Origin of the sequence: Mesorhizobium sp. Root695, assembly GCF_001428185.1 — a bacterium.
Taxonomy (GTDB): Bacteria; Pseudomonadota; Alphaproteobacteria; order Rhizobiales; family Rhizobiaceae; genus Mesorhizobium.
In genome coordinates this window covers 1-57,671 of sequence record NZ_LMHO01000034.1, presented here as the reverse complement: position 1 = coordinate 57,671, position 57,671 = coordinate 1, and the positions used below count along the sequence as shown (strand labels likewise).

The following is a 57,671-nucleotide window of genomic DNA, read 5'->3' as shown; positions in this document are numbered from 1 at the left end:
GTCTGGGACGGCGCGGTCGAGAAGGTCGACGCGAAGAAGCTGCGCCCCATCGAACAGGTCTTCGACTGCCCGCCGATCGACCGCGCCATGCGCCGTTTCGTCGACTGGGTGGCGCAATACACGCTGTCGCCGCCGGGCATGGTGGCGCGCATGCTGCTTCGGGCGCCGGAAGCATTCGACCCCGAACCGTGGATCGAGGGGCTGCAGCGCACGCTTCTCGCACCCGACCGGATGACGGGCGCCAGGGAACGCGTGCTGGAGACGGCCGAGGGCGGGCTTGCCTGGACGCGATCCGGCCTCGCCCACGCCGCAGGCGTGTCGTCGACGGTGATCGACGGCCTGAGGGCGCAAGGCGTGTTCGAGACGGTGATGATCCCGCCGCGACCGGTGGTGGCCGCGCCCGATTCCAGCTACGCCATACCGGAGCTGATGCCGGACCAGAGCGACGCCGCTCTGATGCTGCGCGCCAATGTCGCAGCCGGCGTGTTCAATGTCGCGCTGCTCGACGGCGTCACCGGTTCGGGCAAGACGGAGGTCTATTTCGAGGCGGTGGCGGCCGCGCTCGACCAGGGCAAGCAGGTGCTGATCCTGCTGCCGGAGATCGCGCTGACGCATGCCTTTCTCGAGCGCTTCCAGCAGCGCTTCGGCGCCAAGCCCGGCGAATGGCATTCCGACCTGCCACCGCGGATGCGCGAAAAAGTCTGGCGGCAAGTGGCGGAGGGCGGCGTGCGCGTCGTCGCCGGCGCGCGCTCGGCGCTGTTCCTGCCGTTCAAGGAGCTCGGCCTGATCGTCGTCGACGAGGAGCACGACCCTGCCTACAAGCAGGAGGATCGCGTCTTCTACAATGCGCGCGACATGGCCGTGGTGCGCGGCCATATCGGCAGCTTTCCGGTGGTGCTGGCGTCGGCGACGCCGTCGGTCGAAAGCCGGGTCAACGCCAGCCAGGGTCGCTACAACAGGGCCGTTCTTTCCGCCCGCTTCGCCGAGGCTGCTCTTCCCCATCTGAAGGCGGTCGACATGCGACGCGCACCGCCAGCGCGCGGCGGCTTCCTGTCGCCGGTGCTGCTCGACCAGATGCGCCAGACGCTGGAGAGGAAGGAGCAGTCGCTGCTGTTTCTCAACCGGCGCGGCTATGCGCCGTTGACGCTGTGCCGGGTCTGCGGCCACCGCTTCGGCTGCCCGGTCTGCTCGGCCTGGCTGGTCGAGCACCGTTTTCGCGGCCAACTGGTCTGCCATCATTGCGGGCACAACGAGCGCCGTCCCGAAGCCTGCCCGGAATGTGGCACGCTGGATCATCTGGTCGCCTGCGGACCTGGCGTCGAGCGCATCGCCGAAGAGGTCGTCACGCATTTCCCGGACGCGCGCACCATTGTGCTGTCGTCCGACTTGATGGGCGGCGTGCGGCGGCTGCGGCTGGAACTGGAGGCGATCGCCGATGGCGAGGCCGACATCGTCATCGGCACGCAGCTCGTCGCCAAGGGCCACAACTTTCCCAACATGACCCTGGTCGGCGTCGTCGATGCCGATCTCGGCCTTGCCAATGGCGATCCGCGCGCCGCCGAGCGCACCTTCCAGCTGCTTAGCCAGGTCACCGGCCGCGCCGGCCGCACCGGCAAGAAGAGCCTTGGCCTGCTGCAGACCTTCCAGCCCGACCATCCGGTGATGCGGGCGATCGTCTCCGGCGACGCCGAGGCTTTTTACGAGCGCGAGATCGCCGAGCGCGAACGGGCTGCCCTGCCGCCTTTCGGCCGGCTCGCCGGTGTCATCGTCAGCGCGGTGACGCGGGCGGAAGCCGAGGGCCATGCACGCGGCCTGCGCCGCGCCGCGCCAGAGGCCAGCGATCTGTTCGTGCTGGGGCCGGCCGAGGCGCCACTGTCACTGCTCGGCGGCCGTCATCGTTTCCGCCTGCTGATCCAGGGCGAACGGCGCGCCGACATGCAAGGGTTTATCAGGGCCATGCTGGCCAACGGACCGAAGCAGCGCGGCTCGGTCAGGGTGCAGGTCGATATCGACCCGCAGAGCTTTTTGTAAGGTTGCGCTTTCAGCGATAGGCTGCCCGCAAGCCAGCGAGGAATGGAAGATCATATGAAAACCCTTGGCCTTCTGGGCGGCATGAGCTGGGAATCGACGGCCATCTACTACCGCCTGCTCAACGAGATCGTGCGCGAGCGGCTGGGCGACCTGCATTCGGCCAGGCTTCTGCTGTGGTCCTTCGACTTCGCCGAGATCGCCGAGCGGCAGCATCATGGCGACTGGGACGGCGCCGGCGTGCTTCTCGTCGAAGCGGCGCGCAAGCTCGAGGCCGGCGGCGCGGAAGGTCTGCTTTTGTGCACCAACACCATGCACAAACTGGCCGACCAGGTGCAGGCGTCGGTTTCGATTCCGCTGATCCACATCGCCGACGCCACCGCGGTGGCGGTCAAGCGCGCCGGCATGCGGCGCCCGGCGCTGCTGGCGACGCGCTTCACCATGGAGCAGGATTTCTACAAGGGTCGGCTCGCCGAGAAATATGGCTTGAGCCCCGTCGTGCCCGATGCCGCCGGGCGCGACATGGTCCATCGCGTCATCTACGAGGAATTGTGCCAAGGCATCGTCACCGAAATCTCGAAGGCGGCCTATATCGCCGAGACGGAGCGCCTGCGCCGCGAAGAGGCCGCCGACAGCGTCATCATGGGCTGCACCGAGATCACCATGCTCATCGGCCAGCCGGATTTCGACATTCCGGTCTTCGACACGACGCGCATCCATGCCGAGGCGGCAGTGGAATTCACGCTCGGTTGATGCGCTTCCAGCCCTTTGTTCTGACGCAATTCCCAAGGGAAAGCGCTATGCGCTTTTCCCGGGAAAGCCGCTTCCCACTTTTCCTGGTATTGCTTTGAAAGTGCCGGGAGTCATCTGGCGCGGCGTTTTTCCTCCGCTAGAATGCCCGGAATTTCAAAGCAGGCATTTCGAGGGGACAGTATGGATTTTGCGCTTCCGTGGCCGACGAGCCAGGGCGAATGGCTGGCGTGGTCGAGCGCCCTATGGACCGTGCTGCTCGGGCTTTTGTTCTTTCTGGCACCTAGCCTCGCCTTCCGTGCCCTGCGCTTGCAAGTCAAGCCCGAGAAGGCTGCGGCGATCGCCGAGGGACGCGGCCGGATGTCGGGCTTCTATCTCGGCGTCGGCCTGTGCTGCATCCTCTTGGCGCAGCCGCTAATCTACATGGCGCTCGGATTCTCCTGGCTGTTCACCGCCTTCGGCCGGCTGCTGTCGATGATGTCGGATGGTGCCAACACGCCTTTCAATTGGGCTTCCATCGTGGTGGAATTGGTGCTGGCGGCATTGCCGCTCGCCTTCGCCTTCGGCTTTCTGCCTTGAATCGTTGGGTATTCCGCGATGGAAGACGGGTGACTTTCGCCGGATGCGACAATAGTGCCTGAAAACCATGCGGGACGACGCATTGCGGTCTTAAAATGCCTGTGCTAGACGGCAATCGACTTTCGGCCGGGGATAGCGGAAGCCGCGCCTCCGTGCTCGAAAAAATGCAGTAAGGTCAAAGATTTAGCCAGAGTTTTTGCTCGCGCCAACAATCTGCGGCCTGTCAGACAAGAGAAAAGACGGTCCGTGGCTCAATCGTCATCGCCAATCTCAGGTGTCGCAGAACGCTATGCGGGTTCGCTGTTCGAACTCGCCCTGCAGGCAAATTCCGTGGCCAAGGTCGAAGCCGACCTCAACAGTTTCGAAGCCATGCTCGCGGGCAGCGCTGATCTTACCCGGCTGATCAACAGTCCGGTGTTCTCCAGCGAGGACCAGGCGAAGGCCATCGCGGCGATCGCCGAAAAGGCCGGGATCACCGGCCTCACCGGCAATTTCCTGCGCGTCGTCGCCCGCAACCGCCGGCTGTTCGCCATTCCCGGCATGATCAGGGCATTCCGCCAGATCGCCGCCGAACATCGTGGCGAAACCGCTGCTGAAGTGACGTCGGCGCATGAGCTGACCGCTGCCCAGCAGACCGAACTCAAGGCGGCGCTGAAGAGCGTTGCCGGCAAGGACGTGGCCATCTCCGTCACCGTCGATCCGTCGCTGCTCGGCGGGCTGGTGGTCAAGATGGGCTCGCGCCAGATCGATACGTCGCTCAAAACCAAACTCAATTCGCTCAAGCTTGCACTGAAAGAGGTCGGCTGATGGACATCCGCGCCGCGGAAATTTCCGCAATTCTGAAAGACCAGATCAAGAATTTCGGCAAGGAGGCCGAGGTCTCCGAAGTCGGACAGGTGCTGTCCGTCGGTGACGGTATCGCCCGCGTCTATGGCCTCGACAATGTCCAGGCCGGCGAGATGGTCGAATTCCCCGGCGGCATCCGCGGCATGGCGCTCAACCTCGAAGCCGACAATGTCGGCGTCGTCATCTTCGGCGCCGACCGCGACATCAAGGAAGGCGATATCGTCAAGCGCACCGGCGCCATCGTCGACGTCCCCGTTGGTCCGGGCCTGCTCGGCCGCGTCGTCGACGCGCTCGGCAATCCGATCGACGGCAAGGGTCCGATCAAGGCGACCGAACGCAAGCGCGTCGACGTCAAGGCACCCGGCATCATTCCGCGCAAGTCGGTGAACGAGCCGATGTCGACCGGCCTCAAGGCCATCGATGCGCTGATCCCGGTCGGCCGCGGCCAGCGCGAGCTGGTCATCGGCGATCGCCAGACCGGCAAGACCGCCATCATCCTCGACACGATGCTCAACCAGAAGTCGGTGCACGACAACGGCCCCGAGAAGGAAAAGCTCTACTGCGTCTACGTCGCCGTCGGCCAGAAGCGCTCGACCGTCGCGCAGTTCGTCAAGGTGCTGGAAGAGCGCGGCGCGCTCGAATATTCGATCATCGTCGCCGCCACCGCTTCCGATCCGGCACCGATGCAGTTCCTGGCGCCGTTCGCCGGCTGCACCATGGGTGAATATTTCCGCGACAACGGCATGCACGCGCTGATCAGCTATGACGATCTGTCGAAGCAGGCTGTCGCCTACCGCCAGATGTCGCTGCTGCTGCGCCGCCCGCCTGGCCGCGAAGCCTATCCGGGCGACGTCTTCTACCTGCACTCGCGCCTGCTCGAGCGCGCCGCCAAGCTCAACGACGATCTGGGCGGTGGTTCGTTGACCGCTCTGCCGATCATCGAGACGCAGGCCAACGACGTGTCGGCCTACATCCCGACCAACGTGATCTCGATCACCGACGGCCAGATCTTCCTCGAGACCAACCTGTTCTTCCAGGGCATCCGTCCCGCGGTGAACGTCGGCCTGTCAGTCAGCCGCGTCGGCTCGGCCGCGCAGATCAAGGCGATGAAGCAGGTTGCCGGCTCGATCAAGGGTGAGCTCGCGCAGTACCGCGAAATGGCGGCCTTCGCGCAGTTCGGTTCGGATCTCGATGCCGCCACGCAGCGCCTGCTCAACCGCGGATCGCGCCTGACCGAACTCCTGAAGCAGCCGCAGTTCTCGCCGCTGAAGACAGAAGAGCAGGTCGCGGTGATCTTCGCCGGCGTCAACGGCTACCTCGACAAGCTGCCGGTCAACCAGGTCGGCAAGTTCGAGCACGGCCTGCTCAGCCACATGCGTTCAGCCGGCAAGGACGTTCTCGAAGCCATCCGCAAGGAAAAGGCGCTGTCGGACGATCTGCGCGCCAAGCTGAAGGCCGAGATCGACGCTTTCGCCAAGACCTTCGCCTGAGCGAAGCGCAAGACGGGATCAGGTTTGAAGCATGCCTTCGTTAAAAGACCTTCGTAACCGTATCGCCTCGGTCAAGGCGACGCAGAAGATCACCAAGGCGATGCAGATGGTCGCTGCGGCGAAGCTGCGCCGTGCGCAAGAGGCTGCGGAAGCGGCGCGCCCCTATTCGGAGCGCATGGGTTCCGTGCTGGCCAACATCACCCAGGCAATCGGCGGCGGCGGCGATGCCCCGGCGCTGATGACCGGCACCGGCAAGGATGACGTGCATCTGCTCGTCGTCTGCACCGCCGAGCGCGGCCTGTGCGGCGGCTTCAACTCGCAGATCGCCCGCCTTGCCCGCGACCACATCCGCAGGCTGCTGGCCGACGGCAAGCAGGTCAAGATCATCTGCGTCGGCAAGAAGGGTTTCGACATCCTGCGCCGCGACTATGCAGCGATGATCATCGACCGCGTCGATCTGCGCGAGGTCAAGACACTCGGCTTCGTCAATGCCGATGCGATCGCCAAGAAGGTCATCCACCTTTTCAACGAGGGCGGCTTCGACATCTGCACGCTGTTCTATTCGCAGTTCAAGTCGGTGATCAGCCAGATCCCGACCGCGCAGCAGATCATCCCGGCCGGCCTGGCTTCGGCTCCTGCCGAGGCGATCGAAGGCGGCAACGCCGTCTATGAATACGAACCGGAGCCGGGAGAAATCCTCTCCGATCTCATTCCGCGCAACATCTCCGTGCAGGTTTTCCGGGCGCTGCTCGAAAACGCGGCCGGCGAAATGGGCGCCAAGATGAGCGCCATGGACAATGCAACGCGCAACGCCGGCGAGATGATCAACAAGCTGTCGATCACCTACAACCGCCAGCGGCAGGCGCAGATCACCAAGGAACTTATCGAAATCATTTCGGGCGCCGAGGCGCTCTAGGCGCGGTTCGCGGGTTGTCGACCCGCGACCGGACCGCGTGAGAAACAAAGGACGAAAAAGGGTAAAGACGATGGCGAAAGCAGCGACCCCCCAGAAGGCAGCCCCCAAGGCCTCAGCCGCGAAGACCGCAACCCCCGTGAAAGCGGCGGCAAAGGCTCCAGCAGCAGCCGCGAAGGCGGCCCCGGCCAAGGCGGCAGCACCGGCGAAGGCCGCAGCTGCCAAGACATCGGCCGTGGCCAGCAAGGCAACCGGCGTTGTCGGCAAGGTTCGCCAGGTCATCGGCGCAGTCGTCGACGTGCAGTTCGGCGATCACCTGCCGGCGATCCTGAACGCGCTCGAGACGACCAATGTCGGCAACCGCCTGGTGCTCGAAGTTGCCCAGCATCTGGGTGAAAACACCGTGCGCTGCATCGCCATGGACTCGACCGAAGGTCTGGTTCGCGGCCAGGAAGTGCGGGACACCGGCGCGCCGATCACCGTGCCGGTCGGCCCGGGCATGCTCGGCCGCATCATCAACGTCATCGGCGAGCCGGTCGACGAAGAGGGCCCGGTCGACGCCACCGAAATGCGCTCCATCCACCAGCCGGCTCCGACCTATGTCGAGCAGTCGACGGAAGCACAGATCCTGATCACCGGCATCAAGGTGCTCGACCTTCTGGCTCCCTATGCCAAGGGTGGCAAGATCGGCCTGTTCGGCGGCGCCGGCGTTGGCAAGACCGTGCTGATCCAGGAACTGATCAACAACATCGCCAAGGCGCATGGCGGCTATTCGGTGTTCGCCGGCGTCGGCGAGCGCACCCGCGAAGGCAACGATCTCTATCACGAGTTCATCGAATCCGGCGTCAACAAGAAGGGCGGCGGCGAAGGCTCCAAGGCGGCACTCGTCTACGGCCAGATGAACGAGCCGCCGGGCGCGCGCGCCCGCGTCGGTCTGACCGGCCTGACGGTTGCCGAATATTTCCGCGACCAGGGCCAGGACGTGCTGTTCTTCGTCGACAACATCTTCCGCTTCACGCAGGCGGGTTCGGAAGTGTCGGCTCTGCTCGGCCGTATCCCGTCGGCCGTGGGCTATCAGCCGACGCTCGCCACCGACATGGGCGCGCTGCAGGAACGTATCACCACAACCACCAAGGGCTCGATCACGTCCGTGCAGGCCATCTACGTGCCCGCCGACGACTTGACCGATCCGGCGCCGGCGACCTCGTTCGCCCACCTTGACGCGACGACGACGCTCAACCGTGCCATTGCCGAAAAGGGCATTTACCCGGCCGTCGATCCGCTGGATTCGACCTCGCGCATGCTCGACCCGCTGGTCGTCGGCGACGAGCACTATGGCGTCGCGCGCCAGGTGCAGTCGATCCTCCAGCGCTACAAGTCGCTGCAGGACATCATCGCCATCCTGGGCATGGACGAGCTGTCGGAAGAGGACAAGCAGACCGTGGCCCGCGCCCGCAAGATCGAGCGCTTCCTGTCTCAGCCCTTCTTCGTCGCCGAAGTGTTCACCGGCGCGCCGGGCAAGCTGGTCGACCTCGCCGACACCATCAAGGGCTTCAAGGGCCTCTGCAACGGCGACTATGATCACCTTCCGGAAGCTGCCTTCTACATGGTCGGCGGCATCGACGAAGCGGTCGAGAAGGCACAGCGCCTGGCGGCCGAAGCGGCCTGATGAAAGATAGCGGACCCGAATACGCTCAAGGCGATCGGGTCCGGTTACTTCAGCTGAGCGATGAGTTCCTTTCGGATTTTCCAGAGGAAGACGTCGCAGAGCTGAACACTCTCATCGGTCGAGAGTGGACTGTGGAGGAATGGCACGAAAAACTCGGCCAGTTGGAGATTTCCAACTCTCTGAGCCAATCGGAAACCATACATTTTGTGTGGGTGCCGCCCGAGTGGGTTGAACGGATACGATCATGGCTGAAGCTTTCAAATTCGAACTGGTTTCTCCGGAGCGCCTGCTGGTTTCCGAGCAGGTCGAATCGGTCGTCATTCCAGGCGCCGAGGGCGAGATGACGGTGATGGCGCATCACGCCCCGGTCATGACCACGATCAAGCCGGGCGTCGTCACGGTGAAGACGGCTTCGGGCGGGGAAGAGCGCTACGTGGTGTTCGGCGGCTTTGCCGACATCGTTCCAGCCGGTTGCACGCTGCTGGCGGAATCGGCTGTTGCGGTGAAGGATGTCGACCGCGCGGATCTCGCGCGCCGCATCAAGGAAGCTAGGGAAGACGCCGTAGACGCCAAGGACGACCAGGCGCGCAGCAAGGCGGAACAGTTCCTTAGCCAGCTCACCACGCTGGAAGGCGCCATCCTGCCGGCTTAAGGTTCGCTTCCGATGATTTGATGAAAAAGCGGGGCCTTGCCTCGCTTTTTTGTTTAGATACGCAAGGTCGCGAAGGCAGCTGCCGGCCTACCACGGCGCAGCTGTTCGAGGTGGGCGGTCGTTAGGTCCATCAACTTTCCGCGCCCCGGCTCTCCCTTGGCGAAGCCAGCCAGATCAAAAACCGACTCTACTGTCTCTCCCGTTGGCAGGCCTCGGCCAAAAAGTGCCGCCAATGGTACATCGAGCGGATCGGCGAAATGACTTTCCGGCAAGGTCTTGCCGCGTGCCTCGCAGGCCGCGATCCAGGCGGCGATCACCAGCGTCAGGTGCTCGGGCCGGGTCCCGGCTTCGAGGCACTCCAAGGCGGAGGCTACAATGCGCTGTGGCAGTTTCTGACTGCCGTCATTGGCGATCTGTGCCGTGCGGTGGGCAAGCGCGGTATTCGAAAACCGCTCGGCCAGTTCAGCCGTATAGCTTGCCGTGTCGAGCCCGGCATTCCTGGGCAGTGTCGGGATGGCCTCGGCCCAGAGCGCATCGACAAAGGCTCGTATCGCCGGATCGGCGAAGGCGCGGTCGACGGTGACGTGACCGCCGAGCAGGCCGAGATAGGCGATGGCCGAATGCGCGCCGTTGAGCAGGCGCAGCTTCATGTCCTCGAAGGGGCGGACATCGCTGACCATGGTGACGCCGAATTGTTCCCAGGCTGGCCTGCCTTGTGGAAAATTGTCTTCGATCACCCACTGGCAGAACGGTTCGGTCATGACCGGCCAGGCGTCCTCGACGCCGAGTTCTTCTGCGATCCGCGCCCGGTCGGTGTCGGTGGTTGCCGGCACGATGCGGTCGACCATGCTTGAGGGAAACGCGACCTGATGGGCTATGTGGCCGGCGATTCCAGCGTCGCTCTTCACGTCAAGCCTGGCGTCGCGCAATTCGGCGAATTCGGTCAGCAGGCGGTGCAGCGTGGCGCCGTTGGCCGACAGGTTGTCGCAGCACAGCACGGTGAAGGGTGGCACGCCGGCGGCGCGTCGCCGGGCAAGCGACTCAGTCAGGAAACCATGCGCCGTCTTAGGCAATTCGGGGTTTGCCAGATCGTGGACGATGTCGGGATGGGCGACGTCCAGCCCGCCGCCCGCCGCCCTCAAATAGGCCTTCTCGGTGATGGTCAGCGTCACGATGCGGGAGCGAGGGTCGGTCAGCGCGGCCAGCACCGCGCTGGGGTCTTCCGGGGCCACCAGCATGGAGCCGATCGAGCCGATGACGCGAAGCTTCTCTTGGCCGCTGCTTCTGATCGCCAGCGTGTAGAGCCCATCCTGCGGCGTGAGCGCATCGCGCGTGTCGGCGCTGCGTAGCGAAACGCCTGTTATGCCCCAGCCGGTCTCTCCAGCCGCCAGGCAGTCGTCGACATAGGCGGCCTGATGGGCGCGATGGAACGCACCGACGCCGAGATGGACGATGCCCGGGACGACGCGGCTGCGATCATACGAAGGCGTTGCGATCGAAGCCGGCAATGCCCGCGCCGTTTTCCAGGAAAGGCGTTTGATCGTCGTGGTGGGGCTGGTCTGGACGGATGACATGAAATCGCCTCGGGGAGTGGTCGGCAAGCGGCGTAACATCCGATCTCATGCCACACAATGGCACGAAAAGTCATCATACAACAATCCAATTTTTGTATGTTGACATTATTTCTTGCCGACCCTACCGATAGCGGCCCTGGGAGGATCACCGTGGCACTGACCGATGCGGATTTGCTATTTCCCGCCGAGGCGCAGTCGCGCTCGATCGCCCGCGAACTCTATGCCGTGGTCAAGGATCTGCCTCTGGTCAGCCCGCATGGTCACACCGATCCGCGCTGGTATGCGCTGAACGAGCCCTTCCCGGATCCGGCGCAACTGCTCATCGTCCCGGACCACTACATCTTCCGCATGCTGTTCAGCCAAGGCGTCCGCCTCGAGGATCTCGGCGTGACGACGCTGGACGGCGCGCCTGTCGAGACCGACGGCAGGACGATCTGGCGGCGTTTTGCCGAACACTATTATCTGTTTCGGGGCACGCCGACCCGGCTGTGGTTCGATCATGTGCTCGCCGATCTGTTCGGCATCGACGAACCGCTGAACGCGGCGACCGCCGACCGCCATTACGACACCATCGCGACGCTGCTGCAGTGGGAGAATTTCCGTCCGCGTGCACTGTTCGAGCGCTTCAACATCGAGGTCATCGCGACGACGGAAGGCGCGCTCGACGATCTCCAATGGCACCAGATGATCCGCGACAGCGGCTGGCAGGGCCGCGTCGTCACCGCCTATCGGCCGGATGCCGTCGTCGATCCCGATTTCGAGGGTTTCTCGACCAATCTCGACCGGCTCGGCGAGATCACCGGCTGCGACACCGGCAACTGGGCCGGCTATCTCGATGCGCACCGCCGGCGGCGCGCCTTCTTCAAAAGCTTCGGCGCGACCTCGTCCGACCATGGCCATCCAACGGCCGAGACCGCCAATCTTTCGGATGCGGCGGCGCAAGAGCTGTTCAATCGTGTTCGCCGCGGTTCCGACGACGAGCGCGAACGAAAACTGTTTCGTGCCCAGATGCTGACCGAGATGGCCAAGATGAGCCTCGACGACGGGCTGGTGCTGCAGATCCATCCCGGCTCCTGGCGCAATCATTCGCCGGCTGTTTTCCAAAAGTTCGGCCGCGACAAGGGTTTCGATATCCCGACCCGGACGGACTATGTGACGGCGCTGAAGCCGCTGCTCGACTGTGTCGGGCTGGAGCGCGACCTCACGATTATTCTCTTCACGCTCGACGAAACCAGCTATGCGCGCGAGCTGGCGCCGCTGGCCGGCGTCTATCCGGCGCTGAAGCTCGGCCCGGCCTGGTGGTTCCACGACAGCCCGGAAGGCATGCGGCGCTTCCGCGAGATGACCACCGAGACGGCCGGCTTCTACAACACCGTCGGCTTCAACGACGATACCCGTGCCTTTCCATCGATCCCGGCGCGCCACGACGTTGCGCGGCGGGTCGACTGCGCGTTCCTCGCGCGTCTCGTTGCCGAACACAGGCTGCGCGAGGACGAGGCGCATGAGCTGGCGCGGGAGCTTGCCTACACGCTGGCGAAGAAGGCGTACCGGCTCTGAGCCGGGCGCTTTGGTTATAAAAGGGAGGAAGTCATGTTGCATTTCTCGAAATTGACGGCAGCCACGTTCGCTTTCGGCTCGCTGCTGATCGGCATAGCCAACGCTGAGACCGTGCTGCGGTCGTCGGATACCCATCCCGACGGCTATCCAACGGTCGAAGCGGTCAAATATATGGGCGACCTGATCAAGCAGCGCACCAATGGCCGCTATTCCGTCGAGGTCTATCATTCGGCGCAGCTCGGCGAGGAGAAGGACACGATCGAACAGACGCAGACCGGCGTCATCGATCTCAACCGCGTCTCGATGGGACCGTTCAACGGCATCGTGCCGGAGACGGCGGTTCCATCGCTACCCTACATCTTCCGCTCGGTCGAACACATGCGCCATGTGATGGATGGCCCGATCGGCGATCAGATCCTGAAGGCATTCGAAGCACATAACCTCGTCGGCCTCGCCTTCTATGATTCCGGCGCGCGCTCGTTCTACAACACCAAGATGGACATCACCTCGATGGCCGACATGAAGGGGATGAAGTTCCGCGTCATCCAGTCGGACGTTTTCGTCGACATGGTCAATGCGCTGGGCGCCAACGCCACGCCGATGGCCTATGGCGAGGTCTATTCGGCCTTGCAGACAGGCGTCATCGACGGCGCCGAGAACAACTGGCCGAGCTTCGAATCCGCCAAGCACTTCGAGGTCGCCAAGCACTACACGCTCGACCAGCACCAGATCGTGCCCGAGGTTCTCGTGATGTCGAAGGCGAGCTGGGACAAGCTCTCGCCGGAAGACCAGGCGATCGTCCGGCAAGCGGCCAAGGACAGCGTCGTCAAGATGCGCGAACTGTGGGACGCGCAAGAGAAGAAGTCGCGCGACATCGTCGAGAAAGCCGGCGTCAAGGTCAGCGAGATCGACAAGCAGCCACTGATCGATGCGATGAAGCCGGTCTACGACAAGTATCTGTCGACGCCCGAACTCAAGGATCTCGCCGCACGCATCCAGGCGACCAAGTAATCCGTTCGCGGCAATGGTGGCGCGATCTTCCGCGCCACCATCCAGGGGAGGCGCGCATATGAAACCATTCTGGCTGGCGATAGAACGGCTGCTGTCACGGCTGGCGAGGCTTGCGCTGTGGGTCAGCGGCATCGGGCTGACCCTGATGACTGCGATCATCTTCTGGCAGGTGTTCTCGCGCTATGTGCTCAACAGCTCGCCAAGCTGGACGGAACCCTTCTCGGTGCTTTTGATGGGCTGGTTCATCTTCCTGGGTGCTGCGGTCGGTGTCCGCGAGCGCACGCATCTGGGCTTCGATGTGCTGCTCTATTTCCTGCCGTCCGCCGCCAAGGCGGTGCTGCGCAGCATTTCGGATGTCGTCGTGCTCGCCTTCGGTGCCGGCATGATCGTCTACGGCGTCCAGCTTACCAGGCTGACCTGGAACACGGTGATGCCGTCTCTGGCTTTCCCCGGCGGCGTCAGCTTCCTGCCGGTCATCCTGGGCGGCGCGCTTGTCTGCCTGTTTTCTCTGGAGCGGCTGGCCGGGCGATTTGCCGGACTGCCGGTCGACGCCGATCAGTACGCCACGGGCGAGGAAGATCTGTAATGGCCCTGACGGTTCTGTTCGGTACCTTCGTCTTCCTGCTGATCATCGGCACGCCTATCGCGTTCTGCCTCGGCGTCGCCAGCTTCGCGACGGTCCTGGTGCTGGGCCTGCCGCCGCTTGTAGTGTTCCAGCGTCTCAACTCCGGCGTCAGCGTGTTCTCACTGATGGCCATCCCGTTTTTCATCTTCGCCGGCGACCTGATGGTGCGCGGTGGCATTGCCGCCCGTCTGGTGGCGCTGGCCGGTTCGCTGGTCGGTCATCTGCGCGGCGGGCTGGGGCAGGTCAACATCGCCGCCTCGACACTGTTCGGCGGCATTTCCGGCTCGGCGGTGGCCGACGCCTCGGCGGTCGGCGGGCTGATGATCCCGCAGATGAAGGCGCGCGGCTATGGCATAGACTATGCCGTCAACATCACTTCGGTCGGCGCCATCATTGCGCTGCTGATACCGCCTTCGCACAACATGATCATCTATTCGATCTCGGCGGGTGGGCGGATTTCGATCGCCGACCTGTTCACCGCCGGCATCATACCGGGCCTGCTATTGGCGCTGTCTCTCATGATCACGGCCTATTGGGTCGCCAGCCGCCGCGGCTATCCGACCGAGCCCTTCGCCGGCTTCGGCCGGGCGCTGCAATTGCTTGTTGCTGCCATTCCCGGCCTGATCCTGATCGGCATCATCTTCGGCGGCGTCCGCTCAGGCGTCTTCACCGCCACCGAAAGCTCCTGCATCGCCATCGTCTATGCCTTCCTGGTGACGCTGCTGGTCTATCGTTCGATGAGCTGGAACGACTTCGTCACCGCCACCACCGCTGCGGTGCGCACGACCGCAATGGTGCTGATGATCATCGGCTGCGCCGCCGCCTTTGGCTGGCTCCTCGCCTATCTCAGGGTCCCGGCCGCGCTGGTCGCCTTTCTGCAGTCCGTGTCCGACAACAGGCTGGTGATCCTGCTGTTGATCAACATTGTCCTGCTCATCCTCGGCACGTTCATGGACATGTCGCCGTTGATCATCATCACGACGCCGATCTTCCTGCCGGTGGTCATGGCCTATGGCGTCGATCCAGTGCATTTCGGTGTGATCCTCATTCTCAATCTCGGCATTGGCCTGTGCACACCACCGGTGGGGGCCGTGCTGTTCGTCAGCTGCGCCATAGGCCGCATCCCGATCTGGACGGCGATGCGTTCGATCTGGCCATTCTATGGCGCCGCATTCGTCGTGCTGATGCTTGTCACCTACGTGCCGGAGATTTCATTGTGGCTGCCGCGCCTGTTCCACTAGAGCAGTTCGCGCAAACGGCGAACTGCTCTAATCCTTTGTTTTGACGCAATTCCGGACGGAAAACCGTTTCACACTTTTCCTGGAATTGCTTTAGGAGACCATCACGTGTCCGCCGCATCAACGGACCTCAGGGTCGAAAGAAAACCCAAGCTGTCGGAGACCGTGGTCGCGGCGATCCGCAAGCAGCTGCAGGCGGGCGAGATCCTGCCCGGCCACAAATTGCCGACCGAAGGCCAGTTGACCGAAACTTTCGGCGTCAGCCGCACCGTCATCCGCGAGGCGCTGGCCAAGCTTGCCGCCGACGGTCTGGTCGAGCCGCGCCAGGGCGCCGGCGTCTTCGTCACCGAGCACATCTCGACGATGTTCGGCGCGCTGGCCGCCGACATGGGAGCCAAGGATTCGATCGCGCTCAACGTGCTCGAGGTGCGCCTGGCGATCGAGATCGAATCGGCCGGGCTCGCCGCCATCCGCCGCAATGCCGCGCAGGAGGCGGCAATCCAGGAAGCCTTCTTCGAGTTCGAACGGCTGCTGCTTGCCAGCGAGCCGACCGGTCCGGCCGACCTTGCCTTCCATCGCGCGATCGCCAGCGCCACCAACAACCCGTTCTATGTCGAGATGCTCGACGTGCTCGGCCGGCGCGCCATTCCGTGCGACGTGACCTCGCCCTGGTCGACCGAGCTGGTGCAATCCGACAGCTATCAGCGCGGGCTGCAGCGCGAGCATCTGGTGATCCTCAACGCCATTATCTCTGGCGATGCCGAGGCCGCGCGCGAGGCGATGCGTGCACATCTCACCGCCAGCCAGCAGCGTTACCGTGAGCGCCTGCATGCGCGTCAGGCTTTTTATGCCAGTTCGGTCAAAGCCGCGGCCAGCGGATGACCCATTTGAAGTCAGGACAGCCATGAGCCAGAATCATACCGACTATACATCGCGCTTTGCCATCGACCCGGTCGCCGCCGCGGCGATGGGAACAGATGAACTGCGTCATAACTTCCACATTGACGACCTGTTCCAGCCGGGCCGCATCAGCCTGACCTACACCCATTACGACCGCATGATCGTCGGCGGCGCCATGCCGACCGACGCGCCACTGCCGCTGGAAGCGATCAAGCCGACCGGGACCAAAGGTTTTCTCGACCGCCGCGAGATGATCGCCGTCAACATCGGTGGCGCGGGCGTCATCAAGGCCGGGGGCCAGTCCTTCGAATTGCAGGCGCGCGACATGCTCTATCTCGGCATGGGCACCACCGACGTGTCCTTCGCCACGGCGGACAAGGGCGCGCCGGCGAAGTTCTATCTGCTCAGCGCGCCGGCGCATCAGGCCTGGCTCAGCCGGCTGATCCGCATCGGCGATGCCAAGCGCCTCGATCTCGGCAGCAAGGACACCTGCAACGAGCGTTCGATCTTCCAGTTCATCCATGCCGAGGGCGTGAAGACCTGCCAGCTGGTGGTCGGCATGACGCAGCTGGCGCCGGGCTCGGTGTGGAACACCATGCCGTGCCATGTGCACGACCGGCGCATGGAGGCCTATCTCTATTTCGACCTGGCCGAGACGGCACGCGTCTTCCACTTCATGGGCGAGCCGGACGAAACGCGCCATATCGTGATGGGCAATGAGGAGGCGGTGCTGTCGCCGGGATGGTCGATCCATTCGGGCGCCGGCACGTCGAACTATGCTTTCATCTGGGCGATGGCCGGCGACAATGTCGATTATACCGATGTCGATCCGGTGGCCTTGGACGAATTGCGGTGAGCGATCTCTCCGCCTTCAGCCTCGCCGGGAAGCGTATCCTGGTGACCGGCGCCAACACCGGTATCGGCCAGGGCATTGCGGTCTCGGTCGCACGCGCCGGCGGTGCGGTGATCGGTGTCGGCCGCTCTTCGATGGACGACACGGCTGACAAGGTTGCCGCAGTGGGCGGGCAATTCGAGGCGGTGAGTGCCGACCTTGCCGACACGTCGGCCGCCGGTCCGTTGCTCGGCCGGATCTGGGACGAAAGCGGGCCGCTCGACGGGCTGGTCAACAATGCCGGCATCATCCGGCGCGCCGATGCCGTCGATCTCAGCGAGGCCGATTGGGACGACGTCATGGACGTCAATTTGAAGACGATTTTCCGGCTCTGCCAATCCTTCGCCAGGCGGACGCTTGCCGGCGGACGCCAGGGCAAGATTGTCAACATCGCTTCGGTGCTGAGCTTCCAGGGCGGCATCCGTGTTGCGTCCTACACTGCCTCGAAGCATGGCGTGCTCGGCATCACCCGGTTGCTCGCCTGCGAATGGGCGGCAAAGGGCATCAACGTCAACGCCATCGCGCCGGGCTATATCGAGACCAACAACACGCAGGCGTTGCGTGCCGATCCCGACCGCAGTGCGGCCATTCTGGCGCGCATCCCGGCCGGCCGCTGGGGCGAGGCGGGCGACATTGGCGACGCCGCCGTCTTCCTGCTAGCGCCGGCGTCGAACTACATGCATGGCGCGGTGGTGCCGGTGGATGGCGGCTGGCTGGCGCGATGAGGAGATGACGATGACCGCAAAGATTTTCGCGCATGCCGGCGAAGGCGCGTGGACGACGACGCCGGATGGCAACAGGCGACGCGTTCTCCTGCACACCGATGAATTGATGTTGGTCGAATTCGGCTTCGACGAGGGGGGCGTCGGAGCCCTGCATTCGCACCCGCATCTCCAGGCGAGCTACGTCGCCGAAGGCCGCTTCGAGGTGACCATCGACGGCCGGACCGAAAACATCGAAGCCGGCGGCAGCTTCATCGTGCCGTCCGGTCTGGTGCACGGCGTCAAGGCGCTGGAAGCGGGGCGGCTGGTCGACAGCTTCACGCCGCACCGGGCCGATTTCCTCGCCTAGCCAAGGGTAGGGGATCGAGGGAAAACCCGCGCCCCAAAAGAGACGCGGGTTGTTGCCTGGGCGCTTATGGCGCCGCGGTACGCAAGACATGACCGCAGGATGTGAAGCCTGCCGCATCATGGTGAACATAGGCTTAATGCGCCGTACAGCCGAGGGCTGTCCTCTGTCAGGTGATGTGCCGGAGCAGGCTGAAAAGCCGCTCGAATGTCTTGCCGTAGGGCGGACGCAACATGGCTCCCGCGCTCAGCCGCGACTGCAGGAAAACCGGCTTCTCCTTGCTGAAGGTGCGAAAGCCCCATTCGCCGTGATAGGCGCCCATGCCGCTGGCGCCAACACCGCCGAAGGGCTGGTTCTCCTGCACCAGATGCAGCATGCAGTCGTTGATGGTGACACCGCCAGCGACGGTCTCGCGCAGGATGCGCTGACGATTGCCGCTGTCGCGGCCGAACCAGTAGAGCGCCAGCGGCCGATCCGCCCCGTTGACATGGGCGATCGCCTTGTCGATCCCGGCATATTCGACGATCGGCAGCACCGGCCCGAAAATCTCTTCGCGCATCAGCCGCAGGTTTGCGCTGGCATTGCGGACCAGCGTCGGCAGCAATTTCCGGCTGGTGGCGCTGAGTTGCTCGCCGGCCGGGTTGATCTCGGTGATATCGGCGCCGGCATCACGCGACTCGATGATCATGTCGCGCAGGCGTTGGTAATGCCGGTCGCTGATGATGGCGGTATAATCGGGGTTGTCGCGCAAGGTCGGGTAGAGCTTCGCGATCGCCGTTGCGAGCTTGGCTGCGACCGTGCCTGCCTGTCCCTTCGGCACCAGCAGATAATCCGGCGCGATGCAGGTCTGCCCGGCATTCAACAGCTTGCCATAGGCAATGCTGGATACCGCCGCATCGAGGTCGCATGACGGATCGAAGATTGCCGGCGACTTGCCGCCGAGTTCCAGCGTGACCGGGGTCAGGTTGGCGGCCGCCGCGATCGCGACCTGGCGGCCCACCGCCGTTGAGCCGGTGAAGAGCAGGTGGTCGAAAGGCATCGATACGAACGCCTTTCCCATCTCCGCATCGCCGGTGATGACGCTTAGCTCATCAGGTGAGAAATGCTCGGCAACGAGTTTGGCCAGCAGCGCCGAAAATGCCGGTGTCAGCTCGGAAGGTTTTATGAGCACGCGGTTGCCTGCGGCAAGGGCTGCAGTCACCGGCGCGACAGCGAGCTGGAAAGGATAATTCCAGGGCGACACGATGCCGACGACGCCGAGCGGCTGTGGAATGAGGCGATTTCGGCCCGGCAAGAACGGCATGGTGGTGGCGACACGGCGCTCCCGCATCCAGCCCCTGAGATGGGACAGCGCGTGGCGGATGCCGGCGCGCACGACAAACAGTTCCGCAAGCCGCGTCTCGTGTGCCGAGCGGCCGCCAAAGTCGGCGTCGATCTCCGTGCAGATGTCGGCCTCGTGCCGCTCGGTCAGCGCCAGCAGGCGCTTCAGGCGGTCCTTGCGGATGGCAATGTCTGGGAAAGGCTGCGCCTCGAAGGCGGCGCGTTGCAGCCGGAGCCGCTCGCCGAGAACGTCCTGTCTGGTCTGCAGCATCGCGCCCTCCCTGGCTTGTCGGGCCGAGCTTACATCGGGGTGCGTGAGGGAATCCAGCGGGGGTGCGGGTGTCCCCGGGGAAGGCGCAGGCTGCGAACGACCTGTTCCTGTTGTGGCGTGATGACAGCTGCGCTAAGGCAAGGTGCCCACGCAGAGAGTCGTTTTGACCGGTTTCCACATCCTCTCCAATCCACGATATTCCAGTCCGGTGTCCGCCTGATGCCGGCACAGGCAGCGAGCGTTCGGGCGGGGGATCCCAAGCGGCGCGTCCTGAAGGACGTGTTCGGCTTCGATGATTTTCGCCCCGGCCAGGCCGATGTCATGGACGCGCTGCTGGCCGGGCGTCATGTGCTGGCCGTCATGCCGACGGGTGCGGGCAAATCGCTTTGCTACCAGGTTCCGGCGCTGGTTCTGGGCGGGCTGACCATAGTCGTGTCGCCGCTGGTCGCGCTGATGCAGGATCAGGTCGCCGCCTTGCGTCTTGCCGGCGTCGCCGCAGACACGATCAATTCCTCGATCGACCGCGATGCCAATATCGCCGCATGGCGGCGCGTTGCTTCGGGCCAGACGCGCCTGCTCTATCTCGCGCCGGAGCGGCTGATGACCGAGCGGATGCTCGATGCACTGGCCCGGCTCGAGATCAGCCTGATCGCTGTCGACGAGGCGCATTGCATTTCCCAGTGGGGCCCGGCGTTCCGGCGCGAATACGAGGACCTGTCGCGGCTGCGCGGTATTTTCCCAAACGTGCCGATCATCGCGTTGACGGCGACGGCGGACGAGAGCACGCGCACGGACATCGAAGCCCGGCTGTTCGCCGAGCGTGTCGAAACGCTGGTGCTGGGCTTCGACCGGCCGAACATCAAGCTTGCCATCGAGGCCAAGCAGGACAGCAAACGGCAATTGCTGCGCTTCGTCGAGCGCCATCCCGGCCGCAGCGGCATCGTCTACTGCCTATCGCGCAAGAAGACGGAGGAGATGGCGGCGTTCCTCGAGAGGAACGGCGTCACCGCGCTCGCCTATCATGCCGGCATGAGCAAGGAGGCGCGTGACGCCAACCAGAACAGTTTCATGACCCTGTCTGGTGTCGTCATGGTGGCGACCATCGCCTTCGGCATGGGCATCGACAAGCCTGACGTTGCCTATGTCTTCCACACCGACATGCCGGGCAGCCTGGAGGCCTACTACCAGGAGATCGGCCGCGCCGGCCGCGATGGGCGGGACGCTGAGGCGCATATGCTGTTCGGCCTTGGCGATATCCGCATGCGGCGGATGTTCATCGACGACGAGGACGCGCCGGCCGAGCACAAGAGGCGCTCGCATGGCCGGCTCGACACGCTGATCGGCTATTGCGAGACGGCGCAGTGCCGCCGCCAGGTGCTGCTCGGCTATTTCGGCGAGGAAGCGCAGCCCTGCGGCAATTGCGACACCTGCCTCGACCAGGCGCCGCGCGCTGACGGCGGAGCGGAGGCGCGGATCATCCTGGCGGCCATCGCGCAGAGCGGCGAGCGTTTCGGTGCCGGCCATGTCATCGACATTCTGCTCGGCCATGAAACCGAGAAGATCCTCGCCAGGAGCCATCAGAGGCTCGCCAGCTTCGGCAGCGGACTGGCGCACAAGAAGGATTTCTGGCTGTCGCTGATCCGGCAACTCGTCGTAGGCGGGTTTCTGATGCCGGATCCGGCCGGCCATGGCGGCCTCGCCATCGCCGAAAAAGGCCATGCGCTTGGCCGTGGCGAGATGCCGTTCCACTATCGGGTCGAGGTGCGCAGCCGCGCCTTGCGCGGCAAGACGCGTTCCGGGCAGGATCTCGGGCAGGCTGATGTGGACACCGGGCTGCTGGCCGCGCTCAAGGCGCTGAGGCTGCGCCTCGCCAAGGAACGCCAGGTGCCGGCCTATGTGGTGTTTTCCGATCGCACGCTGATCGATATGGCCGAGCGCTGCCCGCATGACCTCGACGCCTTCGCCGAAGTGAATGGCGTTGGCGCTGCCAAGCTCAAGGAATTCGGCCAGGTTTTTCTCGCCGCAATCGCCGCGCACCAGTCGGGTGGCTCTGCCTAAAGTCAGGCCATGGAGATCGGCCCGGATCGGGCACGGCTGGTCATTTGTCCCGGTAAAGGATCAGCCCGGCGTGGTGCAGCCTCCCTCAAGCGTTCCCGCGCGGCTAGCCGGCCAACGCGGTCCAATTGCGTTGCGGAGGCCGCTTGCGAGGCGCCCTCGCTGCAGAACCAGCACTCGCGTTTCAACAAATTGATCAGAGATTGACACTGCAGTCCAACAACGCCACGACTTGGAGGGCTAAGAGACCACCGATCACTGCAATGGCCGCAACAATCTTCACCCGGTAAAACAAGCTACCGGAACGACGGCTTCCGCCGTACTTTCGGCGATCGTATCGATTGTCGACGTGGTCGATCTCGCTCACGCCTTTTCTCCCCTTGCAGAGAATACCTAAACCCTGACATGCCTTCTACGACTTCCGGTCTCGATATTGAGGGAACTCAGATCGGCGTCGGATTGACGCCGGCGGCCCTTAGCCGAGCCCCAAGTTGGGTCCGGGTAGTACAGGCGGACTTGTTGCCGGCAATGCACTGATTGTTGGCCGACGACCAATCCAGCAGGGCGGTATTTATCCAGCTACCAGGTGCGCGCTGCTGGCCAAAGCCACCGGCAGGCGTGGCCGGGTTGGGTTATGCTCTTGCGGGGCGCTGCAGTGCCTGGCGCGGGCCAGGGCCTCGGGGCAACCTTGAGGGGGCGGAGGATGCATGCCCGTGGTATGTGTTACTGGCGGCGCCTATGACGTCGTCATCGGCGCTCGCAATCCGCCACAACGCACGCTCTGGGACGGGACGCTAGCCAAGGCGCCGGTTAGCCTGCCCCACAATGGGTCATTTGCCGCTGGCATCACAATTGCAACGTCGGCAATGCCGGGTGCTGGGACCATGGGACCCGGCATGGGGCGGTGGGGCCCTCGCTGCTTCGCAAATGGAGCGGCGAGGTTTTTTATTCAGCTATCAGCCTTGAATGCTCGGGGCTCGCTGTTCTAATGCGGCAACGGCGGCGGCCTTAATAAAGCGGCTTCAACGGGTGTGGCAAGTTGTCGTTCGGCTCTTTTGCCAGAACGACCAGATCACACCATGGCACAACGCTCACGGCTGTTTGCCGAAGCGGGCTTCCGTCGACTGTGGGTGGTTTTCCTGATGCACAGCCTGCGTTAGAATGTCACGATTACCAAATCGGAGCCCCGTCGTGGCGAAGGCCAACAAACGCCTATTCGACGTGAACGTCTTCCTCAATACCGTGGACGGCGGACGGACCGTAGCGGCGTATCGCAAGAATGAGACTGTCTATTCGCAGGGCGACCCGGCGGATTCCGTCTTCTACATCCAGAAGGGCAAGGTCAAGGTCTGCATCCTATCGGAGCAGGGCAAGGAAGCAATCGTCGCTCTCCACGACAGCGGGGACTTCTTCGGCGAAGGCTGCTTGTCCGGCCAGCCCCTACGCCTTGCCTCGGTCTCTGCGATGGTGGACAGCGTCATTATGCGGCTTGATAAAGCATCGATCTCGCGGGTGCTCAAAGAGGAGCCGCAGTTCTCAGAGGTATTCATGTCATACTTGCTGGCCAGGAACGCCCGCGTCGAAGAGGATTTGGTGGACCAGCTTTTCAATTCGAGCGAGAAGCGCCTGGCGAGGTTGCTCCTGCTGATGGCAAATTTTGGCAAGGAGGGAGCCCCGCAGCCCGTCATTGCGAAGATAAGCCAGGAGACGCTGGCTGAGATGGTCGGCACCACGAGGTCGCGCGTTAGCACCTTCATGAACAAGTTCCGCAAGCTCGGGTTCATTAGGTACAACGGAGATTTGGAGGTTCACAACTCTCTGCTGAATGTGGTCCTCCACGACAATCCTCACCTCAGGGGCAGGGACCTTTGAGGAACCTGTTCTGTATGGAACAGCCAAGCCACTTGCACTCGTGCTATGTTTTGATGTCGGTCTAGACCCCCCAGACCGGCCCTACAACCGTAAGACCATCTCGGTACGGCAACTGCACGACTGCCTGCAGAGTCCCAGTTGTGTGCGTCAGCAAGATGGCGCGGTGGTTGTCGGCGACTCGGCGCGTCCGTCCCAGCCCCCCAACTCCCCAAGCGGACGCGCCGGCATCCCTTTGCCTCCGTCGGGGCCAATGCGGAAAAGTCCTATTTTCAGGCGAGGCGCAGAATTCCTATTGAGCCCACGAATGGGGTCAGGTCAGGCCGTGTCACGGAGCGCTCCCTTCCTCCGCGCTTCCAGAGGTGAGGGGAAGCTATGCTCCAACTGTGCCCTCCACCACCCATGCCGCCTTTCCAACCGCCGCTGGAAGGCTCGTTGCCACGGTCGCTCTTGCCGCGTGCGCCCGAAGCCGATGGCCTGGTCGGACCTTGTTGCGGGATCATGAGATCGGACGGGATCGGCGCAAGGTCGAGGGCCTCGCGGATGAAGTTGCGCAGCGAGACAACGAGATCGTGCGTGTGCACGGGATGCCCGGCCACCAGCTCCCGGATGGCGGTTCGGCCAGCCGGACTGGCATGAAGCGCCGCTACAGATGGCCCGGGACGAAACCCGTTTGCGAAACGTTCATGGAACAGGCAGCGCAAGACCTGGCGTTCCAACACCGGCGTCAGTGAGCAAAAACTGCTCCGGCAGCGGAGCGAAGCCGCGCATGACCCCATGGAGACCGGAAATGTCCGCGAACGCCTATATCAACCGGATCGCGACAGCGGTTCCGGAACATGAGGTTCATCAATTCTATCTGCGGTTCGCGGCTTCCATGCTCGCTGCCAGCCACCGGAGGATTTTCGAACGCATGGCCGGCCTTGCCGACATCGAGAGCCGCTATTCCTGTTTCGCACCCGCCCTGGATCCCGAGGGGCCGTCCGTCGATCTTCAGGGAAGCTTCATCCGCGGCGCGTTTCCCGGAACGGCCGCGAGAATGACGATGTTTTGCGAAGCCGCCCCTGTACTGGCACAAAAAGGCGTCGACGGATTGCGGCTTGGCGACGAAGCGACACGCATTACCCATCTCATCGTTGCCACCTGCACAGGGTTTTCCGCGCCAGGTATCGATCTGGACCTGGTTCGGCGCTGCGGCCTGTCGGACAGGGTCGAACGCACGATGATCGGGTTCATGGGCTGCTACGCGGCGATCAACGCGCTCAAGCTTGCCCGCCACATCGTTCGATCCGACCCGAAGGCAAGGGTCCTGGTTGTCAACATCGAAGTCTGCACCTTGCATCTCCGGGAAACCACCGAGCTGGAAAAGCTGCTGTCTTTCTGCCTCTGGGGCGATGGGTGCGCTGCCGCACTTGTCACCGCCGAGCCGCCCGGCATCGAGCTTGAGAGCTTCCACTGCGCTGTCGCGGATGAGCGGCGCGGCCTGATGAGCTGGGACGTTGGCGACCACGGCTTTAACATGGTTCTCTCCGGCCAGGTACCGGCGGCGGTTCATGAAACCTTGCGGAGCAACCTGGACGCTATCCTCCACGACCGGCCAACCGAAGCGATCGATCTCTGGGCCGTACACCCCGGCGGGCGTTCGGTTCTCGACGCCGTCGAAAGGGCGCTGAACCTTGCGCCCGCTGCACTCGCGCCGTCGCGCGAGGTGCTGCGCCGATACGGCAACATGTCGTCGGCCACCGTCATGTTCGTGCTGGAAAAGATGCTGAAGGCGCCAGCGGGTCTGCTCGGCTGCGGTATGTCGTTCGGACCTGGATTGACGGCCGAAACCATGCTTTTCCGAACCGTGTCATGAAGGCGCTCAGCCACCGGAGCCTCGTCCCGGAAATCCTTGACGGGCTTGCGGCCGACGATCCGCGCGCGCTCACTTCGCGCCGAGACCTCCGCCGCATCAACGCGCTGATGTTCCAGGCGCGGATCATGGCATCATTGCTGCGAAAATTCGTGCCGACGCCGCCACGCCGCATTCTGGAGATCGGAGCCGGCGACGGCACCTTCATGCTCGCCGTGGCGCGGCGCATCGCCAAGCATTGGCCTCAGGTCGAGCTGACGCTGCTCGATCGCACCGGCCTTGTCACCGCTGCTCTGTCCGCCGATTTCGGTAGGTTGGGATGGCAGATCGAGACCATCACCTGCGACGTCTTCGATTGGGCGGAAAGGGCCGAGAGCAAGCACTTCGATGCAATCACCGTCAATCTGTTCCTGCATCATTTCCACGATGCCCAACTGGTGCATCTGCTTTCGTTGCTGGCGCCGAAAGCCCCGTTGCTCCTGGCGACCGAACCGCTGAGGGCGATGCCGGCACTGGCCGCGACCCGACTTCTGCCGGTGATCGGCGCCAACGACGTTACCCGACATGATGCGGCGCAGAGCGTGCGCGCCGGCTTTCGCGACAGCGAGCTTTCCGTTCTCTGGCTTGCGGCGAATGGCAGGCCGCTCGAGGAGCGGCGTGCCGGTCTCTTTTCCCACATCTTCGTCGGCGCCAGCGCCGACGGCGGTCGTGACTCATGAGGCGATTGTCCACCCACGATGCGGTCATCATAGGGGCCGGCCCGGCCGGTTCGTCCGCCGCGCTGACGCTGGCCCGGCGTGGATGGGCCGTGGCGATCGTGGAAAAGAGTGCATTCCCGCGCCGCAAAGTCTGCGGGGAATACGTCTCGGCCAGCAACATCGCGCTGCTCGACCATCTGGAGATCGGCGATGCCTGGCGCGCAAATGCCGGTCCCGAAATCCGCCGCGTCGGCTTCTTCTCCGGTGAGACCTGCGTCGAGGCGCCGATGCCGGGCGCAAAATATGGGCCTCCCGCAAAAGACGGCTTCGGCCGGGCGCTGGGCCGTGACGTTCTCGACGCTCTGCTCTTGCAGGCGGCGCGGTCGGCAGGCGTCGAGATCTTCCAGCCTTGCCGGGCGGTCGCCATCGACCGGGATGGAGATATGCAAAGCGTGCACATTCAGGCGAGGGACGACAATTCCGCCGATGAGACGACCTTGCGTGCGCCGGTGATCGTCGCCGCGCACGGTTCCTGGGAACCGGGACCGCTGCCAAGCCAGATCGAAAAGACCAACCGCCCGTGGGACCTGCTCGGTTTCAAGGCGCATTTCACCGGGTCGTCGCTCGCGCCCGATCTGATGCCGCTGCTGGCGTTTCCCGGCGGCTATGGCGGCATGGTCCTGGCCGATCATGGCCGGCTGTCGATCTCATGCTGCATACGTCGCGACATGCTCGCGCGGCTGCGCGGGAACCATGGCTCCAGCCGGGATGGCCCCAAACAGGATGGCCAAGCGTCGGCCGCCGACGCGGTGCTTCGCCATCTCATGGCTTCTTCCCGGGGCGTGAGCGACGCTCTGGATGGAGCCCGCCGCGACGGTCCGTGGCTTGCAGCCGGCCCGATCCGGCCTGGCATTCGCGCCTGCTATGAAGAGGATATCTTCCGCGTCGGCAATGCCGCCGGGGAGTCTCATCCGATTATCGCCGAAGGGATCTCGATGGCGCTCCAGTCCGGTTGGCTGCTAGCCACGGAACTTGCGGGTGCGCCAAGCGGCCGAGCGGGGCGTGAAGCTGCCGGTAGACGCTATCAAGCCGCCTGGCGAAAACTGTTTTCGATGCGGGTCTACGCAGCTGCAGCCATCGCCCGAATGGCCATCGGCCCCGGCGGCGCGGCACTGATGGGGGCGGCTGTTCGGATATTCCCGCAATCGCTGACACTGGGTGCGCATATCAGCGGCAAGACGAGGCCGATCACCGGCCTTACATAGTGCGGCGCTCGTCTTCGCTCACAGAAAGACAAAATAATCAAATTAAATCAATTATTTGTGGCGGAGAGGGAGGGACTCTCCGGTCATCGCGCCGAAAAGCCCGGAAAACAAGGGTTCTGCAACCGCTAGATGGAAGCCTTGTGTACCAGTCGTGTGTGCCCATGTCCAGGCGTGCTGCCGTCGTGGTCACCTCTGCGGAACGTCCTCTTCCCCGACTTCAAATTGCGCAAGTTCGGACCTCAGCCACCCCGCTAGCAGTTCCGCAACAGCCTCCACTTGATCGTCCCTTCGTAGTGCGCATTCCCAGACCGTTGCCACGCGCCAGTGGATCCCAAGTAGTGCCGCGCGCGCTGCTTCGTCCCGTACGACATTGGCAGCGAACTTGGCCTGCCAGAACTCCGGTCTCGTCGCTGGAGTCGTGGTGTAGCGGCATCCTTCATGACGATGCCAGAAGCAGCCGTGCACGAAGATGGCCGCCCCAAACTTGGGAAAGAGGAGGTCCGGCCGACCCGGAAAGTGCCGCGCATGAAGCCGATACCTGAAACCGCGAGCATGCAGCGCACGCCGCAGCACCGTTTCGGGCTTGGTGTCCTTTCCCCGGATTCCGGCCATCATCCGGGAGCGGGTTTCCTTGTTGACAATATCAGTCACAGGCCTCCTGGCCTCCCTCGCGATAGTTGATATACACCGTGCCAGCGGAATTCTTAAGGGGCCTGATTTGCCTGCAACTTTCGGCATCGTCGATCTATTTGCTGGTCCTGGTGGGTTGGGTGAAGGCTTTGCCTCCCTTGTCGAGGATGGACACGCGCCATTCCGGATCGGGATCTCGGTCGAGAAGGAGGCATCGGCTCATCGCACCCTGACCTTGCGCGCCTTCCTCAGGGAACATCGGCGTCGGCACGGGGGCATGTTGGAGCAATTCATCAACTTCCATGCTGGCCTGATCGCTGAGCCGGACTGGGGCTCTCTGGACGCCGAGGCATGGAGGCTGGCTACAGGGGAGGCGCGCTGTCTGGAACTTGGCACTGACTCGGCCGCTGAGGCAATTGATGAGGCTACGTCGAGGCTACGACGCGACTTTGATGATACGATCCTGATTGGCGGGCCGCCGTGCCAAGCCTACTCACTGGTCGGCCGTGCGCGCGCGAAGGGCAAACTTGGCTATGTTCCCGAAAATGATCCGCGTCACTACCTTTTCCGGGAATATATCCGTGTGCTCGATCGCTTGAGGCCGGCGGCCTTCGTGATGGAGAACGTCAAGGGCATGCTCTCATCAACGGTCGAAAGCAGGTTAGTTTTTGAGATGCTGATGGAGGATCTGTCGTCAATGGGCACCGGGCGCGGCGAACTCTATCAGTTGCGCGCGATCCGGGTCGATGATGGCGTCGTAAGTCTGCGCAAGGCGCGGCAGCCCTCCGACTTCATCGTACGTGCGGAGGCTTTCGGTGTACCTCAGCGACGACATCGGGTGATCATCGTCGGCATTCGCTCTGATCTTGCCTATTTGGCATCTGGCGGGAATATCTCCGTTGCGGACGCGCCGCGCTCAGTAGTTGATGTCATAGGCACGCTTCCCTCACTTCGCAGTGGCCTCAGTCGCGAAAATGACAGCGCGGAGAACTGGCAGGCTACGGTGACCTTCGCGGCGAGGCAGCTTGCCGAAATTCACCACCATGGAAACAACAGGGAACTTCTCACCAGGTTCCTGGATCTGGCGCGGCAACTACCAACGCAACTGGCACCAGTGAGGTCGGCGGTCGCATTGCCGGTCGGCTATGGCAATTCGAATGATGAACTCGTCCGCTGGCTGGAACGCCCCGAGCTCCGCGCGATAGCCCAGCACGAAACCCGAGGCCACATGGCATCCGACCTTGCGCGCTACATGTTTGCGGCAGTCTTCGGCCAAGTTCATGGGACCAGTCCGAAGGCAGACCAATTTCCGAACGAGCTCAGCCCTGATCATCGCAACTGGCACAGCGGCGTGTTCTCAGATCGATTCCGCGTGCAACTGGCACATGAGGCATCGACAACGGTCACCAGCCACATTTCGAAGGACGGTCACTACTTCATCCACCCCGATCCGGCTCAATGCCGCAGCCTGACCGTGCGGGAAGCGGCAAGGCTGCAGACTTTTCCCGACGATTATCTGTTTCTGGGCAACCGGACTCAGCAATACGTTCAGGTCGGAAACGCGGTGCCGCCATTTCTCGCAAGACAGATAGCAGCGCTGTTGTCGAAGACGCTGTCAAAAAAAGTCGCCAACAAATCCTGAGGATCTTGTAACTCTCTGACATTTAGCGTGAGAGTAGATCGCAACTCTCTCTGGACGTCGTAAATGCATGATTCGAGTATAATGCGTCGGGCGGATGTCACCCCCCACGCGGCAGCCTTGATTGAAGGGCTGCGGGATGTCGGATATTCACTTGAGACTGCTCTTTCAGACATTATCGACAATTCGATTACCGCAGGCGCGCGGCGCATCCAAATTCTTACCGAGACTTTTTCTGACGAGCCATTCATCGCGATTATCGACGATGGCGAGGGCATGACGGAGGATGAGCTGGTCGCCGCAATGCGCCCTGGGAGCAAGAACCCGCTGGCGACCCGGGATGAACCCGATCTCGGTCGTTTTGGTCTAGGCCTCAAGAGTGCAAGTTTTTCGCAATGTCGGCGCTTGACGGTAATTTCACGCAAGGCCGAAAAGTCAGCTGCAGCCGTTTGGGACCTTGACGACGTCGCCAAAAGAAACGAATGGGCAGTTCAGCTGCCGGATGATCTATCCGCCATTCCGGGTGCGGACAAGCTGGGTGCCTCTGGAACGCTTGTTCTTTGGGAAAAGCTCGACCGTTTGACCGGCGGCTACTCTTACGACGCAGGCAAGCGTGCCGAGGTGATCAATCAGCGGCTGGCCGAATCCGAGCGGCATCTGCGTCTTGTCTTTCACCGCTTCATGGAAGAATCGAAGCCCCTTCGCATACTGTTGAATGGTCGTTTGCTTCGTCCCTTGGACCCGTTCGCCCGCCAAAACCCCGCGACCATAGCCGATCCGGAAGAAAAACTGACCCTCTTGCGTGGGGATGTAGGAATCCAGAGTTTCACGCTGCCGCACCACAGGCAAATGACCAATGCAGGCTGGGAGGACATCGGTGGGCCGGAGGGCCATCTGAAATCCCAAGGATTCTATCTCTATCGAGGTAGGCGACTGATTCTTCACGGCACCTGGTTCGGGTTGTGTCGTCAGTCGGAACTTACAAAGCTGTCGCGCGTGCGGATCGACATTCCGAACAGCATGGACGGGGATTGGAAGATCGACGTCAAGAAATCATCAGCTCAGCTGCCGCCTGCGGTCCGGGATCGACTGAAAAAGGTTATCGAGCGTATCCTGGACGGATCAAAGCGGACTTACCGAAGGCGCGGGCAGAAGCTTGTCGATCACGAGCGCCTGCCGATGTGGCATCGGATTCAGGCCGATGGCCAGATACGCTATCGCCCGAACATCAATCATCCAGCATTTGCCGATTTTGCCGATAGTTTGCCCGAGGGCTTCCGCCGTGGGTTCTACAACTGCATCGCACTTGTAGGAGCATCACTTCCTGTCGAGACGCTGCATTCGGATATGGCGGGCACGGCCGAGCAGATCGTCGCGGACACAGTGGATGAAGACACGCTGGTTCAGGCTGTCCGGTCGACCTTGTCCGTACTCATGGACGCCAAGAAAGATATCAAGGACATCATGTCGATGATGAAAGATGTGGATCCGTTCCGGTCTGCCTGGGACGACACCCAGCGGATCATTGCAGCAACACTTGAAGCGAAGGAAAATCCGTGACGCCAATGCTGAGCAGCCTTGAAGGCATGACGTCGATGTACATGGCGTCGCAGAGCGGCGCGCACACGGCGCAATCCATCCGTGACATCATCGCACAACTGTGCGGCACCCCCATGTTTACTGGAAAGGTCACCGAGGCAGAAGCCGAAGACCTCGCCCGTTTGATCGAGGAAAAATACGGGATCAGTATGGGTTTCGGTGCCATTGTCGACGCCGAGGATTTTCGACCTTGGCTGCACGACGCCAAGATCAATGGCGAGATCGGAGATTTCTACTGGGGGCGTTACCGGCAGCTTCTGAACCTCAAGGGCCTGCCCAAGGCAGTGATCGAGGCGACTGACGAGGTGACTGACCGGGTACTCGACCGGTTGGGCGACCCGCGCAACACTACCGCGTGGAGCCGAAGGGGCATGGTCGTAGGGCATGTCCAGAGCGGCAAGACACAGAACTACACGGGGCTGATCTGCAAGGCGGCGGATGCAGGCTATCGGCTGATTGTGGTCATCGCGGGTATCCACAACAACTTGCGCAACCAGACACAAGCGCGAATCGACGAAGGCTTCATCGGCCGCGACACCGGGCGGCTGGCGCATGCCAACAGAGCACAACGCCAGAAGATCATCGGTGTGGGCACCTTCGATCAGCGGGAGTTTCCCGTTTCGCTGACCAATACGCTGCGCGATTTCAACAAGGCCACCGCCACCACAAACACCAGCCAAGTCGGCCAGTACAACGTGCCCGTCGTTCTGGTGATCAAGAAGAATTCGAGCACGCTGAAGAATCTGCTGGAATGGCTGAAGGAGCATTCCGTTCACCAAGGCACGCAGATGGTGCAACAGCCCATGCTGCTGATCGATGACGAAGCCGACAACGCTTCGATCAACACGCGCTATGACAAGGACGAGGTGACGCGGATCAACAGCCAGATCCGCGAACTTCTGTCGCTTTTCCATCGCAGCTGCTATGTCGGTTATACGGCGACACCCTTTGCCAACATGGATGCGCCGTCAAACTATTTCGGGGCGCAGAAGGTGTTCATTGACGCGCGCGACGCGCATGTCCGGCTGATTGCGGACAATGAAGACGTGTTGCCGATGAAGCACAAGATCGACGACCCGGTCGATGTGCTGCCCACCAGCCTGACCAGTGCTGTCCGCGCCTTCATCGTAGCGCGGGCGATCCGAAATTTGCGCGGTCAGCAGGCGGCACATGCCTCAATGCTGATCAATGCCTCAAGGTTCACCGATGTGCAGGGACGGCTCAGGTCACGGGTCAGCGATCTGGTCGCACGTATACGAGATGCAGCAGCCGTGGACGCCGCCAAGGGTGAATCGGCGCTGAGGAACCCCGAAATGGCTGCCTTGCATGCGGTCTGGGAGCAAGAATTCGCCGATGCCGATGGGGCGGATTGGCCCAGTATCCAGTCGCGGCTCCATGAAGTCCTGGTCGCAGCAAAGGTGGTGGAGGTAAACGCATCAAAACGGTCCTCCCCGCTCGACTACGATCAAGGAGGCGAGCATGGCGTTACGGTCATTGCGGTGGGTGGGTTTTCCCTGTCGCGCGGGTTGACGCTGGAGGGGCTGATGGTCAGCTATTTCCTACGCAACTCCATAATGTATGACACCCTGATGCAGATGGGCCGCTGGTTCGGTTATCGCCCTGGATATGAAGATCTCTGCCGTGTCTGGATGCCTGCCGATGGCGTTGGCTGGTACGCCCACATCCACGAAGCCATGGACGACTTGCAGGCACAGCTGAAGCGGATGGAGCTCGCCAAAGCAACGCCGGAACAATTCGGCTTGGCTGTACGCAGTCACCCGCAGGCGCTGATCGTCACCGCGCGCAACAAGATGGGCACCGGAAAGGAATTTCCGGTGAGGGTAGGTCTTGCCGGAAAGCTGGTGGAAACAACGCGCATCCGCACGGATGCCGGGCAGTTGGAGAAAAACCTTGTCGCAGGGATGCAGCTGATCTCGGCGATCCGAGCCAGAAGCGACCTGGTGCTGGAAGAACGCCCCAGAGGACTGCTCTACAAGTCCGTGCCTGTTGCACTGATCCGCGAGTTTCTGCGCACTTTCCGAGCGGATGCTGCCGATCCGCTGACAGATCCAAAGCTGATGAGCGATTACATCGACGCGCGGGCAGAAACGGAACTGAAAGAGTGGGATGTGCTGCTTGCGAGCGCTCGAAAGGAGGAGGCCGCGACCGTTGTATCGGGTGTCAGTCTCATCGCTTTCGAGCGCTCGGTAGATGCTGACAATCTCGCCAAGGGCGTTCTGGCAATCAGTGGTGCGAGCAGACGGGTCGGTTCGGCAGAGGATGAACGCGAAGGCCTTACCACTCCGCAGATCGACGCCGCGCTGGCCGCCTACCGGACGTCGCTTGGCGACAAGCCGCCGCCCGGCACCCTTCCCCCAAGGATATTCCGCGAGGTCCGCGACCGGCCTTTGCTGATCTTGCGGCTAGTCAAACCGAAGGTTGGCCCGGACGAAGCGGATACCGCACTTCCCAAGAGTGATGTCCTTGCCTGGGGCATTTCTTTCCCGCTCAGCCAGATCGCGGGTGGCACCGTCGAATACGTCGTCAACACCATCCGGATGCGCGAGATGTTCGGCGATGATGAACAGGAAGCGGAGGCTGACGTTGATCCCGAATGATACGCCATGGTCGGGGCTGGAGGCCGGAAAGGTCGACACGCGCCGGGTCGATGCCAAGGGCAAGTGGAATTTCTTCTGGGCAGTGATGCCCCGAGCCGATGTAGCCTTGGCTCTGCAATTAACGGAATTGCCGAAGCCATTCCCTGACTTGCCAAAGCTCAAGAGCCTTGAAATCAAATTTCAGACGTTGCCGGGAGGCCCTATCCTGTACATTCGGCTGAAGGACAATGCGCAACTCGAACTGTTCGAGACGCTGTGCCGGGATGTCGTGGCCGCAGGCGAACAGGCAGAAACCGAGCCTGAGGCACTAGGGCGGGCCATCGGGCGGACTTTCCGTTGGCATTACCTTCTGCGGGGCGGAAAGGCCGAGGTTCTTTCCGATGAGGCCCAGAAGGGCCTGATTGGCGAGTTGGAAATCCTGAAACGAGTAATCACCGGGCTTGGACCCAAGGCAGCGCTGACCGCCTGGAGTGGACCTTCCGGGGCACCAAAGGATTTCGAATTGAAATCCGACTGCATCGAGGTCAAGGCGCGTCGTGGCGCCTCGCAGCCTTACGTGAAGATATCAAATGAACATCAACTTGCCGATGTCGCGGATCGGCGGCTCTGGCTTGCGGTCTTGGCTGTAGACAAGGTTCAAAGGCCACATGGCAAGACATTGACCGACTTGGTCGCTGAGATCACCAGTTTCTTGGAGGTCTCGGAGCCGTCGAGCATTCTGGACTGGGATTTGCATCTTGCCGATGCCGGATTCGACCCCCTGCACGACTATGCATCATCGCGGTGGATCGTCTCGGCCCCTGATTTCCATGCTGTAAAGTCCGATTTTCCGCGCCTCGCGGCACCGGTTCCGCTGGGCGTATCAAATGTCACATATGCACTGTCGCTTGCGGCCTGCGCACCGTTCATGACCGAAACCAAGGCTGTCGAGGCAAAGTTGTTCGAGAACCCCCACCCATGACAGTGCTTGACGAGTATCACCAGAACCTGATGGCCGATATCCGGCGCGAGGCTGATGCCAGTGGTGTCATGATGGTCGAGGCCTTCTTCGACCGAATGGCTGAACGGCTGACGGAAGCGGGCGAACTGGAAGTGGCGGACCGAGCATTCTACCAGAATGGCGAAGGCGGGCAGAAACTGCGGATCGACGGCTATGCCGGGGACCCCCGTGATTGCGAGGGCGTCCTTGGCCTGATCGTCTGTGACTTTGTCGAGTCCGATGATGTCAGGACCTTCGGAAAGGCGGATGCTCCGACCATCCTCAATCCGTTGATCCGCTTCCTCAAGAAGGCGCGGACCGAAGAATTTCGGGATGCGTTAAACGAAGTCAGTGCCGCCTTTCAGGTTTCGGACCTGATCATCACGACTTGGTCTCACATTACTAAGGTCAAGCTGATCCTGATCTCAAATCGGCATTACATCGGCCGTGATGATGCGGTGAAGCTGGCAGACGCCGGTGACGTTCCAATCACCTACTCGGTCTGGGACCTTGCTCGTTTCGAGCGCTTCGACCGCTCAGGTCAGGCGCGCGAAGATATGGTCATCGACTTCGCGAAGGACTTCGGCGGACCACTGCCGGCACTGAAGGCGTCGCAGGCGGGGGCGGCACTGGAAAGCTATCTGATGATCGTGCCGGGGCAGCAGCTTGCCGACATTTACGACAAATGGGGCGCGCGACTGCTGGAGGCGAATGTCCGGTCGTTCCTTCAGGCTCGGGCCAAGACCAACAAGGGCATCCAGACCACGATCAGGACGGAACCGGAATTGTTCTTCCCCTACAACAACGGGCTATCTGCCACGGCCAACGATGTGACCTGCATCCAGACAGCGGAAGGGCTGGCTGTGGCCTCGATCAGCAACCTGCAGATCGTCAACGGGGCACAGACCACCGGATCGATTCATGGCGGGCTGAAGACTGCCAAGGACCAGCTTCCTCGGGTATTTGTGCAGATGAAGCTGACCGTGGTGCCGCCCGACAGGTCCGAAGAAATCGTCCCGAAGATATCGGAGTACGCCAACACTCAAAACAAGGTAAACGCTGCGGATTTCTTTTCGAATCATCCATTCCACGTCCGCATGGAGCAGTTCTCGCGTAACGTTATTTTCGCTCCGAAAGAGGGCGAAAGGCATGACAGCAAATGGTTCTACGAGCGTTCGCGTGGACAATATATAAATGCCCGAGTCAAACTTACAGCCGCTCAGCAGAAAAGGTTTGATCTGGAATTTCCCAAGGCGCAGCTTTTCAGCAAGACCGATCTTGCAAAATTCGAGTTTTCAGCAACGGGGCGCCCCCATGTGGTCTCGAAGGGAGCCCAGAAGAACTTTGCGGAATTCGCAAAAGAGATCGGCGAGGCCTGGAGCAAGAGCGACGTCAAGTACGATGAACTCTGGTTCAAACGGTTGATTTCCAAAGCATTGATCTTTCGCCAGCTGGAGTCCCAAGTCCCGAAACAGACATGGTACGAGGGTGGCTATCGCGCAAATATCGTAACTTATGCCATGGCCAAGGTCTTTCATGATGCCAACGGCGAAAAGCAGGTTCTGGACCTTGACGTCATCTGGCGACGACAGTCGGTGCCCGAACCGCTGGTTAGGGCCTTGATGATCGCGGCTGCTGAAGCGCACAACGCCATCACGCACCCGCCCCAAGGCGTACGCAACATGTCGGAATGGGCAAAACAACAAGCCTGCTGGAACGGCTTGAAGTCGCGAAAGTTGGCTTACGATGAAGATTTCGACAGTTGCCTTGCGCCGATCGACGAAGCCAGAACCACAGCACGCGAGGCGCGCAGCAACAAGGTTCTGACTGAAGGAATAAACGCTCAGGCAGAGGTCGTGACATTGGGAGCCGAATTCTGGAATGGCGTGCTTGGTTGGGGCCGCGAACGCAAGCGTCTGACCCCCAACGAGCTGCAAGTCTTGCAGGTTTGCTCGTCTATCCCGCGACGATTGCCAACCGACTTTCAATCGAAGCAGGCGCTGGCTGTCTTGGAGCGGATGAAGGGCCAAGGCTTCGGAGACAAATAGATCAATATCCTTTCGTGTCCGCTGCCTCTGGGAACAAGCATCGCGCCGCTGTAGGGCAGTTTCAGGACGGGAGCCGGATTTTCCGATTCTGATTCAGCAAGTGGCGGGACGTCTCTTTCGAAATTCCGCTTCGTAAGCTGTTGGCTCGATCGTTTACGAAACAAGTCTTCGTAACGATAGCGGCCTCAAGTCGCCGCCGCTTCGAGGGTGCGTCCTGCGGGTCGCCGATTGAGTTCCCCGCGCGTCACGACGCTCGGTGGGACCATCTGGAATGGGCTTTCCGCGTGTTCGAACCGGAAAATGATACGCCGAGATCATTTTCCGCTTGCCGTCGGCCGCCAAGAATGTGATATGGTCAAATCATGAAATATGATTGGAGTATATCATGAAAATACCACCCCCTTGGTCAGCCATCGAAACCGACATTCGGACTGTCATGGCGCTTGCAGCAGATGTGTGCCGCAACATGATCGGGCTGAGACATCCGAGCGGCCGTGGAGATGCGGCGGCAGCGGCATTCTTGGGCATGGAAACCTTGGACGGCGTTGACGGCTTCGTCGTGGAAGAGATCTATCACTCCTTCGTGCGCCGCCCCGATAGCAAGTTCCTGGCTAAAATCGACATCGAAAGAACGCAATTCGCCGACGCCGCGAGACGCTGCTATGACCTGGTCACAAACAAGGGACCAATAGAGCACATCCGCTACGACGATGACCGGGACGATGGACTTCATTGGCTCTGGTATTTCCTGTCGGCCATTCCCGGGGATTCCTATGGCACCGGAGCCTTTGATTATTCCGATCTCAAGCATGATCCGGACTCCAATCTCCGGCTCCTTCACGATCTGACATCTGCGCGCCTCACCCTTGCCGAGTATGTTGACGATCTGACTAAAGCTGACACGTCGTGGGAGGAATGGCGCTCCACCTGCGTGTTCACGCCACGGGATATTTCACTTCTGGGCGACGTGAACATCCGGACGGTGCGGAACGTCATGGGGCCGAAGGGGAACAAGCCGATCCGCACCGAGACGATGGGCGGGAAAGCCTCGCGGTCGGATCTCGTCTGGGGGGATGCGCTCGATTCCCTCGAATGGCTGGCCGGCAGAAGAGGTTTTCAGCCGGGACCCCTTTCGCCACAATGGGTCGACGGGCGGGTACCCGAAATCGGAAGCCTACGTGCGCTGGCAGCGGTGCCCGGCGTCGTCGCATGGATCAACCGCACCACCACGGATGAACTCGCCGCGAAGCTTCAATGGCCCTCCGAAAAGGTCCGGTCCTGGACACGCGGAAAAGATATCGATCCCGAACAGGCGCAGGCGATTTCAGCGGCTGCCGGACTGGATGGCAAAGCCTATGCCAGCGGGATCAAGAGCCTGCTCGGCTGAACTCAATCCTCATCAAGATCGAAGGAGACGACCATGAAGCGCATTCATCCTGTGACCGGAGAACTGTTCCTCCCCTATCGTTATCAGGACGGCAAATTTCGCGTGGCCGACCCGCGCCACGGCGCGGTGAAGCATCACGCCGAATTACAGATTGCAGTCGAGACCGAAGAGGAGCTCGATGCTTACGCCCGCCGCCGATTCCATGTGCGCATGCAGGGGGTGCGCGGGAAGAAGGTCAGCCTGATTTCACCGCAGGAAATCATCTTCAAAGCGGCCTGAGCTGCCACCGCGCAGCACTTGCAACGTCTCGCAAAATCCTGAAAGGCCCGAGAACTCCGATCATGCAGAATACCGACCTGTTTTCGCACTTCCGTCCAATCCTGAACGCCATGACCCGCGCCGATCTCGACAAGGAAATCGAACATCCGGACAGGCTCGTCGTTGCAACCTCGGCGTTTGGCCGCAAAAACATTGAAGTGGTGTACGCGCCCTTCGATCACGTCAATGAAAAAGCCGACATCGTCATCGTCGGCATCACGCCTGGCCGCCAGCAGATGCGGAATGCTCTGCTCGAAGCACATCGTATTGTCAGGGCGGGCGGCAGCGACGGCGAAGCGATGGCGGGCGCCAAGCTGTTCGCCAGCTTCTCCGGAGCGATGCGGTCGAATCTCGTGTCGCTTCTCGACGGGATCGGAATCAACAAGGTGCTGGAACTGGACAGCACGGCCTCGTTGTGGGGCACGGCCAGCAACAGAGTCCAGTTCACGTCGGCGCTCCGCTATCCGGTATTCATCGATGACGGAAATTACTCCGGGACTCCGGCGATTGCATCAACGCCGTTTCTGACCGACCAGTTGCGTCAGTGGTTCCTTCCGGAAATGGCTGTGCTGTCGAACGCTATCTTCGTACCGTTGGGCCCGCAGATCGGCGATGTTCTGGAACGAGCAGCGGCAATGGCAGGCGTAGGTCCTAATCGCGTCCTGTCCGGCCTTCCTCATCCCAGCGGTGCGAATGCGGAAAGGATCGCGTTCTTCCTCGGTCGGAAGGAGCGTGCTGCACTGTCGACCAAGGTTGCGCCTGATCTGATCGAACGCAATCGCGATCTCCTCCAGAGCAAGGTTGCCGCATTGGCAGCCTGAGTAGTTGCGCCGCGCACCAGCGGCGGGACGCGCAGCCAGCGGTCGTGTTTGTCATGAAACAACACTGGCGGCCGGGGCACCTTTCTCTTTCGGGGTGTGAGCCGGCATGGCTATGATCGGCTAATCAAGCCGACGGGCCACGGCTACAGAAGGCAATGAGGCCTGTGACGCCGTGGAAGGAGCGCTCGTTGCGCGCCTCCTGTTCCCGTAGATGCAGGTTTCAATCCTGCTCGTGGCTATAGCCTGCTCGATCTTACAGGCATCCCATGATTGATGCCTGCAAGGAGAGGAGGTACTACCCGACCAATCGCTGCTTCGGGGATACCATGGCATTCAAGACTGGCTATTTCGTAATCACTTCAAAATACCCCGATTTCAATTCCAAGCGGACGCTGAAGCTCGACCCGTTCAAGGACTACTGGCTGGTCAAAGACCAGTTCGATATCGTCGCCGACATCTTCGTCTTCGAGCGCGAGGATGCATGTCGGCGGCTGTATCCCTTCAAGACGGAGTGCAGTCAGAAATACGGATCGGAAGCCAGTATCCGCTTCATTCGATCCTTGACGCGGAAAGGCGCAGCCAAGTGTGGTTTGAGGGGCGAAGGCGAAATCCTCGAATATTTCCGTCCTACCTACGAGGAAGCTCAAAAATACGAGAAGCTAGCTCGCGAAGCGGAACTAACCCGCGTCTGCGAGGACATAGAAAAATACCGAAAGCTGCTGGAGCACACCCATCAGAAATTTCCGAAGATCGATCGCTCGGGCATTCCGGTAAGGAACGCTGAGAACCCTCACACAGAAAGGGTCTATCTCGATCGATATGTATGCGGCCTCGCTCGCTGTGGCGCAATATCGGACAACGCAATGAAAGATTTCCGCGCGTCATTGAGAACCGGGTATTCGGATCACCGATTCACCGAGTTTGCCGATAATATCGCAATGGTGCCGAACGACTGACACGACTCGTTTCCTGGCTGCACTGGATCAAAGAATGGACGAAAAGCTTGCCAAAGGACTAACTCGAGAGGGCTTTCGAAAAGTCGACGAGAGGCACAATCTGGAAGGCGCTGAGGTAGCGCTGCAACTGTTGCGGGGTCATGGCCGCCTTATTGGCAAGCAGAAACTCTCCAAGGCCGCAACTCAGAAATCCTTCGAGACTTCTTTGGAACTATTTGGGCGTTTACCGGATACGGTTTTCATGCAGCATCACGTCGACGCTCGAACGAAGAAGCTATCTTCGGATTTCAAGGCATTCCTCCTCGCCGGAGTCCTATCCTATACCGAAATTGAAATGGAGCACCAGGAACAGGCAATAGCCTATACACTTCTGGCTTTTCAGTTTAGCAGGAGAGAGTTCAAGGCGAGAGAGCTCATCCTGCCGATGATCGTCCGGCAGCACGCGGTCAACAGGTACATCGAGCGTGGAGATCGTACGTTCTCCTCGATCGGTCGAGCGCTTTGGCCGGGGTTGCTCTTCATGGAAGCGCTAATTCGCTGGCATAAGCCGATGGCGCTGCAGCCTTTCATGATACCAACACCGAATGGTGCATTCTTGGGACTGTCGATTCCCGGTGAACCCGGTATGTCGGTCATTCAACAATCCACCTATACTGGGCGGGGCAAGCTAGAAACTACGGATCAGTTCAGAGATTCCAGGAGCCTCAGGCAGTGGTTTCTGAACACCTTCATATCGCTGAACGACATGAGGGACGATCAGATTGCTTTGCGAGAAGGCATCATCGAACTTATCAAGCGCCACGAGGCACTGCTGATAATCCAACATACCATGGGCGTTGGAATATATGATGGGATGGATGTTGAAGTTCGGTTGCCGGATTTCAATTCTAATGACGATGTCGACGCGGCACACGAAAGCGCCGAGAGAGATTTTGCGGGTCTCTTTGGTGGGAACTTGTGGAGAAGTTCTGTCCGCGCCCCTGAACGCGGGATATTCCAGAAAGAAATTGAGTTTCAGAAAAGCCTTGATCGGTATGGGTTGGATGTTCTCATGCGTGCAAGAGGCGTAAGCCAAGAGGATCTAGATCAGGCGCTTCGGGAGATGGATCCGGAGTTTTTTGGGACGTCCGAAGCAGCGCCAAGTGAGCCATCAGGCACGAAGCCAGGATCTCGATCACCGCGGTGGCTCTGCGATCGTACAGAAGGGTGACTGTCCGCCACCTCTGGGAAGTACACATCTGCACTCCCCTTCCACTGGGCATGCGATAAAGCCGAATGGCAGACGAAACACCTTCCGGACCCGATATGCGCGACCTGATGGCCACGATCGGCGAAGTGCTCTTGCTTTGGGGATTCCTTGAAACAGCGATGCGAGAGCGCTTGGCTGTTCTCGGCAACCGCGATGCGGGACACTCAAAGATGGCACTGCTTGTTCGATGGCAACATGAGGAACAGTCGGCAGCGCCGGGTGACCTGCATTTTCAGCAGCTAGTCGAGGACATCATCGCGGCGGCAGCTGTACGAAACAGCCTTGCGCATGGGTTGTCATCCGCGTCGGCAGATCCACGAGAATCAGAAGAGCCACGAGTTGTCTGCCGTGACCGCGACGGAATTGCGATCACCTACTCATTGTCGGCTCTGGAGAAAGCCAAACGGCAAATCCACGATGTCCGTATTCGTGTGCAAAACCGATAGTCTGATCGTCGATGAGCCCGCTGAAGGCAAGGTTGCCGCTCTGGCAGCCTGACAGCCTAAGCCGCAAACGGCGGCAGGACGCGCAGCCAGAGGTCGTGTCCGACATGAAACAACACTGTCGGCCGTAGCGTCTTGCTTTCTCAGGACGTGATGCGGCATGGCTATGGTCGGCTAAGCAAGCCGACGGGCCACGGCTATAAGGCAATGAGGCCTGTGACGCCGTGGAAGGCGGGCATGATTGCGTTGCATGTCCACTATCAGGACGGCTAGTGATGCCTTTTAGGAGATAGAATGGACGAGCGGCTTGCCAAAGGATTCGCTCGGCAAGCGGCCATGCTCCCCGGAAATCTAACTTATCGTTCGATCAACTGGCCATCTTCTGTTAGCCACATACCGTCCGATAGGTAAACTAACCCATCCTCGTCGGCGGCATCGGAAATTTGATTCCATAGTTCAGCCATATCCGACAGTTGCACGCCAAGAGCATCCGCCAAGGATCGTCCCGCTTGCTCGATTTGAGTTTCGCTCAAACCAGAAAACTCGACGTATGGGCGGCCATAGAGATCGCTTGCATGACGAGCCGGCGCTCCAAATGCCGAAAAGGCACTTATAGTGGAATCAATAAGGCGTAATTGATCCGGGTACGGTGATTTACTCCCGTCGTCTTCCCCTGCCGTCGCTGTCATAACAGCATAGAATCCTTGCCGCCGAATTATTCTTAGCAGCACGAAATCAGCAGACGATAAACAATACTGTATCTGGCCCGAATCGAATTTTCCTGACGAAGAAATTGAAGTCATCCGGCTCTCCTTCACGTTGTGATAGTTCTGCCATACAGATGAGTGAGTTTTTGTCTCGCTCGTTCGCATTACCATTCAGCGTCCCTTGTCAGAAATGCGTCCATCTGGCGACATCCACAGTCCATCCGAAACATAGACGTCGTCGCGGCCCTCCCCTCCGAATACGCCATATAGTTCATCTGTACGGTGTCCCGGAGTGGGGCTAGAGCTCCGGAAGCTGGTCTTTCGCTCTGAAATCGAGACAACCATTTCGAAGAGGCGCTGCTCGTGATCGGCCCGATGGGTGCGCAGGAGACGACCATCAGGATCGATCAACTCCCCCAAGCGGCGCGGATCGGGTATCGAGGAACTGACTGCTTCACGATCGTGACCCAAGCTGACGAGTTGCTGCGTCAGGCGTCCGATCGCGTTCCTAGTTTCCTCTTCTGACGGCTCAAAGTTCTTCGCGATCAAACGCACAATTTTACCGCTCGCACCATCGAAAACCACTTGTCCCGCTTTCGATAGGTCGAACCGACACGTCATGCCGCGAAACGAGTGCAATCCGGAAAGCACCGCCAGAACGCGCGACAGCGAGGGGTTGGTCGGCCAGTTCTCACGTTCGAAGAGTAAAGGCTTATCAAGCCCGTGTTCAATTACGATCCAGGATCGATGATGCGCAGAAGCGAATGTGAGCCGTCCTGCCAAGAATTTTGGCCAGACGGCGGCCATGGTCATAACAGCTTCTTGGACTCCAACGTACTGGTCTTCAGTCCAAGAGCGAAGCTGCCGAACGATCGGGCGCTCCTGATGATAATCCAGCGCGGCAGCGGTCAAGATATCGAAGTTCGAAGCAATCCCCTGACTGTTACGGTGCTTCTCGACCCAATCCGACACGCTTTCGGCGTGATCTCTCAAAAGAAGACGACGAGAGACGGCTACAACGTCTTGACCGGGCCCGCCATTGGCGAATTCGTCTAGAATGAGCGGATTTCGGAAGCCTTCCGGAAGCGTGGTAATGTAACTTCTTTCCTGGTCATCTTCATCTTCATATGGAATGCCGAAAAGACTTCTAAGGTGGCTCTTGGCCTCCCTATCAGAACGCTTCTTGCGCTCCTCCATGATCAGATCCGGGTCATCATCATCGTCGAGCCAGAACTCGTCACCATTCGGGCCGTCGTTGTCGTTGTCGTCATCGTGGATATCGTAAAGCGGCTCGTAAATCGCCTGAAACGGACCGCCGCCGAAGCTTGCCAGAACGCCTTGCGGCCGAACAAGAGCCCAAGTGTCGCCACGGGAGCCGTTCCCGTTCAAAGGTGAGGAGTCACGCACCAATAGTCCTACCCATTCCGCATGACAGAGATAGACCCTTATCACCTCCATGACATCGTTCGTCGTCATATGTCGTGCGTTGGTTACATGCAGGAGTGCCTCGAAAAAAACCCGCTCTTGCAATTCGGACATGTGCCATTCGACTCGGCCGCTCTTCAAGAGACCCCACTCGGCCACAAATTTCTCTGATATCTCCTTGGCAATGGAAAGTCTTTCGTCGTCGGTCATGCTTACCCGTTTTTATTGGCCAATGAATGTCTGCTAGCTGTCCGCTATGATTTGGTTGTAAAGGCTGCTTAGTATTTATTCGATGAATGTTTTGGCTCGATCGGATTCCATGAGGAAGCTCACATTCGCCGCCAGCGATGGGTCTATGGCGAGCCATCATATGGATAGTGGCCATGTAGGCCTGCTGCGGCATCCTTCCTTATGTCACGTGGACTTGAGGTAGGGTGGTTTCAGGACCGGAGCGGTATTTTCAGCGTCTGGATTGGCCGCCGGAGGCGCGCCCTCTACGAAAGCCTGTTTCGTAAGCTCCCGGTGGATTTCGCGGCTCGATCTCTGACGAAGGTCGCTTTCGCATCTATAGTCCGCTTCTTGCCCCTGCTGGGGTCTCGAGTTGGCCGCCACTTCGACGGCACGTATGGCAAGCAGCCGATGAAGCTCTGCCCGCGCCTTGGATGACAGTTCGTGATTCAGAACCGTCACGCCGCGAAGCATGGCAGCCACGCTGACGGCGTCCTTGTATGCCTGATCGCCATAGACATTCACTTCCGACCAGCCGTGCCGGTCGGCAGCGGCCGCCGTCTCCACGGCGGCCGACCATGTGAGCCGGCCGCGCAGGGCGACAGAGTCGCCTCGGTCGATGAGTGTGCTGCCGTCCTTCATATCGATCCACAGCAGGCCGCGCTGCTCGTCAAACCGGACGGTCTCGATCGCGGGGATGGTCGTGGCATCAATCCATCCGCCCTGATGCCACGCTCGCAGGATTGCCGCGCGGCGATCTCGACTTCCTGATTTCGCTCTGGCTGGCTCGGCCGGACAGAGGCGACGTTGCCGCCGTTCCCGAATGCGGGCCTCCACCTTCGCCAAGTCGAGAGCGGCGGCGATCTCCTCGGCCCGCGCTGTTTCCCACTCCCTACGCCGCGCTCGGTGGTCCTGAAGGGCCGCCAAGGCCTCCGGCATCTGACCCGTGCGGCCGAACGCCTCAAAGTTCCACTTGGGCAGATCAGGTTCAGCATCCGGAAGATCGCGTTCGCCGTTCGGCCGCGCATCCCCGTCGTAGTCGATGCCGTGGTCCCGACAAAACCCCGTCAGCCGCTCTGCGAACTGCTCGCGGACAGCCCTCCCGCCCCGTTCCCGGAAGAGGTCATTCCAGCTTCGATTCTTCCGCTTGGAGAAACCGTCGCCGTCGATCTCCCTGAGCGTCCCCAAGCCATGCACGTTGATATTGCGCCCGCCGTCGCTTGCTGGGCTGTCGTGAATGTCCACCTGCAACACCATGCCCTTCGCGACAAAGGGGTGATAGACATACCTGACGCAGCCCTCCCACAATTCGGTCGGTACGGCGCGCGGCATGGAAAAATCCACGATACGGGCCTCCTGGGCGTCCACGCGCTTCTCGGCAGCCGCAGCGCGCTGCCAAAGGCTTTGCGGCTCGCGTGTCCAATCCGGCGCACCCTGTGGCATCAGCATAATCGTCTGGAAGTGTTCCGACGCCTTGCGGGTGAAGTTGAAAGCCTGGCCGTCATGGCCGACGAGTTTGCCACACGCCTGGTAGGCAGAACGTTTCGCGGCGGAATGGCCTTCGGCACGCGACACAATCCCCAATTGGGTACGAAAGAAATCGGCCATAAGTCACCTCCCTCGGCGGGATCGGCAACCGCTTGGAATCTTTTTTCGAGCGACTTCCCAACGGGATGTATAGGCGAGCCTGTCATTTCCGATTTCTTCCTTCATGTCACAATCATGTGCCGGGCCTTGCGCCGGCGCAAATCCGGCCAAAACATTCTTTTCGAAGGTACGAAAACCGGAGGGGAGATATGGCCGACACGATCACTCAGAAACTCGAATTGGCACGTCTGCGCGAACGTAAGGCGCGGGCGAGGACGGCACGACTGCGCCGGTCGCTCGACCAAACGAACCGCAGAACACGCAACCAGGTCAAGTACACGCTCGGCGCAGCAATCGTCGCGCTCGCCGAGTCGGGCAAGGGTGAACAGATGGTCGCGGGACTGCGTCGCTGGCTCGATCATTATCTGAGCCGACCCGAGGACCGCGCCATTCTGCGCCATACGCCGTTCTCCCTGGAAACGCAGGAGGCCGACCATGGACGCCAGTGATCCCCACGCCCTGTCCTCGATGCTTCCAGATGTCCAGGCTGATGCCATCGCAGGCGCAGGGGTTACGAAACCAAGAGAACGGAGACGCCTGCAATGCGACGACGTCGCCCGAAACCGGGCGGCGCGTTACGCAAGAAGGCGTCGTATCCCGAAACCAGTCTGGCCGGTGATCGCAGCCCTGATGCTGGTCGCCCTCATCTCCGAACGATACGTGCTTCCGGTCTTCTGGCGAACAAGAAGAAGGCCCCTCATGGATGGCGAAGGCGCTACACGGCAACCAACACTAGATGACGGACCTGGCCTCGTTGGCTTTGCTGATCCCAGCGACACTGGTGGCGCGATCCGGGGCGAAGGGAAACCGCAATATCGGCCGCCGGAGCGATTTCTCGCGAAAGACGCTGCACAAGTGGTTGCGTTTCTTATTCGGAATAGGGGTCGACTGGACAATGAGGCTGTCCGGGCGAAGTGGGATATCATCGACCGCATTTCTCTGCCGCTGGCGGTCTACCTCCGTGAGATTGAAGCGACAGCAGCCTGGGACGATCTGGAAAAGGAAATCTCGGCAGCACCACCGGGTTCGCCGGCTGTGTCACCAGCGGAAATACCAAAGTCGCAACACCATCGGAAAATCCTTCGGCTGCTGCCGGAATGGTCGCGGCGCGGCGAAGAGTTTCTGTCGTCCGTGCCGGCTGGCGACTCCACGCGCACGCCGATTCCGGACGGCGGCGACGAACCTGACACAGAACCTCCGAAGCCGTAAGCCTGGGCCTCTTCTAGGCCTCGCTCTGTTTTCCGATGGAACATTCACCGTGCGTCTTTGTCGCCCCTCCACTTGCGGTCGTCGATAATCCCGATTGATCGTCGCCGCAGTACCCACCAAGCGTTAAGCGCACCGCGCGTCCCAGCCGTGTTATGCGTGGCTTCGATGGAGTTGCCGAGTCGGGGGAAGTAGATGGCCGAAATCAAACTTGAACGTGGGGCCTGGCAGCTCGATGAGGGCAAGCCACTTGGCTCTCCCGGAGGCTTTGGAGAGGTCTTTAGAGGTAGCGGGCAGGACGGAGAAGTTGCCATAAAGCGGCTCAGGTTGACCGCTAGCGCCGCCGCGCACCGGGAAATGAACATTGGCAAAGTTCTAGCTGATCGCAAACTCAAGAACGTGGTGCCCGTGCTTGACTATGGACAGGACGCCGACAGTGACCGCTATTATCTGGTCATGCCGCTTTGCGACTACAGCTTGCAGGACGTGGTAGCCAAGAAAGGAGTCTTGAGCTGGGATGAGGCGAAGGCAGCAGCGCTAGACATCATCGCCGGGCTAATGGAAGTGGGTGACATCGTGCACCGCGACCTCAAACCCGGAAACGTTCTTTGGTATGATGATCGCTGGCAGATCGCCGACTTCGGGATTGCGAAATTTGTTGAGGACAGCACATCGCTAGAAACACTTCGCGGCTCGCTGACACCGCCGTATGCCGCGCCGGAGCAGTGGCTTGGGGAACCTCCCACGAGGGCCACTGACGTTTATGCTCTCGGCTGCATTCTACACGCCCTCCTAAATGGAAAGCCTCCCTTTAGTGGCGATGTCGATACTATTCGGCGTGCTCATCTCAGTGCCCAACCGCCGGAATTGGACGGGATGCCAGCTCGACTAAATGGCCTCGTACATAACATGCTCCGCAAAAGTTCTGCCTCTCGGCCGAACCTGGAGCGGTGCGCAAAGGTAATAGAGGAGGTCATCGACAAACCTCAACGCACGAGCAATCTTGCTCTCGTGGCGGCAGGGAACCTCGTTTCGCAAGCGGAGGCTGCGGCCGAAGCCAAGCAACGCGCCGAAGAGGCTGCCCGGCGCGCACGAACAGCGCTCGCCAATGAGGCCATTGCGGATTTGAGAACAATTCTGGCGCGGCTTTTCGGTGAGATTGAATCGTCGTCTGAGTCGGCGCGCCGTGAAAGGTTAGCTATCAGCCTCGGCCCCGCACACCTGTCTTTTTCAGAACCTGAGCATGCCACCACTGGGAGGCTCCAAGGTGCTCCGGCATACGACAATGGGTGGGACATTGCGGCGTTCGCGACAATCAAATTGCGGTCGGCGATCGAACGATATTCTGCGTCGGACGCTCCAATCTACACGTTCGGCGCGAGTTTGGTATTTGCCTCAACTCCCAAGGATGATGAGTTTCGATGGCGCGAAATGTCGTTTTGGGGGTTCAATTCCGCAAGCGAGTCAACGCCGTTTGCCTTGACCCCAGCAGACCGGGATTTCCAAGTGGCTTTGTCCAATGTATCGGGAATGGTCAGTCTTGCGCACGGTCCACTGGCGATTGACGCCGAGGACGAGGAGGCTTTCCAAGATCGTTGGCTGACGTTGTTCGCCAAGTCTGCGCAAAAGAAGCTCCGCAATCCTGGGCAAATGCCTCTCCCTCCCAGTTTCTTCAAATAGCAGGCGAAGGGCCAGTGAGCGAGGTCGTGTAGCCTGACACACACATACAGCCAGTTTTTGACTCCTGAACGCCAATCTGTCCGCCTGGCTGTTGGTGGCTCTTGGATACAACGCTGGCATTCCAACAGGATCTACCAAGCGAGTTCATGGTGTCTGTCGCAGATGAGCTGGACGGCCATGGTTTCTGCGGTGAGCATGGCTCCGTGCAAAGTCGCGAACAGGTAGCGGAATGGCTCAAGGTCGTTTCCGGATACAACGGCGACGTAGCCAATCTCATCTCCGATCTCCTCTCGACCGATGCAAAGCTCGGTCGAGATTTCCGGGTGTCCATGATAGCGAACCGAAAGGCCCGCCGACCAATCTTCGCCTGGCTCGTGCTGCCAGTTGCTTTGCGAGATCATCAGCGGTTCGCCGGCCAGCATCAGTTGCGGGTCCGTTAGCCAACAGAGGACGTGTACCTTGCTCATCATTGCGATGCCTCGGAGCAAGTCTCAGCGACATGCGAATGGGCTGAGCGGCCGAAATTGGGAGCGTACAGCGGCCCGAACGAGCGGGCGAACTGAGCTTTTGTGAGTGTCGAGGCGTTGGTCGCAAGCCCGATATGACGCCACACGTCTTCGACGGTCATCCCAAACCTGCCCTTCGCTGTCATGAAGGTTGGTCCGTGCTTCGCCTCAAAGGTAGCGATGCGCGCTGCCACCTGAAGGACATTCGCTTCTGTGATCTCACCGTAGCCACATGACATCGACAGCCAGACCAGCGCATCACTGACGGGGTGCCAGCGCTTCTCGTCCTTGCCGTAGTCGCCTGGGTGGGTGGTGTAGAATTCGAAATCGTCTTCGCCGAGCCTTTTGCGGACGGTGCTTAGGTCGAAGTGCAGTGCCATGGAGGTATCCTTTCCTTGAAATGGCTAGAGGGGAATTGCTGATCAGTCATGCTCGGGAGCAGGCAGGACGATCATGTCGACCCTGCCGTCGTCGCGGACGCGGCGGCTGTGTGCGGGCACCCAGATGAGTCGCCTCAGGCTGTGTCGCGGGCCGTAGGCCTGCATCCGGTAGAACGGACGCACATTGATGAGCTTGCTGGGGGTGCAATCGCCCACCGCGTCGGCGGCGATGCGAGGAGCCTGGTATGCTTCCGCCATGACGGTGACGCCGCGCAAGTGAGGAAGACGCTTGATGCGGAAGAACGAGTTCTCGCGCTCCGTTTTCTTCCGGTTCCCGGTTCGACGCCTCGGATCAGTCAGGCCGATGTGCGGGAGCACCTCAAGCTCGCCGTCCTCCTGCCTGTCGATCAGCGAACGATGCTGCGCGACGGCGAGGAAGATCACCTGTTCGATTTCACGGACGAGCTTTCTGATTGCGCGAGGACGCAACCTCAACTGGAGGCCGTTCGACGCATCCCCATCGATGATGTCGATCTTATACGTGACGAAATATTCGTTATCGATGCTGGTGGCACTTACCGGAGCCCCCGTTGCAACCTCAGCATCTCCCGCAAGCCAGGAAAAATGCTTGGCCTTGTTGCTTCCCTGCTGCCCGATGGCCGCAGTAATGCGAAGGCGCCCGCCGGCGTCCGGGGCGACCAGGATTGCCCTGACCTGCATTTTCTCGCCCACCGGAAACGATCCGTGAGGAAGGTCGACATATGCGGCACGTGCGGCGCGGATGTCTTCCTCGGCAAGGTCTCTAACGGAGCCGTTGATATAGCCAGCCCGGAAGATTTCGACGGACTCGGACGTAACCGTTACCGCGATGGGAGACGACTGGAATGCCTCCGGCTCGACGAACGGGCGCATGTCGGCGAAGAAGCCGAGTTCCACCTGCGAGGCAGGGGAGTGCTCGTCGCGACGTGCCAGAAGGCCTGCGCTCTCCCGACAAATGTCCTTCAGCAGCGCGGCGAAATCGAACGCGTGAGTGCCGATTTCGGCCTCGAAGCCAGCTCTCAGGCCCATCGCGTACACATCGAGATAAGGTTTCGGTTTCATGGTTGTTTTTCCTTTCTGTTTCAATCTAAAGTAGAGTAATTGGCCAAAGCTTCGCCGTTCCGGCGAATGCCGGACGCGGCATCACTTGGTTTGAGGGTGATCCGACCGGATCGAATTGATCGGGCCGATTAGTCTTCCGGTCCCCTGCCAACGCGGGGGCGCCAAGCCTTCACGAGGGTGACCACACGCTCTCTCGGCACGAAGGCGTCGGGGTAGATGCGCGTCTGCCCGATCAGCGAAATCAGCCTGACGACATCATTCGTATTGTCATGATCGAGGAGCCAAAGATCGGTTGGGTCGAACCCGCCCAGATTTCCAGCATTCCACCAGGCAAGCAGGAAATTGGCGGCGACGCGGGATGCGCTGGTATCCTGTTCGGCGACAAGAAAGAGGCGCTGCGCGGCGCGGCGACCCTCTGCGAAATCCGACTGTGCTCTTTCGATATGCGTCATTCACACCCCCAAATTTGTTGACGGAATGAACGTTACGCCGCCGGACTAGATCCGCGCTGCCAGCCATCGGTTGAATCTTCACGAGAATATTTTCAGCCATAGGTTTCAGTCGCACTGGCTGGATGGCGATGACGAAAGCCGCAGCGAATCAGGGGCGCGTAAATGTCACTCAAGCCATTGAAGTGGCAGTAACTTTTTGAGGTTGGGCATCGATGCGCGCCTCCGTGTGCATGCGCCTAGCGCACGCGCGCAGCATGTATTTCGAAAGGGCATTCGCTCGGGGGAGAGCTCAATGCTACGCAAGGTCACTGCGTACGTTAAGACAGCCGAAAACCTTCTGGCGTAGACCTGCCTCGTTGGCGGGAGGCGCACATGGCGGGGCTACGGGCGGTCGATCTCTTCTGCGGTGCGGGTGGCTTTGCCCTCGGCCTTAAACGAGCGGGATTCGAGATCGTCAAATCGCTCGATTACAATCTAGCGGCCCTTGCGGTTCATTCAGCAAATCTCGAGGAGATTCCTCGCGGACTGCTGCCTAGGCTGCCGATCATTCCCCCTTGGCGTGGCAAGAAGCGCCCGCCTTTGAGAGGCCGCCTTAGCGAGCACAGGCGGGTTGTCCAGCAAGCAAATCTCATGGACGTCCTCAGCCACGGACCGGAAATGGCAACCATCCGTCCGGACATCATTGTCGGTGGGCCTCCCTGCCAGCCCTATTCGCGTGCTGGACCGCAGATGGGGGATGGTGATTGGCGATCCTCGCTAACCGAAGCGTTCGCGATCATGATCGCGTGCGGACGTCCACGCTATTTCGTGATGGAGAACGTCCCTGAAATCACGAAATCGCACGCCTACAAACGCGTAGTGGAGATGTTCAGGGCGCTGGGATATGGGCTGACCGAAACTGCCGTCGATGCGAGCCTTTATGGAGCCGCTCAGGGCCGTAGTAGGTGGATCTGTGCTGGCGCCTTGGATGACGCGGACGGCTGGTTGCTGGAATACCTGGAACAGTACTCTGCAGTCCGGCGCCTGACTGTCGCCGATGAGCTTGGGCCGACGTTTGGCGCAACGCTGGAGGACATTGTGATTCCCGGTCGAGCGAGGGTCACAGAGGTCCAGCCGAAGACCCCAGACGGGAAGTTTGCTCGCGAAGGCGGGCACACACGCCTCAAGGATCGGGATGTCCAAATCGCGCTGAAGTCACTTCCTACCGACCGCTTCTATTTCTGTAGACCGGGCGGGGCACAAACGCCCAACGTTCGGGTGATCCGTGATCCCAGCCCCACCGTCACAGGCAAGTCGACGGGCGGCGTAGGAAAAAAATACGAGCCGCGTCCAGTCGACTGGATTGATCTCCGGAAGCTGCCGCAACCGACTTTCGAGGAGTTCTCCAAACTCTGCGGTTTCCCGCCGGATTGGAATTGGGATGTCTCGGGCTATCGCACGGCGGTGTCCTTCAACAACATATTGGCGTCAGACTCCCCAACTCAGACCGAGATCAAACAGATGCTCGGCAACGCCGTTGCTCCTCCTCTCGCCGAATGTATCGGCCGGGCAATCGTCGACCATGCGCTGGCTCGCATACCTGGGCCACGATCGTCGAAGTGCCTGAGGGAGGGGACGGGTGATCCGGCACAACATGAAGGCGCAGTTTTTGAGGTGCCGGAAACCTATCCGAGCTGGCTGAAAGCGCATCGTTCGCTTAAGCGGCCGAAAGATTTGTCACAGGAACTGTCGAACCTTAGCAGGGCAAAACGGGAAGTCGCTGCGCGCGCACTCGCCTCGACAAGGGACGAGTTGGCGGCGCTGGACAGGGTGCTCCAGGTAGCGTTGGCTCCGCTGAATAGCAGTATGAAATCGTCTCTTCGTCGGGCGCTCCGCGACTTCGCTGACTGGGAAGACCAGGAGGGTGCACGGACAGCGGAGCTAAGACGCCAGAGGAAGGCGCGCAAGCAAGACCGGAAGTATGGAGCGACTTTTGCGCAGGGTCAGGTTGAGGAGCTCGAATGGAGGCAAACACAGCGACCGTTGAGGCTTGGTCGGAACAGGGCAGGCTGAGAGCGTCACAGCCGACGCCGTGCAGACCGTACGATCTCACCCAGCCCCTTGTGGGCAGGGTATCCCACCATACACCGTGACGAATCGTGAAACGTAGCGGAATTGCTCGATTCTCTCATCGGCCTACGTCCTGCCGCGCTTCTCGCATCGCCTTCGAAATCTGACCCGCACTGCACCCGAAACGTGCGGCCAGGTCGCTCACGCCCATTCCCTCGGATGCAGCAAGATACAGTGCGGCGTGTCCCATTCGCAGCCGCGCTGCCTGTTGGTCCTCACGGGATGCCGCGCCCCGGCGGCGACGGGACTCACGCCCTCGCTCGGTAGTCAGTTCCCGCCGCCGATCCTCGTCGATCAAGACACGCAGTCCGGCGTCGCGCTGCTCGGCCGGTTCGATCCCCAGCCAATCCACGATGGTGCCAGAGCGCATGCGATAACGGGAATCAACCTCGCGGCCGCTGAACGTGATCTTCTTGCCGACCGCCGCATCCTTTGCACGACGCATTACTGCTCCGAGACGCTCCCTGGTGTGCCGCTCGGTCCACCCTGCCGCCTCGTCGGCGAGAGCCGTGATCTCGCGCTTCATCACCGCTTCCGGAGCCAACCAACTCATTGCGTTCGCGGCGCAGAAGAGCCAAGCGTCCCGTTGGCCGGCCGGGAATGCGCCCTCCGGGCAACGATGAGCGCGAAGCCGCTGAAGGTCATCCAGGACTGTTCCCCAATACGTGGCGGCCGTCAGATGACGGGCGGGGACCACGTGTCGGTCCTGTCCAGCGCCACGACGCTTGGCGCGTTCGGCCCGCAACAAAAAAAGCTCTCCGCGCGTGAACGGCAACACCTCGTCAGCAAGGGAATCGAACATGTATCGGTTCGGCGCCTCCGGCGATCCCTGGCACCAGATCATTCCAACAGTCCGGCGATCCCATTCGGCCTTGCTGTTGATGCTGCCTGCAAGCCGGAACACTCGCGCAGCGTCGAGCGCCCGCTTGTCAGCGCCGTAGGGTTTCAGGATTTCAGCCAGTTTCTGCTGAACCAGGTTCCAGCGTGGCAACGCCACACGGGGCAACAACTCGTGCAGCCACACCGCCAGCAGCCCGCGCCCGGAATTGAGAACATAGGAAGGCTGCGGCAATCCCTCGTTCTCAAGCGTCATCTGGACCGCGCCCAGCACCGCAGCCGGGCTTCGGCCGGCCCAGGCTGCCCGTGTGATGTAGTCGAGATCGACGTAGCAGGCGCCGAGTGCGGCCAGGCGGGCGATGAGACGCCAGCCGTGAAACGCATGTTGCGAGACATAGATGTCGGCCGGCTCGTCTTGCCGGATCAGGTTCTCGGCAAAGTCGCGCGCTTCGGCAATGTCCACTGTGAATTCATGCCAATGCTTGTTTCCGTCCCAACGACGTTGAGCAAACGAAACCGTTCCGTGTCGGCGGCCGCCGGAGCGACCGTTGGCAGGATGCAAAGCCTGAATCTGCTGGACGGGACCGAACGCGCGAAAGCGGGCTGATATATCTAATAGTTGACATTTTTTGGCTTCGGTGAGGCGTCGATCGGCTGGGAGAAATCCCAGCCGGGCGCTCACCCGTCAGCGGAACGGGGGAAGTTGATTTGTGCGCGGCCGTTCGTCATCATGAAACTCGCTACCCAAACACGCCGCCCGGAGGGAACCCCTTCCCGAAGATGGGCGGCGTGATTATTGGACGCCGCCTTTAAGCATGCGTCCAGCGCCGGCCGGGGTCGGCGCAAGGAAAAATGCAGCGTATAAAGCGCAGGCGACAGGCGCGTCCGGGAATCGGACACGAGCCGCGACGACGCCGTAGCAAATTCGCGACGCCGAGATCGGTCAACCAGGCAGCCGAAGGAGTGTCAGTATAGCGCCGCGAAGCGGGACACGGGACCGACGGCCTCCGACGAGGCGACAATTTGATAGGCCGGAATCGGCCTGTTTTTTCGCCTTCGCGCAATAAAATTTCGCGCCTGGAGGATCATAGAGCGACGGTTTCGTCCTCCTGTGGGTCTTGGGTCACGGAAAAATAAGGAGCAATAGGCGACCGCAGCCGGTCGCCTCACCCGAAAGATCAAGCCGACGACGTCCCGAAAAGCGACTTTTCCGGAACGCCGGGCATGGCTCGGAACGTCAGGTCATGATCCGGCCGAGCAGCCGCGCATTCGCAGCGTATTCGGATAGCGTTTTTCTCGCTACGAAATGCCGATCGACTTCGACGGGCAGGCCGTACCGGCTGCGATAGGCTGAGAGTTCGGATAGACTGACGTAGCCAAGTTCCGCAAATCCAAGGCCGGGATCGCAGAGTCCGAATGCGTGATCAGGCTCTTCCGGATCGATTTCGGCAAGAAGCCAGGTTGCGTAACCTTCGGGCACGAAAACCTTGACGACCGGATAGGGATCGATGGATTTGCCCGAAACAGTCATCCGACCATTCGCGAGAAGCCGGGCGAGCAGTGTGGCCGGGATCATTGTCCGCCCTCCTTGCTGACCCGAACGACCAACCGACCAGAAAGCGGCATGGCTGCCAAGCTGAGATTGAAGCCTTCGCCGTCCCGGTGAGCCCATGCGGCTCCGATGCAAGTCCAGCGAGCGGCGTCGCCATCGCCTTCGACGGCGAACACGCCGTGCTTGGGAGCTTTTCCCGATCTCTCGGAAGCGGTTTCTTTCCTTGCCATTTCGACCTCCTTTGGTCGACTGCACCATGCAGCCGTTCCGGAAGCCGGCCACGGCAGGAAAGTGACGCTAGCTGACCGCCGTCAGGCGCGCTCGCGCTTGGTCATTAGCGTTGCGGAACGGCTGACCGTAAGAAGGCGGAGGGGAAACGGTGCTGATGTAGCTCGTCGTGGTTGCCGCAAATTTGAAGGAAGTACGTGCAGCCTCGGATCGGCAAAGGGGATGCCGGCGCGCCCGGTTTGGTAGGATCCGCGGTCGTCGATTAACTACGCTAGATTCTGCCAGTGGTATGGACTTGGTATAAGCCAGAAACGCACATTGGAAGGCTCGCCTGCATAGAGGCCAGTATCATTGGTTTGCAAAGGTTTGAAGCGCGCCGGAGAGGATGAAACCGGGCACCGCTATGTCATTGTGACGCCTTTATAATTCCAAATGGAGGATTTCACTAGGTGTTTAGTCCCTAAGAGCCTGCCTTGGTGGTAGGCCGGAAGGCCCTCCTTTGATAAATTCCCTTTCATGGACTTGGCGTGCACGGGGCGCGCGGATGCGGAGGGCGGCACATTTGGGGCTATTCAAGAATCTCTTCGGCGCCGCCGACCGTCCCGAACCTCCTCAGGAGACTTCGCCCCGCGTTGTCACGGGAGCCTACGCGCCGGGGGATATCCTGTGCCACGAATACGTGGTCGGGCTTCTCCTCGGACAAGGCGGGATGGGAGAGCGACTATCTGGGGTGTCAAGTTGCAATTGCGACCTCGTTGCGCGCATCGCGTGCTTTTGCATTGAGGATGACCAGGAGTTTTCTGGCGAGTGGGGAGAGCGACTATCTGGGGTGTCAAGTTGCAATTGCGACCTCGTTGCGCGCATCGCGTGCTTTTGCATTGAGGATGACCAGGAGTTTTCTGGCGAGTGCGATGCGGATGAGCATTTTGGGCTTTCCCGCCTGTTGCAACCGTTGAGCGAAAGCTTTGAGATGAGGATCGAATTTGGCCACGATGGCTGCGACGATGAAGAGGATGCCACGCGGCCCGGCGCGTCCGCCTCGCACATGCCTGTYGCCGGTGCGCTTGCCACTATCGTTGGCGAAGGGAGCGAGGCCTGCCAGCTTGGCGATGGCCTTGTTGGAGATGAGGCCGATCTCKGGCAGTTCGGCCATCAGGCGGGCGACGGTGCGTCCGGCCACGCCCTTGAGCGAACGAAAGGCCCGCTCCAGCCTAGCCCACAGCGGATCGTCATCGATCATCGAGGCAATCTCGCCTTCCAGGCGCCGTTGCTCGCGCTTAAGGAAGGCCAGCATCGCCTCGATGCTGGCGCATACCTCAGCGTCGCGTGCGGCACTTCTACGCTGTTTGTTGATGGTCGCATCGCCGACAATCTGGCAAAGCCGGCCAACCAACGCGGCAAGCCGCTGCTGGGCAGCGCTTGGCGGCGGCGTCGGCACCGTGTTCTTGACTGCGCCGTAATGGGCGATGACAGCAGCGTCGATCCTGTCGGTCTTCTCAAGATAGCCCATCGCCTCGGCGAAACGGCGCACGCTCTTGGCATTGACCACGCCGCACGGCATGCCGTGCGCCCACAAAAGCATGAACCCCAGCCGCTCATAGCCGCCGGACGCCTCCATCACCGTGAGGGCTGCACCATGGCTGCGACAGAACAGCCAAAGAGCTGCGATCCCGGCCGCGTCGTTGGCGAAGCGCTCTGCCGCTCCGCCCGGCCAGACATGCGCGTCCAGCCAATCTTTCGAAACATCAACTCCACAAATAATCTTGTTCACGGTAACCTGCCTTGTGCGTACGGTTGGAAC

At 61.0% G+C, this 57,671-nt stretch carries 50 protein-coding genes (1 of these 50 running past the window's edge); 36 read left to right on the top strand and 14 right to left on the bottom strand.

The genetic code is table 11. The annotated features are described in order from the left end of the window. The 8 genes from ASD99_RS23745 to ASD99_RS23710 all read left to right on the top strand — a co-directional run. Window positions 1-2,031, top strand: partial view of a primosomal protein N' gene (locus ASD99_RS23745; protein WP_057145110.1) — the 3' portion only. It extends 153 nt beyond the left edge of the window; the window shows 2,031 of its 2,184 coding nt (coding positions 154-2,184); its start codon lies off the left edge, out of view; the stop codon is at window positions 2,029-2,031. 54 nt (window positions 2,032-2,085) lie between these two features. After that, complete coding sequence (locus ASD99_RS23740) at window positions 2,086-2,781, top strand: aspartate/glutamate racemase family protein (RefSeq protein ID WP_057145236.1); 696 nt, start codon at window positions 2,086-2,088, stop codon at window positions 2,779-2,781. Window positions 2,782-2,961: 180 nt separating this feature from the next. Beyond that, window positions 2,962-3,357 carry a DUF4345 family protein gene (locus ASD99_RS23735; protein WP_057145109.1) on the top strand — a complete coding sequence of 132 codons (396 nt, stop codon included), beginning with the start codon at window positions 2,962-2,964 and terminating at the stop codon, window positions 3,355-3,357. Window positions 3,358-3,603: 246 nt separating this feature from the next. Further along, window positions 3,604-4,164 (top strand): F0F1 ATP synthase subunit delta, encoded by a 561-nt coding sequence (locus ASD99_RS23730; protein WP_057145108.1) that lies wholly within the window; start codon window positions 3,604-3,606, stop codon window positions 4,162-4,164. Further along, on the top strand, window positions 4,164-5,693 hold the full coding sequence (atpA, locus tag ASD99_RS23725) for a F0F1 ATP synthase subunit alpha (RefSeq protein WP_056586148.1): 1,530 nt from the start codon (window positions 4,164-4,166) through the stop codon (window positions 5,691-5,693). Before ASD99_RS23730 ends, atpA begins: the two co-directional genes overlap by 1 nt. A 31-nt stretch (window positions 5,694-5,724) precedes the next feature. Further along, window positions 5,725-6,609: a F0F1 ATP synthase subunit gamma gene (locus tag ASD99_RS23720; RefSeq protein WP_056586151.1), complete on the top strand. Its 885-nt coding sequence runs from the start codon at window positions 5,725-5,727 to the stop codon at window positions 6,607-6,609. 70 nt (window positions 6,610-6,679) lie between these two features. Continuing rightward, window positions 6,680-8,275: a F0F1 ATP synthase subunit beta gene (gene atpD / locus ASD99_RS23715; protein ID WP_056586154.1), complete on the top strand. Its 1,596-nt coding sequence runs from the start codon at window positions 6,680-6,682 to the stop codon at window positions 8,273-8,275. Between the two features lie 244 nt (window positions 8,276-8,519). Continuing rightward, window positions 8,520-8,927, top strand: coding sequence for a F0F1 ATP synthase subunit epsilon (locus ASD99_RS23710; RefSeq protein ID WP_056586157.1), 408 nt, complete (start codon window positions 8,520-8,522; stop codon window positions 8,925-8,927). Between the two features lie 53 nt (window positions 8,928-8,980). Here ASD99_RS23710 and ASD99_RS23705 read toward each other — a convergent pair whose 3' ends face one another. Beyond that, the gene (locus ASD99_RS23705) at window positions 8,981-10,501 is read right to left on the bottom strand and encodes a mannitol dehydrogenase family protein (RefSeq protein ID WP_057145107.1); all 1,521 of its coding nucleotides are present in this window, start codon (window positions 10,499-10,501) and stop codon (window positions 8,981-8,983) included. A 96-nt stretch (window positions 10,502-10,597) separates the two neighbouring features. Here ASD99_RS23705 and uxaC point away from each other — a divergent pair, with 96 nt between their 5' ends. The 8 genes from uxaC to ASD99_RS23665 all read left to right on the top strand — a co-directional run bounded on the left by uxaC (window position 10,598) and on the right by ASD99_RS23665 (window position 17,795). Next, complete coding sequence (gene uxaC, locus ASD99_RS23700) at window positions 10,598-12,058, top strand: glucuronate isomerase (protein WP_057145106.1); 1,461 nt, start codon at window positions 10,598-10,600, stop codon at window positions 12,056-12,058. Between the two features lie 33 nt (window positions 12,059-12,091). Next, window positions 12,092-13,069: a TRAP transporter substrate-binding protein gene (locus tag ASD99_RS23695; RefSeq protein WP_056586166.1), complete on the top strand. Its 978-nt coding sequence runs from the start codon at window positions 12,092-12,094 to the stop codon at window positions 13,067-13,069. A gap of 58 nt (window positions 13,070-13,127) precedes the next feature. Then, window positions 13,128-13,655 carry a TRAP transporter small permease gene (locus ASD99_RS23690; RefSeq protein WP_056586171.1) on the top strand — a complete coding sequence of 176 codons (528 nt, stop codon included), beginning with the start codon at window positions 13,128-13,130 and terminating at the stop codon, window positions 13,653-13,655. Further along, the gene (locus ASD99_RS23685) at window positions 13,655-14,935 is read left to right on the top strand and encodes a TRAP transporter large permease (protein WP_056586175.1); all 1,281 of its coding nucleotides are present in this window, start codon (window positions 13,655-13,657) and stop codon (window positions 14,933-14,935) included. The genes ASD99_RS23690 and ASD99_RS23685 overlap by 1 nt, the downstream gene beginning before the upstream one ends. A gap of 105 nt (window positions 14,936-15,040) precedes the next feature. Then, window positions 15,041-15,814: a FadR/GntR family transcriptional regulator gene (locus tag ASD99_RS23680; RefSeq protein WP_057145105.1), complete on the top strand. Its 774-nt coding sequence runs from the start codon at window positions 15,041-15,043 to the stop codon at window positions 15,812-15,814. Window positions 15,815-15,836: 22 nt separating this feature from the next. Then, complete coding sequence (gene kduI, locus ASD99_RS23675) at window positions 15,837-16,688, top strand: 5-dehydro-4-deoxy-D-glucuronate isomerase (RefSeq protein WP_056586182.1); 852 nt, start codon at window positions 15,837-15,839, stop codon at window positions 16,686-16,688. Further along, entirely contained in the window at window positions 16,685-17,449 is a 765-nt protein-coding gene (gene kduD / locus ASD99_RS23670) for a 2-dehydro-3-deoxy-D-gluconate 5-dehydrogenase KduD (RefSeq protein ID WP_056586185.1), read from the top strand. The genes kduI and kduD overlap by 4 nt, the downstream gene beginning before the upstream one ends. Before the next feature lie 10 nt (window positions 17,450-17,459). Beyond that, the gene (locus tag ASD99_RS23665; protein ID WP_057145235.1) at window positions 17,460-17,795 is read left to right on the top strand and encodes a cupin domain-containing protein; all 336 of its coding nucleotides are present in this window, start codon (window positions 17,460-17,462) and stop codon (window positions 17,793-17,795) included. 166 nt (window positions 17,796-17,961) lie between these two features. Here ASD99_RS23665 and ASD99_RS23660 read toward each other — a convergent pair whose 3' ends face one another. Beyond that, entirely contained in the window at window positions 17,962-19,383 is a 1,422-nt protein-coding gene (locus ASD99_RS23660) for a coniferyl aldehyde dehydrogenase (protein ID WP_056586188.1), read from the bottom strand. Window positions 19,384-19,602: 219 nt separating this feature from the next. Here ASD99_RS23660 and recQ point away from each other — a divergent pair, with 219 nt between their 5' ends. Then, the gene (recQ, locus tag ASD99_RS23655; RefSeq protein WP_056586191.1) at window positions 19,603-21,441 is read left to right on the top strand and encodes a DNA helicase RecQ; all 1,839 of its coding nucleotides are present in this window, start codon (window positions 19,603-19,605) and stop codon (window positions 21,439-21,441) included. A 193-nt stretch (window positions 21,442-21,634) separates the two neighbouring features. Here the strand turns inward: recQ and ASD99_RS33635 are convergent, their stop codons facing one another. Then, window positions 21,635-21,805: a hypothetical protein gene (locus ASD99_RS33635; RefSeq protein WP_156389067.1), complete on the bottom strand. Its 171-nt coding sequence runs from the start codon at window positions 21,803-21,805 to the stop codon at window positions 21,635-21,637. 824 nt (window positions 21,806-22,629) lie between these two features. Here ASD99_RS33635 and ASD99_RS23650 point away from each other — a divergent pair. From ASD99_RS23650 to ASD99_RS23630, 4 genes are all read left to right on the top strand, one after another. Beyond that, window positions 22,630-23,310 (top strand): Crp/Fnr family transcriptional regulator, encoded by a 681-nt coding sequence (locus ASD99_RS23650; protein ID WP_057145104.1) that lies wholly within the window; start codon window positions 22,630-22,632, stop codon window positions 23,308-23,310. Between the two features lie 787 nt (window positions 23,311-24,097). Continuing rightward, a complete protein-coding gene (locus ASD99_RS23640; RefSeq protein WP_056586201.1) occupies window positions 24,098-25,165 on the top strand; it encodes a type III polyketide synthase in 1,068 nt (355 codons plus the stop codon). After that, on the top strand, window positions 25,162-25,881 hold the full coding sequence (locus ASD99_RS23635; protein WP_057145102.1) for a methyltransferase domain-containing protein: 720 nt from the start codon (window positions 25,162-25,164) through the stop codon (window positions 25,879-25,881). Before ASD99_RS23640 ends, ASD99_RS23635 begins: the two co-directional genes overlap by 4 nt. Beyond that, window positions 25,878-27,125 carry an NAD(P)/FAD-dependent oxidoreductase gene (locus ASD99_RS23630; RefSeq protein ID WP_057145101.1) on the top strand — a complete coding sequence of 416 codons (1,248 nt, stop codon included), beginning with the start codon at window positions 25,878-25,880 and terminating at the stop codon, window positions 27,123-27,125. The genes ASD99_RS23635 and ASD99_RS23630 overlap by 4 nt, the downstream gene beginning before the upstream one ends. 186 nt (window positions 27,126-27,311) lie before the next feature. Here the strand turns inward: ASD99_RS23630 and ASD99_RS23625 are convergent, their stop codons facing one another. Next, a complete protein-coding gene (locus ASD99_RS23625) occupies window positions 27,312-27,776 on the bottom strand; it encodes a very short patch repair endonuclease (RefSeq protein ID WP_057145100.1) in 465 nt (154 codons plus the stop codon). A 67-nt stretch (window positions 27,777-27,843) separates the two neighbouring features. Between ASD99_RS23625 and ASD99_RS23620 the strand changes: the two genes are divergently transcribed. The 11 genes from ASD99_RS23620 (at window position 27,844) to ASD99_RS23570 (ending at window position 41,815) form a co-directional block, all read left to right on the top strand. Further along, window positions 27,844-29,397 (top strand): DNA cytosine methyltransferase, encoded by a 1,554-nt coding sequence (locus ASD99_RS23620; protein ID WP_156389065.1) that lies wholly within the window; start codon window positions 27,844-27,846, stop codon window positions 29,395-29,397. Between the two features lie 63 nt (window positions 29,398-29,460). Continuing rightward, the gene (locus tag ASD99_RS23615) at window positions 29,461-30,954 is read left to right on the top strand and encodes an ATP-binding protein (protein ID WP_057145098.1); all 1,494 of its coding nucleotides are present in this window, start codon (window positions 29,461-29,463) and stop codon (window positions 30,952-30,954) included. Window positions 30,955-30,959: 5 nt separating this feature from the next. Then, window positions 30,960-33,611, top strand: coding sequence for a Z1 domain-containing protein (locus tag ASD99_RS23610; RefSeq protein ID WP_057145097.1), 2,652 nt, complete (start codon window positions 30,960-30,962; stop codon window positions 33,609-33,611). Then, window positions 33,598-34,572 (top strand): PD-(D/E)XK motif protein, encoded by a 975-nt coding sequence (locus tag ASD99_RS23605; RefSeq protein ID WP_200951038.1) that lies wholly within the window; start codon window positions 33,598-33,600, stop codon window positions 34,570-34,572. The genes ASD99_RS23610 and ASD99_RS23605 overlap by 14 nt, the downstream gene beginning before the upstream one ends. Beyond that, window positions 34,569-36,638 (top strand): AIPR family protein, encoded by a 2,070-nt coding sequence (locus tag ASD99_RS23600; protein ID WP_057145095.1) that lies wholly within the window; start codon window positions 34,569-34,571, stop codon window positions 36,636-36,638. The genes ASD99_RS23605 and ASD99_RS23600 overlap by 4 nt, the downstream gene beginning before the upstream one ends. Before the next feature lie 385 nt (window positions 36,639-37,023). Continuing rightward, window positions 37,024-38,025 (top strand): hypothetical protein, encoded by a 1,002-nt coding sequence (locus ASD99_RS23595; RefSeq protein ID WP_156389064.1) that lies wholly within the window; start codon window positions 37,024-37,026, stop codon window positions 38,023-38,025. Between the two features lie 33 nt (window positions 38,026-38,058). Then, complete coding sequence (locus ASD99_RS23590) at window positions 38,059-38,304, top strand: hypothetical protein (protein ID WP_057145093.1); 246 nt, start codon at window positions 38,059-38,061, stop codon at window positions 38,302-38,304. A 62-nt stretch (window positions 38,305-38,366) separates the two neighbouring features. After that, on the top strand, window positions 38,367-39,164 hold the full coding sequence (locus tag ASD99_RS23585) for a hypothetical protein (protein WP_057145092.1): 798 nt from the start codon (window positions 38,367-38,369) through the stop codon (window positions 39,162-39,164). 326 nt (window positions 39,165-39,490) lie between these two features. Beyond that, the gene (locus ASD99_RS23580) at window positions 39,491-40,120 is read left to right on the top strand and encodes a hypothetical protein (protein WP_156389063.1); all 630 of its coding nucleotides are present in this window, start codon (window positions 39,491-39,493) and stop codon (window positions 40,118-40,120) included. 34 nt (window positions 40,121-40,154) lie between these two features. Then, the gene (locus ASD99_RS23575) at window positions 40,155-41,330 is read left to right on the top strand and encodes a hypothetical protein (protein ID WP_057145090.1); all 1,176 of its coding nucleotides are present in this window, start codon (window positions 40,155-40,157) and stop codon (window positions 41,328-41,330) included. A gap of 65 nt (window positions 41,331-41,395) precedes the next feature. Further along, the gene (locus tag ASD99_RS23570; RefSeq protein ID WP_156389062.1) at window positions 41,396-41,815 is read left to right on the top strand and encodes a hypothetical protein; all 420 of its coding nucleotides are present in this window, start codon (window positions 41,396-41,398) and stop codon (window positions 41,813-41,815) included. Between the two features lie 353 nt (window positions 41,816-42,168). On the opposite strand, the gene ASD99_RS33625 is transcribed toward ASD99_RS23570, so the two are convergent. The 3 genes from ASD99_RS33625 to ASD99_RS23560 all read right to left on the bottom strand — a co-directional run bounded on the left by ASD99_RS33625 (window position 42,169) and on the right by ASD99_RS23560 (window position 45,780). Continuing rightward, complete coding sequence (locus ASD99_RS33625) at window positions 42,169-42,615, bottom strand: hypothetical protein (RefSeq protein ID WP_156389061.1); 447 nt, start codon at window positions 42,613-42,615, stop codon at window positions 42,169-42,171. Window positions 42,616-42,690: 75 nt separating this feature from the next. Next, entirely contained in the window at window positions 42,691-44,154 is a 1,464-nt protein-coding gene (locus ASD99_RS23565; protein WP_057145088.1) for a hypothetical protein, read from the bottom strand. 204 nt (window positions 44,155-44,358) lie between these two features. After that, on the bottom strand, window positions 44,359-45,780 hold the full coding sequence (locus ASD99_RS23560; protein ID WP_057145087.1) for a MobA/MobL family protein: 1,422 nt from the start codon (window positions 45,778-45,780) through the stop codon (window positions 44,359-44,361). A gap of 188 nt (window positions 45,781-45,968) precedes the next feature. On the opposite strand from ASD99_RS23560, the gene ASD99_RS23555 reads away from it, so the two are divergent. The 3 genes from ASD99_RS23555 to ASD99_RS23545 all read left to right on the top strand — a co-directional run bounded on the left by ASD99_RS23555 (window position 45,969) and on the right by ASD99_RS23545 (window position 48,705). After that, a complete protein-coding gene (locus ASD99_RS23555) occupies window positions 45,969-46,268 on the top strand; it encodes a hypothetical protein (RefSeq protein WP_057145086.1) in 300 nt (99 codons plus the stop codon). Continuing rightward, window positions 46,255-47,028, top strand: coding sequence for a hypothetical protein (locus tag ASD99_RS33620; RefSeq protein WP_156389060.1), 774 nt, complete (start codon window positions 46,255-46,257; stop codon window positions 47,026-47,028). The genes ASD99_RS23555 and ASD99_RS33620 overlap by 14 nt, the downstream gene beginning before the upstream one ends. A 192-nt stretch (window positions 47,029-47,220) precedes the next feature. Further along, window positions 47,221-48,705, top strand: a complete 1,485-nt coding sequence (locus tag ASD99_RS23545) for a serine/threonine-protein kinase (RefSeq protein ID WP_057145084.1) — start codon at window positions 47,221-47,223, stop codon at window positions 48,703-48,705. Window positions 48,706-48,836: 131 nt separating this feature from the next. On the opposite strand, the gene ASD99_RS23540 is transcribed toward ASD99_RS23545, so the two are convergent. From ASD99_RS23540 to ASD99_RS23525, 4 genes are all read right to left on the bottom strand, one after another. Continuing rightward, a complete protein-coding gene (locus ASD99_RS23540; RefSeq protein WP_156389059.1) occupies window positions 48,837-49,127 on the bottom strand; it encodes a hypothetical protein in 291 nt (96 codons plus the stop codon). A 44-nt stretch (window positions 49,128-49,171) separates the two neighbouring features. Then, window positions 49,172-49,591 (bottom strand): hypothetical protein, encoded by a 420-nt coding sequence (locus tag ASD99_RS23535; RefSeq protein WP_057145082.1) that lies wholly within the window; start codon window positions 49,589-49,591, stop codon window positions 49,172-49,174. Between the two features lie 42 nt (window positions 49,592-49,633). Further along, on the bottom strand, window positions 49,634-50,692 hold the full coding sequence (locus tag ASD99_RS23530) for a hypothetical protein (protein WP_057145081.1): 1,059 nt from the start codon (window positions 50,690-50,692) through the stop codon (window positions 49,634-49,636). 128 nt (window positions 50,693-50,820) lie between these two features. Then, on the bottom strand, window positions 50,821-51,144 hold the full coding sequence (locus ASD99_RS23525; protein WP_057145080.1) for a hypothetical protein: 324 nt from the start codon (window positions 51,142-51,144) through the stop codon (window positions 50,821-50,823). Window positions 51,145-51,516: 372 nt separating this feature from the next. On the opposite strand from ASD99_RS23525, the gene ASD99_RS23520 reads away from it, so the two are divergent. Next, window positions 51,517-53,196, top strand: coding sequence for a DNA cytosine methyltransferase (locus ASD99_RS23520; RefSeq protein ID WP_057145079.1), 1,680 nt, complete (start codon window positions 51,517-51,519; stop codon window positions 53,194-53,196). A gap of 115 nt (window positions 53,197-53,311) precedes the next feature. Here the strand turns inward: ASD99_RS23520 and ASD99_RS23515 are convergent, their stop codons facing one another. The 3 genes from ASD99_RS23515 to ASD99_RS23500 form a co-directional block, all read right to left on the bottom strand. Further along, on the bottom strand, window positions 53,312-54,553 hold the full coding sequence (locus tag ASD99_RS23515; RefSeq protein WP_057145078.1) for a hypothetical protein: 1,242 nt from the start codon (window positions 54,551-54,553) through the stop codon (window positions 53,312-53,314). 774 nt (window positions 54,554-55,327) lie between these two features. Beyond that, window positions 55,328-55,900, bottom strand: a complete 573-nt coding sequence (locus ASD99_RS35530) for a DUF2958 domain-containing protein (RefSeq protein ID WP_413813951.1) — start codon at window positions 55,898-55,900, stop codon at window positions 55,328-55,330. A gap of 802 nt (window positions 55,901-56,702) precedes the next feature. Next, the gene (locus tag ASD99_RS23500; protein WP_057145075.1) at window positions 56,703-57,641 is read right to left on the bottom strand and encodes an IS110 family transposase; all 939 of its coding nucleotides are present in this window, start codon (window positions 57,639-57,641) and stop codon (window positions 56,703-56,705) included. Between the last annotated feature and the right edge of the window lie 30 nt (window positions 57,642-57,671).

Coding starts and splice junctions, on each gene's coding strand:
- ASD99_RS23530 (WP_057145081.1), bottom strand. CDS start 50,692: ATGAAACCGAAACCTTATCTCGATGTGTACGCGATGGGCCTGAGAGCT.
- ASD99_RS23720 (WP_056586151.1), top strand. CDS start 5,725: ATGCCTTCGTTAAAAGACCTTCGTAACCGTATCGCCTCGGTCAAGGCG.
- ASD99_RS23685 (WP_056586175.1), top strand. CDS start 13,655: ATGGCCCTGACGGTTCTGTTCGGTACCTTCGTCTTCCTGCTGATCATC.
- ASD99_RS23580 (WP_156389063.1), top strand. CDS start 39,491: ATGGCATTCAAGACTGGCTATTTCGTAATCACTTCAAAATACCCCGAT.
- kduI (WP_056586182.1), top strand. CDS start 15,837: ATGAGCCAGAATCATACCGACTATACATCGCGCTTTGCCATCGACCCG.
- ASD99_RS23565 (WP_057145088.1), bottom strand. CDS start 44,154: ATGACCGACGACGAAAGACTTTCCATTGCCAAGGAGATATCAGAGAAA.
- ASD99_RS23560 (WP_057145087.1), bottom strand. CDS start 45,780: ATGGCCGATTTCTTTCGTACCCAATTGGGGATTGTGTCGCGTGCCGAA.
- ASD99_RS23735 (WP_057145109.1), top strand. CDS start 2,962: ATGGATTTTGCGCTTCCGTGGCCGACGAGCCAGGGCGAATGGCTGGCG.
- ASD99_RS23630 (WP_057145101.1), top strand. CDS start 25,878: ATGAGGCGATTGTCCACCCACGATGCGGTCATCATAGGGGCCGGCCCG.
- ASD99_RS23660 (WP_056586188.1), bottom strand. CDS start 19,383: ATGCTGCAGACCAGACAGGACGTTCTCGGCGAGCGGCTCCGGCTGCAA.
- ASD99_RS23575 (WP_057145090.1), top strand. CDS start 40,155: ATGGACGAAAAGCTTGCCAAAGGACTAACTCGAGAGGGCTTTCGAAAA.
- ASD99_RS23600 (WP_057145095.1), top strand. CDS start 34,569: ATGACAGTGCTTGACGAGTATCACCAGAACCTGATGGCCGATATCCGG.
- ASD99_RS23545 (WP_057145084.1), top strand. CDS start 47,221: ATGGCCGAAATCAAACTTGAACGTGGGGCCTGGCAGCTCGATGAGGGC.
- ASD99_RS23585 (WP_057145092.1), top strand. CDS start 38,367: ATGCAGAATACCGACCTGTTTTCGCACTTCCGTCCAATCCTGAACGCC.
- atpA (WP_056586148.1), top strand. CDS start 4,164: ATGGACATCCGCGCCGCGGAAATTTCCGCAATTCTGAAAGACCAGATC.
- ASD99_RS23595 (WP_156389064.1), top strand. CDS start 37,024: ATGAAAATACCACCCCCTTGGTCAGCCATCGAAACCGACATTCGGACT.
- ASD99_RS35530 (WP_413813951.1), bottom strand. CDS start 55,900: ATGGTGCAGTCGACCAAAGGAGGTCGAAATGGCAAGGAAAGAAACCGC.
- ASD99_RS23520 (WP_057145079.1), top strand. CDS start 51,517: ATGGCGGGGCTACGGGCGGTCGATCTCTTCTGCGGTGCGGGTGGCTTT.
- ASD99_RS23540 (WP_156389059.1), bottom strand. CDS start 49,127: ATGCTGGCCGGCGAACCGCTGATGATCTCGCAAAGCAACTGGCAGCAC.
- ASD99_RS23665 (WP_057145235.1), top strand. CDS start 17,460: ATGACCGCAAAGATTTTCGCGCATGCCGGCGAAGGCGCGTGGACGACG.
- ASD99_RS23695 (WP_056586166.1), top strand. CDS start 12,092: ATGTTGCATTTCTCGAAATTGACGGCAGCCACGTTCGCTTTCGGCTCG.
- ASD99_RS23525 (WP_057145080.1), bottom strand. CDS start 51,144: ATGACGCATATCGAAAGAGCACAGTCGGATTTCGCAGAGGGTCGCCGC.
- ASD99_RS23690 (WP_056586171.1), top strand. CDS start 13,128: ATGAAACCATTCTGGCTGGCGATAGAACGGCTGCTGTCACGGCTGGCG.
- recQ (WP_056586191.1), top strand. CDS start 19,603: ATGCCGGCACAGGCAGCGAGCGTTCGGGCGGGGGATCCCAAGCGGCGC.
- ASD99_RS23740 (WP_057145236.1), top strand. CDS start 2,086: ATGAAAACCCTTGGCCTTCTGGGCGGCATGAGCTGGGAATCGACGGCC.
- atpD (WP_056586154.1), top strand. CDS start 6,680: ATGGCGAAAGCAGCGACCCCCCAGAAGGCAGCCCCCAAGGCCTCAGCC.
- ASD99_RS23555 (WP_057145086.1), top strand. CDS start 45,969: ATGGCCGACACGATCACTCAGAAACTCGAATTGGCACGTCTGCGCGAA.
- ASD99_RS23705 (WP_057145107.1), bottom strand. CDS start 10,501: ATGTCATCCGTCCAGACCAGCCCCACCACGACGATCAAACGCCTTTCC.
- ASD99_RS23615 (WP_057145098.1), top strand. CDS start 29,461: ATGCATGATTCGAGTATAATGCGTCGGGCGGATGTCACCCCCCACGCG.
- ASD99_RS23710 (WP_056586157.1), top strand. CDS start 8,520: ATGGCTGAAGCTTTCAAATTCGAACTGGTTTCTCCGGAGCGCCTGCTG.
- ASD99_RS33625 (WP_156389061.1), bottom strand. CDS start 42,615: ATGACTTCAATTTCTTCGTCAGGAAAATTCGATTCGGGCCAGATACAG.
- ASD99_RS23635 (WP_057145102.1), top strand. CDS start 25,162: ATGAAGGCGCTCAGCCACCGGAGCCTCGTCCCGGAAATCCTTGACGGG.
- ASD99_RS23535 (WP_057145082.1), bottom strand. CDS start 49,591: ATGGCACTGCACTTCGACCTAAGCACCGTCCGCAAAAGGCTCGGCGAA.
- ASD99_RS23590 (WP_057145093.1), top strand. CDS start 38,059: ATGAAGCGCATTCATCCTGTGACCGGAGAACTGTTCCTCCCCTATCGT.
- uxaC (WP_057145106.1), top strand. CDS start 10,598: ATGTTGACATTATTTCTTGCCGACCCTACCGATAGCGGCCCTGGGAGG.
- ASD99_RS23570 (WP_156389062.1), top strand. CDS start 41,396: ATGGCAGACGAAACACCTTCCGGACCCGATATGCGCGACCTGATGGCC.
- ASD99_RS23610 (WP_057145097.1), top strand. CDS start 30,960: ATGCTGAGCAGCCTTGAAGGCATGACGTCGATGTACATGGCGTCGCAG.
- ASD99_RS33620 (WP_156389060.1), top strand. CDS start 46,255: ATGGACGCCAGTGATCCCCACGCCCTGTCCTCGATGCTTCCAGATGTC.
- ASD99_RS23640 (WP_056586201.1), top strand. CDS start 24,098: ATGTCCGCGAACGCCTATATCAACCGGATCGCGACAGCGGTTCCGGAA.